This is a genomic window from Nocardioides daeguensis, assembly GCF_019192965.1.
Taxonomy (GTDB): Bacteria; Actinomycetota; Actinomycetes; order Propionibacteriales; family Nocardioidaceae; genus Nocardioides; species Nocardioides daeguensis.
This window is the reverse complement of record NZ_JAHTKU010000001.1, coordinates 168,357-225,335: the sequence shown is the minus strand read 5'-3', so window position 1 is coordinate 225,335 and position 56,979 is coordinate 168,357. Positions and strand designations below refer to the sequence as shown.

Annotated in this window: 51 protein-coding genes and 1 tRNA gene (2 of these 52 running past the window's edge); 38 read left to right on the top strand and 14 right to left on the bottom strand. The window is 71.5% G+C overall.

Features of this window, described 5'->3' with window-relative positions; all coding sequences use genetic code 11:
* The 4 genes in view from hisD to hisH are tightly spaced (each overlapping or abutting the next) and all read left to right on the top strand, a layout consistent with a single transcriptional unit that may run on beyond the window.
* Positions 1-1,008 carry the 3' portion of a histidinol dehydrogenase gene (hisD, locus tag KU893_RS01075; protein ID WP_218232448.1) on the top strand. The gene continues 306 nt to the left of window position 1, outside the view, so only the last 1,008 of its 1,314 coding nucleotides appear in the window; its start codon lies off the left edge, out of view; the stop codon is at positions 1,006-1,008.
* The gene (locus KU893_RS01070; RefSeq protein WP_218232447.1) at positions 1,005-2,126 is read left to right on the top strand and encodes a histidinol-phosphate transaminase; all 1,122 of its coding nucleotides are present in this window, start codon (positions 1,005-1,007) and stop codon (positions 2,124-2,126) included. The genes hisD and KU893_RS01070 overlap by 4 nt, the downstream gene beginning before the upstream one ends.
* Complete coding sequence (gene hisB, locus KU893_RS01065) at positions 2,123-2,734, top strand: imidazoleglycerol-phosphate dehydratase HisB (protein WP_218232446.1); 612 nt, start codon at positions 2,123-2,125, stop codon at positions 2,732-2,734. The genes KU893_RS01070 and hisB overlap by 4 nt, the downstream gene beginning before the upstream one ends.
* Positions 2,731-3,378: an imidazole glycerol phosphate synthase subunit HisH gene (gene hisH, locus KU893_RS01060; RefSeq protein WP_218232445.1), complete on the top strand. Its 648-nt coding sequence runs from the start codon at positions 2,731-2,733 to the stop codon at positions 3,376-3,378. The genes hisB and hisH overlap by 4 nt, the downstream gene beginning before the upstream one ends.
* Before the next feature lie 48 nt (positions 3,379-3,426).
* On the opposite strand, the gene KU893_RS01055 is transcribed toward hisH, so the two are convergent.
* Entirely contained in the window at positions 3,427-4,314 is an 888-nt protein-coding gene (locus KU893_RS01055; protein WP_218232444.1) for a DUF6801 domain-containing protein, read from the bottom strand.
* Positions 4,315-4,478: 164 nt separating this feature from the next.
* Between KU893_RS01055 and priA the strand changes: the two genes are divergently transcribed.
* From priA to KU893_RS01040, 3 genes are read left to right on the top strand one after another with little or no spacing between them, the layout of a single operon-like run.
* Positions 4,479-5,216: a bifunctional 1-(5-phosphoribosyl)-5-((5-phosphoribosylamino)methylideneamino)imidazole-4-carboxamide isomerase/phosphoribosylanthranilate isomerase PriA gene (priA, locus tag KU893_RS01050; protein ID WP_218232443.1), complete on the top strand. Its 738-nt coding sequence runs from the start codon at positions 4,479-4,481 to the stop codon at positions 5,214-5,216.
* Positions 5,213-5,989 (top strand): imidazole glycerol phosphate synthase subunit HisF, encoded by a 777-nt coding sequence (gene hisF, locus KU893_RS01045; RefSeq protein ID WP_218232442.1) that lies wholly within the window; start codon positions 5,213-5,215, stop codon positions 5,987-5,989. Before priA ends, hisF begins: the two co-directional genes overlap by 4 nt.
* Positions 5,986-6,381, top strand: a complete 396-nt coding sequence (locus tag KU893_RS01040; protein WP_218232441.1) for a hypothetical protein — start codon at positions 5,986-5,988, stop codon at positions 6,379-6,381. The genes hisF and KU893_RS01040 overlap by 4 nt, the downstream gene beginning before the upstream one ends.
* On the opposite strand, the gene KU893_RS01035 is transcribed toward KU893_RS01040, so the two are convergent.
* Positions 6,375-6,554, bottom strand: a complete 180-nt coding sequence (locus tag KU893_RS01035; RefSeq protein ID WP_218232440.1) for a hypothetical protein — start codon at positions 6,552-6,554, stop codon at positions 6,375-6,377. The two genes, KU893_RS01040 and KU893_RS01035, sit on opposite strands and share 7 nt — an antisense overlap.
* A gap of 214 nt (positions 6,555-6,768) precedes the next feature.
* Here KU893_RS01035 and KU893_RS01030 point away from each other — a divergent pair, with 214 nt between their 5' ends.
* The 6 genes from KU893_RS01030 to KU893_RS01005 are packed head-to-tail and all read left to right on the top strand — an operon-like array spanning position 6,769 to position 12,031.
* A complete protein-coding gene (locus KU893_RS01030; protein WP_257441084.1) occupies positions 6,769-8,526 on the top strand; it encodes an ABC transporter ATP-binding protein in 1,758 nt (585 codons plus the stop codon).
* Positions 8,523-10,340 (top strand): ABC transporter ATP-binding protein, encoded by a 1,818-nt coding sequence (locus KU893_RS01025; protein ID WP_218232438.1) that lies wholly within the window; start codon positions 8,523-8,525, stop codon positions 10,338-10,340. The genes KU893_RS01030 and KU893_RS01025 overlap by 4 nt, the downstream gene beginning before the upstream one ends.
* Entirely contained in the window at positions 10,340-10,690 is a 351-nt protein-coding gene (hisI, locus tag KU893_RS01020) for a phosphoribosyl-AMP cyclohydrolase (protein WP_218232437.1), read from the top strand. The genes KU893_RS01025 and hisI overlap by 1 nt, the downstream gene beginning before the upstream one ends.
* Complete coding sequence (locus KU893_RS01015) at positions 10,683-11,318, top strand: Trp biosynthesis-associated membrane protein (RefSeq protein ID WP_218232436.1); 636 nt, start codon at positions 10,683-10,685, stop codon at positions 11,316-11,318. The genes hisI and KU893_RS01015 overlap by 8 nt, the downstream gene beginning before the upstream one ends.
* A 59-nt stretch (positions 11,319-11,377) precedes the next feature.
* Positions 11,378-11,578 carry an HGxxPAAW family protein gene (locus tag KU893_RS01010; RefSeq protein WP_218232435.1) on the top strand — a complete coding sequence of 67 codons (201 nt, stop codon included), beginning with the start codon at positions 11,378-11,380 and terminating at the stop codon, positions 11,576-11,578.
* Between the two features lie 15 nt (positions 11,579-11,593).
* Positions 11,594-12,031, top strand: coding sequence for a DUF2752 domain-containing protein (locus tag KU893_RS01005; protein WP_218232434.1), 438 nt, complete (start codon positions 11,594-11,596; stop codon positions 12,029-12,031).
* 75 nt (positions 12,032-12,106) lie between these two features.
* Here KU893_RS01005 and KU893_RS01000 read toward each other — a convergent pair whose 3' ends face one another.
* Positions 12,107-12,454 carry a DUF4190 domain-containing protein gene (locus KU893_RS01000; protein ID WP_218232433.1) on the bottom strand — a complete coding sequence of 116 codons (348 nt, stop codon included), beginning with the start codon at positions 12,452-12,454 and terminating at the stop codon, positions 12,107-12,109.
* A gap of 186 nt (positions 12,455-12,640) precedes the next feature.
* On the opposite strand from KU893_RS01000, the gene trpC reads away from it, so the two are divergent.
* The 8 genes from trpC to pyk all read left to right on the top strand — a co-directional run bounded on the left by trpC (position 12,641) and on the right by pyk (position 24,738).
* A complete protein-coding gene (gene trpC / locus KU893_RS00995) occupies positions 12,641-13,447 on the top strand; it encodes an indole-3-glycerol phosphate synthase TrpC (protein ID WP_218232432.1) in 807 nt (268 codons plus the stop codon).
* Positions 13,444-14,676, top strand: coding sequence for a tryptophan synthase subunit beta (gene trpB / locus KU893_RS00990; protein ID WP_218232431.1), 1,233 nt, complete (start codon positions 13,444-13,446; stop codon positions 14,674-14,676). The genes trpC and trpB overlap by 4 nt, the downstream gene beginning before the upstream one ends.
* Positions 14,673-15,482 carry a tryptophan synthase subunit alpha gene (gene trpA / locus KU893_RS00985; protein WP_218232430.1) on the top strand — a complete coding sequence of 270 codons (810 nt, stop codon included), beginning with the start codon at positions 14,673-14,675 and terminating at the stop codon, positions 15,480-15,482. The genes trpB and trpA overlap by 4 nt, the downstream gene beginning before the upstream one ends.
* Positions 15,469-16,068, top strand: coding sequence for an SCO family protein (locus tag KU893_RS00980; RefSeq protein WP_218232429.1), 600 nt, complete (start codon positions 15,469-15,471; stop codon positions 16,066-16,068). The genes trpA and KU893_RS00980 overlap by 14 nt, the downstream gene beginning before the upstream one ends.
* A 3-nt stretch (positions 16,069-16,071) precedes the next feature.
* A complete protein-coding gene (gene lgt / locus KU893_RS00975; protein ID WP_257441088.1) occupies positions 16,072-17,016 on the top strand; it encodes a prolipoprotein diacylglyceryl transferase in 945 nt (314 codons plus the stop codon).
* A 139-nt stretch (positions 17,017-17,155) separates the two neighbouring features.
* Positions 17,156-21,721 (top strand): glutamate synthase large subunit, encoded by a 4,566-nt coding sequence (gltB, locus tag KU893_RS00970; protein ID WP_218232428.1) that lies wholly within the window; start codon positions 17,156-17,158, stop codon positions 21,719-21,721.
* Positions 21,714-23,183 (top strand): glutamate synthase subunit beta, encoded by a 1,470-nt coding sequence (locus KU893_RS00965; protein WP_218232427.1) that lies wholly within the window; start codon positions 21,714-21,716, stop codon positions 23,181-23,183. The genes gltB and KU893_RS00965 overlap by 8 nt, the downstream gene beginning before the upstream one ends.
* 88 nt (positions 23,184-23,271) lie before the next feature.
* Positions 23,272-24,738, top strand: a complete 1,467-nt coding sequence (gene pyk / locus KU893_RS00960) for a pyruvate kinase (protein ID WP_218232426.1) — start codon at positions 23,272-23,274, stop codon at positions 24,736-24,738.
* 283 nt (positions 24,739-25,021) lie between these two features.
* On the opposite strand, the gene KU893_RS00955 is transcribed toward pyk, so the two are convergent.
* Positions 25,022-25,107, bottom strand: a tRNA-Leu gene (locus KU893_RS00955).
* A gap of 69 nt (positions 25,108-25,176) precedes the next feature.
* Here KU893_RS00955 and KU893_RS00950 point away from each other — a divergent pair.
* The 6 genes from KU893_RS00950 (at position 25,177) to KU893_RS00925 (ending at position 30,796) form a co-directional block, all read left to right on the top strand.
* On the top strand, positions 25,177-25,794 hold the full coding sequence (locus tag KU893_RS00950) for an ANTAR domain-containing response regulator (RefSeq protein WP_218232425.1): 618 nt from the start codon (positions 25,177-25,179) through the stop codon (positions 25,792-25,794).
* A 213-nt stretch (positions 25,795-26,007) separates the two neighbouring features.
* Positions 26,008-27,114: a branched-chain amino acid ABC transporter substrate-binding protein gene (locus tag KU893_RS00945; protein WP_218232424.1), complete on the top strand. Its 1,107-nt coding sequence runs from the start codon at positions 26,008-26,010 to the stop codon at positions 27,112-27,114.
* Between the two features lie 90 nt (positions 27,115-27,204).
* Entirely contained in the window at positions 27,205-28,194 is a 990-nt protein-coding gene (locus KU893_RS00940) for a branched-chain amino acid ABC transporter permease (RefSeq protein ID WP_218232423.1), read from the top strand.
* A complete protein-coding gene (locus KU893_RS00935) occupies positions 28,191-29,315 on the top strand; it encodes a branched-chain amino acid ABC transporter permease (RefSeq protein ID WP_218232422.1) in 1,125 nt (374 codons plus the stop codon). Before KU893_RS00940 ends, KU893_RS00935 begins: the two co-directional genes overlap by 4 nt.
* Positions 29,308-30,087 carry an ABC transporter ATP-binding protein gene (locus KU893_RS00930; RefSeq protein ID WP_218232421.1) on the top strand — a complete coding sequence of 260 codons (780 nt, stop codon included), beginning with the start codon at positions 29,308-29,310 and terminating at the stop codon, positions 30,085-30,087. The genes KU893_RS00935 and KU893_RS00930 overlap by 8 nt, the downstream gene beginning before the upstream one ends.
* Positions 30,077-30,796: an ABC transporter ATP-binding protein gene (locus KU893_RS00925; RefSeq protein WP_218232420.1), complete on the top strand. Its 720-nt coding sequence runs from the start codon at positions 30,077-30,079 to the stop codon at positions 30,794-30,796. The genes KU893_RS00930 and KU893_RS00925 overlap by 11 nt, the downstream gene beginning before the upstream one ends.
* 71 nt (positions 30,797-30,867) lie before the next feature.
* Here the strand turns inward: KU893_RS00925 and KU893_RS00920 are convergent, their stop codons facing one another.
* Genes KU893_RS00920 through KU893_RS00910 form a run of 3 tightly spaced genes read right to left on the bottom strand, consistent with a single transcriptional unit; the run spans position 30,868 to position 33,270 of the window.
* Positions 30,868-31,629, bottom strand: a complete 762-nt coding sequence (locus KU893_RS00920; protein WP_218232419.1) for an amino acid ABC transporter ATP-binding protein — start codon at positions 31,627-31,629, stop codon at positions 30,868-30,870.
* Positions 31,626-32,432: an amino acid ABC transporter permease gene (locus tag KU893_RS00915; protein WP_218232418.1), complete on the bottom strand. Its 807-nt coding sequence runs from the start codon at positions 32,430-32,432 to the stop codon at positions 31,626-31,628. The genes KU893_RS00920 and KU893_RS00915 overlap by 4 nt, the downstream gene beginning before the upstream one ends.
* A 46-nt stretch (positions 32,433-32,478) precedes the next feature.
* Positions 32,479-33,270, bottom strand: coding sequence for an ABC transporter substrate-binding protein (locus tag KU893_RS00910; RefSeq protein WP_218232417.1), 792 nt, complete (start codon positions 33,268-33,270; stop codon positions 32,479-32,481).
* 218 nt (positions 33,271-33,488) lie between these two features.
* On the opposite strand from KU893_RS00910, the gene KU893_RS00905 reads away from it, so the two are divergent.
* Positions 33,489-34,064 (top strand): GNAT family N-acetyltransferase, encoded by a 576-nt coding sequence (locus tag KU893_RS00905; RefSeq protein ID WP_257441094.1) that lies wholly within the window; start codon positions 33,489-33,491, stop codon positions 34,062-34,064.
* Here KU893_RS00905 and KU893_RS00900 read toward each other — a convergent pair.
* Complete coding sequence (locus KU893_RS00900; RefSeq protein WP_218232416.1) at positions 34,061-34,489, bottom strand: hotdog fold thioesterase; 429 nt, start codon at positions 34,487-34,489, stop codon at positions 34,061-34,063. The two genes, KU893_RS00905 and KU893_RS00900, sit on opposite strands and share 4 nt — an antisense overlap.
* 41 nt (positions 34,490-34,530) lie before the next feature.
* Between KU893_RS00900 and polA the strand changes: the two genes are divergently transcribed.
* Entirely contained in the window at positions 34,531-37,227 is a 2,697-nt protein-coding gene (gene polA, locus KU893_RS00895) for a DNA polymerase I (protein ID WP_218232415.1), read from the top strand.
* A gap of 7 nt (positions 37,228-37,234) precedes the next feature.
* On the opposite strand, the gene KU893_RS00890 is transcribed toward polA, so the two are convergent.
* Positions 37,235-38,467: an oligosaccharide flippase family protein gene (locus KU893_RS00890; RefSeq protein ID WP_257441096.1), complete on the bottom strand. Its 1,233-nt coding sequence runs from the start codon at positions 38,465-38,467 to the stop codon at positions 37,235-37,237.
* 104 nt (positions 38,468-38,571) lie between these two features.
* On the opposite strand from KU893_RS00890, the gene KU893_RS00885 reads away from it, so the two are divergent.
* The 7 genes from KU893_RS00885 (at position 38,572) to pgfA (ending at position 49,287) form a co-directional block, all read left to right on the top strand.
* Entirely contained in the window at positions 38,572-42,591 is a 4,020-nt protein-coding gene (locus tag KU893_RS00885; protein WP_218232414.1) for an alpha-(1->3)-arabinofuranosyltransferase domain-containing protein, read from the top strand.
* Positions 42,588-44,348 carry a hypothetical protein gene (locus KU893_RS00880; RefSeq protein WP_218232413.1) on the top strand — a complete coding sequence of 587 codons (1,761 nt, stop codon included), beginning with the start codon at positions 42,588-42,590 and terminating at the stop codon, positions 44,346-44,348. The genes KU893_RS00885 and KU893_RS00880 overlap by 4 nt, the downstream gene beginning before the upstream one ends.
* Entirely contained in the window at positions 44,345-46,042 is a 1,698-nt protein-coding gene (locus KU893_RS00875) for an MmpA family trehalose lipid delivery protein (RefSeq protein WP_218232412.1), read from the top strand. Before KU893_RS00880 ends, KU893_RS00875 begins: the two co-directional genes overlap by 4 nt.
* A 34-nt stretch (positions 46,043-46,076) precedes the next feature.
* Positions 46,077-46,208 (top strand): hypothetical protein, encoded by a 132-nt coding sequence (locus KU893_RS23070; RefSeq protein WP_257441100.1) that lies wholly within the window; start codon positions 46,077-46,079, stop codon positions 46,206-46,208.
* Positions 46,209-46,310: 102 nt separating this feature from the next.
* Positions 46,311-47,075 (top strand): glycosyltransferase, encoded by a 765-nt coding sequence (locus KU893_RS00870; protein WP_218232411.1) that lies wholly within the window; start codon positions 46,311-46,313, stop codon positions 47,073-47,075.
* Positions 47,072-48,286 (top strand): glycosyltransferase family 4 protein, encoded by a 1,215-nt coding sequence (locus KU893_RS00865; protein WP_218232410.1) that lies wholly within the window; start codon positions 47,072-47,074, stop codon positions 48,284-48,286. Before KU893_RS00870 ends, KU893_RS00865 begins: the two co-directional genes overlap by 4 nt.
* A gap of 11 nt (positions 48,287-48,297) precedes the next feature.
* The gene (gene pgfA, locus KU893_RS00860; protein WP_218232409.1) at positions 48,298-49,287 is read left to right on the top strand and encodes a cell envelope lipid trafficking protein PgfA; all 990 of its coding nucleotides are present in this window, start codon (positions 48,298-48,300) and stop codon (positions 49,285-49,287) included.
* Between the two features lie 3 nt (positions 49,288-49,290).
* Here pgfA and KU893_RS00855 read toward each other — a convergent pair whose 3' ends face one another.
* The 4 genes from KU893_RS00855 to KU893_RS00840 form a co-directional block, all read right to left on the bottom strand.
* Positions 49,291-50,331: a hypothetical protein gene (locus tag KU893_RS00855; RefSeq protein WP_218232408.1), complete on the bottom strand. Its 1,041-nt coding sequence runs from the start codon at positions 50,329-50,331 to the stop codon at positions 49,291-49,293.
* Entirely contained in the window at positions 50,328-51,026 is a 699-nt protein-coding gene (locus tag KU893_RS00850; RefSeq protein WP_218232407.1) for a class I SAM-dependent methyltransferase, read from the bottom strand. Before KU893_RS00850 ends, KU893_RS00855 begins: the two co-directional genes overlap by 4 nt.
* Before the next feature lie 67 nt (positions 51,027-51,093).
* Positions 51,094-53,595 carry an Ig-like domain-containing protein gene (locus KU893_RS23430; RefSeq protein ID WP_218232406.1) on the bottom strand — a complete coding sequence of 834 codons (2,502 nt, stop codon included), beginning with the start codon at positions 53,593-53,595 and terminating at the stop codon, positions 51,094-51,096.
* 200 nt (positions 53,596-53,795) lie between these two features.
* Positions 53,796-54,659 carry a class I SAM-dependent methyltransferase gene (locus KU893_RS00840; RefSeq protein ID WP_257441106.1) on the bottom strand — a complete coding sequence of 288 codons (864 nt, stop codon included), beginning with the start codon at positions 54,657-54,659 and terminating at the stop codon, positions 53,796-53,798.
* A 149-nt stretch (positions 54,660-54,808) separates the two neighbouring features.
* On the opposite strand from KU893_RS00840, the gene rpsA reads away from it, so the two are divergent.
* Complete coding sequence (rpsA, locus tag KU893_RS00835; protein ID WP_218232405.1) at positions 54,809-56,278, top strand: 30S ribosomal protein S1; 1,470 nt, start codon at positions 54,809-54,811, stop codon at positions 56,276-56,278.
* A 68-nt stretch (positions 56,279-56,346) separates the two neighbouring features.
* On the opposite strand, the gene KU893_RS00830 is transcribed toward rpsA, so the two are convergent.
* Positions 56,347-56,511: a hypothetical protein gene (locus KU893_RS00830; protein WP_218232404.1), complete on the bottom strand. Its 165-nt coding sequence runs from the start codon at positions 56,509-56,511 to the stop codon at positions 56,347-56,349.
* 81 nt (positions 56,512-56,592) lie between these two features.
* On the opposite strand from KU893_RS00830, the gene KU893_RS00825 reads away from it, so the two are divergent.
* On the top strand, positions 56,593-56,979 hold the start of the coding sequence (locus tag KU893_RS00825; protein WP_218232403.1) for a GlxA family transcriptional regulator. The gene runs 555 nt beyond the window's last position; 387 of the gene's 942 nt are visible here — the first part of the coding sequence; it begins with the start codon at positions 56,593-56,595; its stop codon lies off the right edge, out of view.

The window sequence follows — 56,979 nt, the reverse complement described above, 5'->3', positions numbered from 1 at the left end:
GCCAACGAGCTCGAGCAGGACGCCGTCACCGACCTCGGGCCCGGCGCCCGGGTGACCCACCGCAAGGTGCCGGTCGGCCGGGTGGGTCTCTACGTCCCCGGTGGCCTGGCGCCCCTGGTCTCCAGCGTGCTGATGAACGTGGTCCCCGCCCAGACCGCCGGCGTCGAGTCCATCGCCCTGGCCAGCCCGCCGCAGAAGGAGTTCGGCGGTGCGGTCCACCCGACGATCCTGGCGGCGTGCGCGCTGCTCGGCGTCGAGGAGGTCTACGCCGTCGGCGGTGCCCAGGCGATCGCCATGTTCGCCTACGGCGTCGGTCCCTGCCGTCGGGTCGACCTGGTGACCGGCCCCGGCAACATCTGGGTGGTCACGGCCAAGCGGATCCTCAAGGGCCAGGTCGGCATCGACTCCGAGGCCGGTCCCACCGAGATCGCGATCCTCGCCGACGACACCGGCAACGCCGCCTACGTCGCCGCCGACCTTATCAGCCAGGCCGAGCACGACCCGCTGGCCGCCTCCGTCCTCGTCACCACCTCCGAGCGCCTCGCCGCCGAGGTCGAGGCCGAGCTCGACCAGCAGGTCGCCGCCACCAAGCACAGCGAGCGGATCACCACCGCGCTCGGCGGGAAGCAGTCCGCGATCGTGCTGGTCCGCGACCTCGAGCAGGGCCTCGACGTCGTCAACGCGTACGCCGCCGAGCACCTCGAGATCCACACCGAGGACGCCGCGGCCTGGGCCGCCCGGGTCCGCAACGCCGGCGCCATCTTCGTCGGCCCGCACGCCCCGGTCAGCCTCGGCGACTACTGCGCCGGGTCCAACCACGTGCTCCCGACCGCCGGCTGCGCCTGCCACTCCTCGGGCCTGTCGGTGCGCGCGTTCACCAAGTCGGTGCACGTCGTCGACTACACCGCGGCGGCGCTGGCCGAGGTCGCCGCCCACGTCGTCACCCTTGCCGAGGCCGAGGACCTGCCCGGTCACGGTGCCGCCATCACGGTCCGGTCGACGCGGTGAGCGGACCGACCACCGGCGGCTGGCCGCCGCTGCGTGAGGAGCTGCGCGGGATCGAGCCGTACGGCGCCCCGCAGCTCGACGTACCCGTCCAGCTCAACGTCAACGAGAACCCCTACGGGCCCTCGCCGGCCTGCGTCGCGGACATCGCGACGGCGGTGGCGCAAGCGGCGGTCACCCTGAACCGCTATCCGGACCGGGAGTTCACGGCCCTGCGCACCGCTCTCGCGGCGTACCTCTCCAAGGACGCCACGGCCTCGATCGCCCCCGAGCAGGTGTGGGCGGCCAACGGGTCCAACGAGGTGATGCTGCAGCTGCTGCAGGCCTTCGGCGGCCCGGGCCGCACGGCGGTGAGCTTCGCGCCGACCTACTCGATGTATCCCGAGTACGCCCGTGACACCAACACCCGCTGGGTCGCCGGCCGGCGGGCCGAGGACTTCGCGCTCGACCTCGACGCCGCGCGTGACCTGGTCAAGACCGAGCGGCCGAGCGTGATCCTGCTGCCGAGCCCCAACAACCCGACCGGCACCGCGCTGCCGCCCGAGGCGGTCGGTGTGCTCTGCGAGGCCGCCGGCGACGGTGACACCAACGGGATCGTCGTCGTCGACGAGGCGTACGGCGAGTTCCGGCGCACCGGTGTCCCGAGCGCGCTGGAGCTGCTGCCGTCGTACCGGAACCTGGTCGTGACGCGCACGATGAGCAAGGCGTTCGCGGGCGCCGGGCTGCGGCTGGGCTACCTCGCCGCGGCGCCGGAGATCTGTGACGCGATCCGGGTCGTGCGACTGCCCTACCACCTCTCCGCCGTCACCCAGGCGGTCGCGCTCGCGGCCCTGCGGCACGCTCCCGAGCTGCTCGGCAAGGTCGACGACCTGCGTCGCGAGCGGGACGCGCTGGTCGACTGGCTGCGCGCCGAGGAGTACGACGTCGCCGACTCCGACGCCAATTTCGTGTTGTTCGGGCGATTCGCCGACCGTCATGCTGTCTGGCAGGGTCTCCTCGACCGGGGTGTCCTGATCCGGGAGACCGGGCCCGACGGCTGGCTGCGGGTCTCGGTCGGCACCCCCGAGGAGATGGCCGCCTTCCGGGCCGCCCTGACCGACGTAGATGGAGAGCGCGCATGACGGCGAGGACCGCACGCATCGAGCGGCAGACCAGCGAGTCGAAGGTGATCGTCGAGGTCGACCTCGACGGCACCGGCAAGCACGACATCTCCACCGGTGTCGGCTTCTACGACCACATGCTCACCGCGTTCGCGCGCCACGCGCTGGTCGACCTCACGGTCCAGACCGACGGCGACGTGCACATCGACGCCCACCACACCGTCGAGGACACCGCGATCACGCTGGGTCAGGCGCTGCGCCAGGCGCTGGGCGACAAGGCCGGCATCCGCCGCTTCGGCGATGCGACCGTTCCGCTCGACGAGGCCCTCGTACAGGCCGTCGTCGACGTGTCCGGTCGGCCCTACTGCGTCCACACCGGCGAGCCGGAGGGTCAGCAGTACGTCCAGCTCGGCGGCTCCGGGGTGTCCTACCTCGGCTCGCTGACCCAGCACGTCTTCGAGTCGATCGCCTTCCACGGCCACTTCGCCCTCCACGTGCGGGTGCTCGCGGGCCGCGAGCCGCACCACATCGTGGAGACGCAGTTCAAGGCGTTCGCCCGGGCCTTCCGCGACGCGGTCGCGATCGACCCGCGCGAGACCGGCATCCCCTCCACCAAGGGAGCCCTGTGAGCGCTCCGTCCGTCGTCGTCCTCGACTACGGCTCCGGCAACCTGCGCTCCGCCGTCCGCGCGGTCGAGCGGGCCGGTGCGTCGGTCACCCTCACCGCCGACCTCGACACGGCGATGGAGGCCGATGGCCTGCTGGTGCCGGGCGTCGGCGCGTACGAGGCGTGCATGCGCGGGCTGCGGGCGATCCGGGGCGAGCGGATCATCGCCCGCCGCCTGTCCGGCGGACGACCGGTGCTCGGCATCTGCGTCGGCATGCAGATCCTGTTCGAGCGGGGCATCGAGCACGGCGTCGAGACCGAGGGCTGCGGCGAGTGGCCCGGCGTCGTCGAACGGCTGCAGGCCCCGATCGTCCCGCACATGGGCTGGAACACGGTGTCCGTTCCGTCCGGGACCCGGCTGTTCGCGGGGATCGAGCACGAGCGCTTCTACTTCGTGCACTCCTACGGCGTGCGGGACTGGAAGCTGGTCACCAACGACCGCACGCCCCAGAGCCACCAGCCCTTGGTGACCTGGGCCGAGCACGGCGGCGACCGCTTCGTGGCCGCCGTCGAGAACGGTCCGCTGTGTGCGACCCAGTTCCACCCCGAGAAGTCGGGGGACGCGGGCGCCCAGCTGCTGCGCAACTGGGTCACCTCGCTGGGCTGATCGGGCTGATCACCCGGGCCGGCCCGACCGGACCGACCCGGGCCGCGGTCAGCGGACCTTGAGCTTGGTCGTGGCGCTCGAGGCGCCGACGGTGCCGCCGGCTCCGCTGTAGGACGCCGTGACCGTGTACCTGCCCGGCTTGAGCTTCTTGAAGGAACCCTTCGCGGTGCCGCCGGCGACGGCCACCGTCTGCGTCTTCACGGTCGTGCCCTTCTTGAGAGTGAAGGTCACCGAGCCGGTGGCGCTGGCCGGGGTGACGGTCGCGGTCACCGTCGCCTTGCGCGACTTCTTGGCGTACCTCGCCTTGACCGTCGTCGAGCTGGCGGTGGCACCGGGGCCCGCGGTCCCGCCCCCGGCAGCCGTGATCGTGCTGATGACGGTGCTCTGACCCGGCGCCAGGGTGCAGGAGAGGTCGGCCACCGGCATGAGGGCGGCCGGCTCGCCGTCCTTGAAGAGCTTCATCGTGACCTGCTGGGGGCCGGCCGCGATGGTGCGGGTGCTGCCGGCCTCACCGGCCGTGATCGTCGGCATGGTGCCGGTTCCGGTGAGCACGATCTGCCCGCTCGCGGGCACCGGGCCACGAGGAATCGTGATCGACGTCGGTGCGGCTGCGGCGTCGACGGTGTGCCCGGCGGAGATGGATCCCTCGATCTGGTCGGCCATTCCGCGGAACGCGCCGGCAAGGTCGTCGGGAACGGTCATCGTCATGGTGACCGTCGGGGTGACCGAGCTGCCGGGAGCCACGGTCGCGGGCGCGTTGGTCGTGATGTCGGTCGCGAAGGTCTTCTGACCCAGGATCGGGACAGTGCAGTCGTAGCTCAAGGTCGCGGCCGAGGCCGCTCCCGCCGTACCGATGACGACGGCGGTGCTGGCCGCGAGGCCCAGAACGGCTCCGATGGACACGGAGTGCCAGGTGGTGCGATGACGCAAGGTCATTGGGGTTTCCCTCCCGAAATGTGTTGTTGTGCCGGCCGCCACCCCTCCCGAGTGGCGGCCGTTTCGCCACGCCATCACAAAAAGAGAACAAGTTCTAGTCCCTGTCTCCCGTGTCGGCGAGACGCGGCGCAGCACCTCGGTCCGCCTCCTCTAGGATCGCGGCCATGACCGGCTACCTCGAGCTGCTGCCCGCCGTCGACATCAAGGGCGGCCAGGCCGTCCAGCTGGTGCAGGGCGTGGACGGCTCCGAGAAGCGCTTCGGCGACCCGATCGAGGCGGCCCTGCGCTGGCAGGAGGCCGGCGCCGAGTGGCTGCACCTGGTGGACCTCGATGCGGCCTTCGGCCACGGCAACAACCGTGAGCTGCAGGCCGAGATCGTCGGCCGTCTCGACATCCAGGTGGAGATGAGCGGCGGCATCCGCGACGACGAGTCGCTGGAGGCCGCGATGGCCACCGGCTGCCGGCGGGTCAACATCGGCACCGCCGCCTTGGAGCAGCCCGAGTGGTGCGCACGCGCCATCGCGACGTACGGCGACCGGGTGGCGGTGGGCCTCGACGTCCGCGGTCGCACCCTGGCCGCCCGTGGCTGGACCAAGGAGGGCGGCGACCTCTACGAGACCCTCGCCCGGCTCGACTCCGAGGGCTGTGCCCGCTACGTCGTGACCGACGTCAACAAGGACGGCATGCTGCAGGGCCCGAACCTCCAGCTGCTGGAGGACGTCTGTGCTGCGACCTCGCGCCCGGTCGTCGCCTCCGGCGGCGTCACGACGCTCGACGACATCCGCGCGCTGATGGAGCTCGTCCCGCTCGGCGTCGAGGGCGCGATCGCCGGAACCGCGCTCTACACCGGGCAGTTCACCCTCGAGGACGCGCTCGCGCTGACCCGGGGCGGTCTCGTATGACCCTCGCGGTCCGGGTCATCCCGTGCCTCGACGTCGAGGCCGGCCGGGTGGTCAAGGGCGTCAACTTCCAGGAGCTGCGCGACGCCGGTGACCCGGTGGAGCTGGCCCGGCTCTACGACGCGGAGGGCGCCGACGAGCTCACCTTCCTCGACATCTCCGCCTCCCACGAGGGCCGCGCGACCACGATGGACATCGTCTCCGCGACGGCCGAGCAGGTCTTCATCCCGCTCACCGTCGGCGGCGGCGTCTCCTCGGTCGAGGACGTCGACCGGCTGCTGCGGGCCGGCGCCGACAAGATCGCCGTCAACACCGCGGCCATCCGCCGGCCCGAGCTGATCGCCGAGATCGCCGACCGCTTCGGCAACCAGGTTCTGGTGCTGTCGGTCGACGCCCGCCGGGTCGGCGCCGACGCCGCAGCGGTGGGGGACTCGGGCTTCGAGGTCACCACCCACGGTGGCCGCCGGTCCGCCGGGATCGACGCCATCGAGTGGGCGGTCCGCGCCGCCGAGCTGGGCGCGGGTGAGATCCTCCTCAACGCGATGGACGCCGACGGTACGACCGACGGGTTCGACCTCGAGCTGATCCGCAAGGTCCGCGCCGAGGTGTCCGTCCCCGTGATCGCCTCCGGCGGTGCCGGCGCTGCCGAGCACTTCCCGCCGGCCGTCGAGGCCGGCGCGGACGCCGTCCTCGCCGCCACGGTCTTCCACTTCGGCACCCTGCGGATCGCGGACGTCAAGGCCGCGCTGTCCGGGGCAGGTCTGCCGGTCCGGTGACGGGGGAGGGCGCGGACGCGACGTACGACACCTATGAGCCGGGTGCCGTCGCCGAGTCCGTCGCCGAGTCCGATGCGCAGCCCGACGCGCAGTCCGACGCCGTGGGCGGGCAGGGTCCCTGGCGGGTCCTGATCGAGTACGCCAACCGCGGCGACCTCAAGCCGCCCACCGTCGTGCAGATCGGGCGCACGGAGCACGCGGAGCGCGCCGTCGCGCTCGAGGCGGCCCTGCGCGCGTGCCATGAGTTCAACCCGCCGGACCCCACGTTCGAGCAGAGCCGCCAGGTCTACCGCGACGGTCCCGACGGGTTCCTGGTCGTGCTCGAGGGGGCGATGTCGACGTTCCACATGAGCGTACGGATCGTCAGCCCGCTCGCCCCTGCAGGTCAGTAGCCGGCTATCCCGCTCGCGCCCCGGTCGGCCAGGTCGCCGAGCTCGCCGGACGGCGCGTCACGCGCCGGCGGGGTGCGCCGGTCGGGCTGCTCGGCGCCGGAGGCGGCGCATCCGCTGAGCAGGACGGCGACGGTGAGGCAGAGGACCCCGAGACGGGTACCGAGAATGTCCATGTCAGCAGGATCGCCCGATCTCCCGGCGGGTGCGCCGAGTTCTCCACAGGCCGTGACGTGGGGGAGTGGATCTCGCGGCAGGTGAGGAGCACCCAGGCGTGTTGACGTGATGGTGACGGAGATTCTTCTCCACCACGTTGCTGCGTGATCGCCTCGACGTCTCGGACCCGCTGCGCGAGGAATAGGCTCGCGCGGTGCGAGGTTGCGGGCAGAAGTGAGCACAGGAAGCGGTACGACGTCCGCCGGGTTCGGCGTGCTCTGGGTGGCCATCAAGCGGGAACCGTGGATCTTCGCGGTGTCGACGGTCGGGAGCCTGCTCTTCGGAGCGCTGACGGTCGCCGACGCCTGGGTGCTGGGCTGGTCGACGGACCACGTCGTCCTCCCGGCCTTCCGGGACGGTGAGATCGGCGCCGGTCTGCTCTGGGCGGTGCTCGGGCTGTTCGTCGGCGTCGCGATCCTGCGGGCGGTCGGCATCGTCGCGCGCCGGCTGGGCGCGGGCGTCATGCAGTACCGGATGCAGGCGCACAGCCGCCGTGCCGTCACCCGCCAGTACCTCCGGTTGCCCATGGCCTGGCACCAGAAGCACCCCACGGGCGAGCTGCTCTCCAACGCGAACGCCGACGTCGAGGCGGCCTGGGGGCCGATCGCGCCGCTGCCGATGGCGGTCGGGACGGTCGCGATGATGGTGATCGCGGTCGTCCAGATGCTGCTCACCGACCTGGTCCTGGCGGCGGTCGGCCTGCTCGTCTTCCCCCTCGTGATCGGCGTCAACGTCGTCTACCAGCGCCTCGCCCAGGGCTGGGCCACCCGCGCCCAGGAGCTGCGGGCGGAGCTGTCCGAGATCGCCCACGAGTCCTTCGACGGCGCGCTCGTCGTCAAGACGCTCGGCCGCGAGCCCGAGGAGACCCAGCGGTTCCGGGCCAAGGCCGAGGAGCTGCGCGAGGCCAACATCCGGGTCGGCCGGATCCGCGCGGCCTTCGACCCCACGCTCGCCGCGCTGCCGAGCCTCGCGGTCCTCGTGGTCCTGGTCATCGGCGTGAACCGGGTGGTGTCCGGCGCCACGGTCGCCGGCGACGTCGTGACCATCGCCTACCTGCTCACCGTCGTCGCGTTCCCGATCCGCTCGATCGGCTGGCTGCTGGGCGACTTCCCGCGCAGCGTCGTGGGATACCGGCGGGTCGCCGCGGTCGTCGCCGCCACCGGCGCGATGGAGTACGGCGAGCGCCCGGCCCCGCGCCACGCCGGTGGTGCGCGGCTCGAGGTCGACGGCGCGGCGTTCGGCTACGCCGCCGACCGGCCGCTGCTGCGCGAGGTCACCTTCGACGTCGAGCCCGGCCGCACCGTGGCCCTGGTCGGCGCCACGGCATCCGGGAAGAGCACGCTCACCGGCCTGTTGGCGCGGCTGGTCGACGTCGACTCCGGCGCGATCCGGGTCGACGGGATCGACCTGCGGGAGCTGCGCCGGGGCGGACTGGCGGAGGTCCTGGCCGTCGTTCCCCAGAGCGCGTTCCTCTTCGACGACACGGTGCGCGGCAACGTCGCGCTCGGCGTCGACATCCCCGACGAGGACGTCTGGGCTGCGCTGCGGACCGCCCAGGCGGACGGCTTCGTCGCCGCGCTGCCCGACGGCCTCGACACCCGGCTGGGGGAGCGCGGCACCTCCTTGTCCGGCGGTCAGCGACAGCGCCTCGCCCTCGCCCGCGCCCTGGTCCGGCACCCGCGGCTGCTGGTCCTCGACGACGCCACCTCTGCGGTCGACCCCGAGGTCGAGGCCCGGATCCTCGCCGGACTGGGCGCGGAGGACACCACGCTGGTCGTGGTCGCCTACCGCAAGGCGACCATCGGCCTGGCCGACGAGGTGCTCTACCTCGTCGACGGCCGGATCGCCGACCGCGGACCCCACGAGGAGCTGGTCGCCCGCAACGCCGACTACGCCCGCCTCGTCAACGCCTACGAGGAGGTGCCCGCATGAGCACGGCCCTGCGCACCCCCGAGCACACCCGCCTCGCCACGGGCGAGGACCTCGGCGCGTGGGAGACCCTGCGCCGCGGCATCCGCCACTCGCCCGAGCTGGTCGAGGGCATCGGCTGGACGCTGACCCTGGCGGTCCTCGCCTCGGTCGGCCAGGTCGTCGTCCCGATCGCGGTCCAGCAGACCATCGACAAGGGGCTGCGGGGTCCCGACGGCCCGGACCCGGGCTTCACGACGTGGCTCGCGCTCGCCGCGGCGGCCGCGATCGTGGTGACCAGCTGGGCGTCGTACGCCATGACGGCGCGGCTGTTCTCCTCCGCGGAGCGCGGCCTGGCGACGCTGCGCGTCAAGGCGTTCCGCCATGTCCACGACCTGCCGCTGCTCACCCAGAACACCGAGCGCCGCGGCGCCCTCGTCTCGCGCGTCACCAGCGACGTCGACCAGGTCAGCCAGTTCCTCGTGTTCGGCGGCCTGATCTTCGTCGTCAGCGTCGGGCAGATGCTGATCGCGACCGTGGTCATGGTGTTCTACAGCTGGCAGCTCGCCGTCGTCGTGTGGGTCTGCTTCGCGCCGCTCTTCTTGAGCCTGCGCTACTTCCAACGCAAGCTGGCCGCCGCCTACGGCACCGTACGACGCCAGGTCGGCGTGCTGCTGTCCGCGGTGTCCGAGCCGGTGGTCGGGGCGGCGGTCGTGAAGGCGTACGCGATCGAGGAGCGCACCCAGGAGCGGATCGACACCGCCATCGACGCCCACAAGGCGGCGAGCACCCGGGCGCAGGGGTTCACCGCGTTCTCGTTCAGCCTCGGCGGCATCTCGGCCGGCTTCGCGAACGCCGGCGTGCTCATCGTCGGCATCTGGCTGGGTCAGGGCTTCGCCTGGGGTGCGGGCATCACCGCGGGCGAGGTGCTCGCCTTCGCGTTCCTCGTGACCCTGTTCGTGGGCCCGGTCCAGATGGGCACGCAGATCCTCACCGACGCCCAGAACGCCATCGCCGGCTGGCGCCGCGTGATCGGCATCCTGGACACGCCCGCGGACCTGGTCGACCCGGGCGCCGAGGGGCAGAGCCTGCCGAAGGGTGCGATCGACGTCCGCTTCGACGGCGTGGCGTTCGCCTACCCCGGCGGCGTCGAGGTGCTCAGCGACATCGACCTCGTGGTCCCGGCCGGGCAACGGGTGGCCGTGGTGGGCGAGACCGGCTCCGGCAAGTCCACCATCGCCAAGCTGCTCACCCGGCTGATGGACCCGAGCCGCGGCCGGGTCCTGCTCGACGGCGTCGACCTGCGCGAGGTCGCCGAGAGCGCGCTGCGCCGCAGCGTCGTCCTGGTGCCGCAGGAGGGCTTCCTCTTCGACGACACGCTCGCGGCCAACGTCCGCTACGGACGGCTGGGCGCCACCGCGGAGGAGATCGGCGCGGCCGCCGAGGCCATCGGTCTCGGCGACTGGCTCGCGGGCCTGCCCGACGGCATCGACACCCGCGTGGGGCAGCGCGGCGAGTCCCTGTCGGCGGGGGAGCGCCAGCTCGTCGCCCTGCTGCGCGCCCAGCTCGCCGACCCCGACCTGCTCGTCCTCGACGAGGCCACCAGCGCCGTCGACCCCGAGCTCGAGACCCGGATCGGGCGGGCGCTGGAGCGGCTGATGAGCGGGCGCACCTCGGTCACCATCGCCCACCGGCTCTCGACCGCCGAGGCGGCCGACGTGGTGGTCGTGGTCGACCGCGGCCGGATCGTCCAGCACGGCCCGCACGCCGAGCTCGTGCGGCAGGCGGACAGCCCCTATGCGAGGCTGCACGCGTCCTGGGTGGCGCAGCGCGGATAATGGAGCCCGTGACCTCCCTTCCCACCGAGATCGCCGACCGTCTCAAGCGCACTCCCGACGGGCTGGTGCCTGCCGTGGTGCAGCAGCACGACACCGGCGAGGTGCTCATGCTCGCGTGGATGGACGACACCGCGCTGCATCGCACGCTGACCACCGGCCGGGCGACGTACTGGAGCCGCTCGCGCAACGAGTACTGGGTCAAGGGCGAGACCTCCGGCAACCCCCAGCTGGTCAAGGAGGTGCGCCTCGACTGTGACGGCGACACCCTCCTCGTCAAGGTCGACCAGGTCGGCGTGGCCTGCCACACCGGCGCCCGCACCTGTTTCGACCACGGGCTGCTCGATGCCTGACGGCACGCAGGACCCGGCTCGACGGACCTTCGGCCCGGTCGTGCTCCTCGGACTCGCCGGCAGCGGGTTCGCGGCTGTCGCCGGGCACAAGGCGATGCTCTCGATCCCCGAGGCGACGCTGACGGCGGCCGGCGGGATCGCACCGACGGCCCAGGAGCGCTCGGTGGAGTTCCCGCTCGCCGGCGCGCTCGCGCTGGTCGCGCTCGCCGCCTGGGGCGTCCTGCTCGTCACCCGAGGGATCGTGCGCCGCGGTGCGGCCCTCCTCGCGCTCGTCGCGGCCGCCGGCTTCATCGTCGTCGTCGTGGTCGGCGGCTTCGTCCAGGACGATGACGCGGCAGCCGACCTCGCGACCCGCCTCGGGCTCAACCTCACGGCCATCGACGTCGAGCGCAGCAGCTGGCTGTGGATCGCCGTCGGCTGTGGGCTGGTCGCCCTCGTGGCGGCGGGCGCGGCCGTACGGCTGGTGCCGTCGTGGCCCGAGATGGGCAGCCGGTACGACGCCCCCACGGGCGCCGGCTCGGCAGCCGCGGCCGCCTCCGTCGCGGATCCCGCGGACCAGTCGAACCTCGACCTGTGGAAGTCCCTCGACGAGGGCCACGACCCGACCGACGGCCCGAGCGACCGCTGAGTCCCAGCACCCCCTAGAATCACACCCGATCCACCCGAACGAGCGAGGAGTTCCCTCTCATGGCCGACAACCACGGCAACACCCCTGCGGCCTGGACCGCCGTTCTCGTCTCGCTCGTCGGCTTCATCGTGGGTGCGGTCGGCATGTCGATCCACCCGCTGAACTGGGTCCTGTTCTGGGTCGGCACCGCCGTCGTGATCGCTGGCGGCGTCGTCTTCGTCGTGATGGCGAAGCTGGGCCTCCACGAGGCCGGCCACTGAGCCTGGCCCTCGGCCATGACCCTCGCGGCTGATCCGGTCCGCACCGCCGCCCCGGCGCGGTGGCGCCGGATGGTGCCGCCCGCCGCCGTGGTCGGCGGCCTCGCCGCCGCGAGCCTCGCGCTCCACCTGCGCGACCCGCACGAGCAGGGCAGCTGGGGCCTGTGCCCCTCCGCCGCGGTCGGCATCTCCTGCCCGGGTTGCGGCGGCCTGCGTGCCGTCAACGACCTCAGCAACCTGCAGATCGGGGCCGCGGCCTCCAGCAACCTGCTGTTCGTGGCGAGCCTGCCGTTCGTGCTCTACGCACTGGCCCGCTGGACCCACGGCCGCTGGACGGGCCGCCCCTGGGCCGTCCCCGCGGAGCGCACGGCGGCCGGGACGTGGGTCGTCCTGGTCGTGATGGCGCTGTTCGCCGTCGTGCGGAACACGCCCGCGGGGTCCTGGCTCGCGCCCTGACGAGACACACCGGCGGGGCCAGGCTGGTGCCTGACCCCGCCGGTGGCGTTCGTCGGCCGCGTCGGCCGGAGGGCGTCAGCTCGTGCTGAAGCTGACCGTGCCCGCGATGGCGATGAGCAGGACGTAGGCGACGATGCCGACGACCATCAAGATGGTGCCGACCATGCCGCAGATCCGGCCGGCGTTGACCGTCCCGCGGTTGGTGTAGGCACTCGGGTTCGCGTCGATCTCCTTGATCGCCTTGTTGCCCATCACCCACGCGGCGATGCCGAGGGGGCCGCAGCAGACGATGCCGAGGATGCCGAGGATCAGGATCGTGGTCCCCTGCGGGTGGTCCCCGCCACCGACGGGGCCGCCGTATCCGTAGCCGCCAGCAGGCGGCGGGGGCGGGGTGCCGTAGTTCGGCGGCTCGTTGTAGCTCACGGTGAGGTCCCTTCTCAGGTGTAACGGGTGAACGTGTGGCCCGACCGAGTCGCGGGCGGTGTGTGGAACCCTAACGGCCGCGTGCCACACTCGACACCACGCGTTGGTGTGTCGGTGCGGTCGGACCCTCCCCGCGCGGAGCACTTCGAACCAGCCCACTGTCAGAAAACGTCACGGAGGCGTCAGATGTCGGCCCCCCAGGCCACCCAGCCCACGGTGCTGGACGGGATCCTCGCCGGAGTCCTCGAGGACCTCGCCGCCCGTCAGGCGATCACCTCGGAGGCGGACCTGCGGGCCGCACTGGCCGACGTCGACGCGCCGCGCGACCCGATGCCCCACTTCCGCGCCCCCGGCTCGAGCGTGATCGCCGAGGTGAAGCGCAAGAGCCCCAGCAAGGGTGCGCTCGCCGACATCGCGGACCCGGCCGCGCTGGCGGTCGAGTACGCCGCCGGCGGCGCCGGTGCGATCAGCGTGCTGACCGAGCAGCGCCGGTTCGGCGGCAGCCTCGCCGACCTGCGCGCGGTGCGGGCCGCGGTCGACGTACCGGTGCTCCGCAAGGACTTCATCGTCACCGAGTACCAGCTCCTCGAGGCCCGCGCGGCCGGCGCCGACCTGGCGCTGCTGATGGTGGTCTCGCTGCCCGGCGAGCGGCTGCGCCGACTCCACGACTTCGCCCGCGAGCTCGGCCTCACCGTGCTCATGGAGGTCCACGACGAGGAGGAGACCGCCCGCGCGGTCGAGGTGGGCGCCGAGCTGATCGGCGTCAACGCCCGCAACCTCAAGACGCTCGAGGTCGACCTCGACGTCTTCGGCAGGCTCGCGCCCCTCGTCCCCGACGACCGGGTGAAGGTCGCGGAGTCCGGCATCTTCGGGCCCCAGGACGTCGAGCGGTTCGTCGGCGAGGGCGCCCGCGTGGTGCTCGTCGGCGAGGCGCTCGTGAAGGACGGCGCACCGCGCCAGGCAGTCGCAGCGATGACGGGGATCCACGGATGAGCAAGGCTGGTTCGACGGGCAGCTACGACGCCGACGCGCTCGGCTGGTTCGGTGGTGCGGGCGCCTTCGGCGGCCGCTTCATGCCGGAGGCGCTGATCGCGGCGCTCGACGAGCTCGACACCGCCTGGCAGGGCGCGATGGCGGACCCGGAGTTCACCGGAGAGTTCGAGCGGCTGCTGCACGAGTACGCCGCCGTCCCGAGCATGCTCTACGACGCCACCCGGCTCTCCGAGCACGCCGGCGCCCGGATCCTGCTCAAGCGCGAGGACCTCAACCACACGGGCGCCCACAAGATCCGCAACGTGCTCGGCCAGGCGCTGCTCACCAAGCGGATGGGCAAGACCCGCGTGATCGCCGAGACCGGCGCCGGTCAGCACGGCGTCGCGTCGGCCACCGCTGCGGCCTACCTCGGCCTCGACTGCACCGTCTACATGGGCGAGGTCGACACCGAGCGGCAGGCCCTCAACGTCGCGCGGATGCAGCTGCTCGGCGCCGAGGTGATCCCGGTCACCAGCGGCTCGCGCACCCTCAAGGACGCCATCAACGAGGCGCTGCGCGACTGGGTCGCCAGCGTCGACGAGACGGCCTACCTGTTCGGCACCGCCGCCGGCCCGCACCCGTTCCCGAGCCTGGTCCTCAGCTTCGTGCGGGGCATCGGCGACGAGGCGCGCCAGCAGTGCCTCGACCAGTACGGCGCCCTGCCGGACGCGGTCGCCGCCTGCGTGGGCGGCGGGTCCAACGCGATCGGCCTGTTCGCGGGCTTCGTCGACGACCCCGAGGTCGCGATCTACGGCTTCGAGGCGGGCGGTGACGGCGTCGAGACCGGTCGGCACGCCGCGACGATCTTCGCCGGCACGATCGGTGTCCTCCACGGCGCGCGCACCTACGTGCTGCAGGACGAGGACGGCCAGACCGTCGAGTCGCACTCGATCTCGGCCGGACTCGACTACCCCGGCGTCGGACCGCAGCACTCCGCGCTGGCGGCGGCCGGCCGGGCGACCTACCTGCCGGTCACCGACGCCGAGGCCATGGACGCGATGTCCCTGCTGGCCCGCACCGAGGGGATCATCCCCGCGATCGAGTCCGCACACGCCGTCGCGGGCGCGTTGCGGGTCGCCAAGGAGCGGCCGGGCCAGACGATCCTGGTCAACCTCTCCGGGCGCGGCGACAAGGACATGGGCACGGCCCTGGAGTACTTCGGGCTCGGCACCGCGGGAGAGAAGAAGTGAGCACCAGCACCGCGTTCGCGAAGGCCCGCGCCGAGGGCCGGGCGGCCCTGGTCGGCTACCTGCCGGCCGGCTTCCCTGACGTCGAGGGCAGCATCGCCGCGCTCCGGGTGATGGTCGAGTCCGGGTGCGACGTCATCGAGATCGGGCTGCCCTACAGCGACCCGGTCATGGACGGCCCGATCATCCAGGCCGCCGCGCAGCAGGCGCTCGACGCCGGGATCCGCACCGCCGACGTGCTGCGGGTCGTCGAGGCGGTCGCCGCCACCGGCACGCCCACCCTCGTGATGACCTACTGGAACCCCGTCGAGCGGTACGGCGTCGAGCGGTTCGCCCAGGACCTGGCGAACGCCGGGGGAGCGGGCCTGATCACGCCCGACCTCACCCCGGACTACGCGCCCGAGTGGATCGCCGCCGCCGACGAGCGCGACCTCGACAAGGTCTTCCTCGTCGCCCCGTCGTCCACCGACGAGCGGATCGCGCTGACCACCGCGGCCTCGCGCGGCTTCGTCTACGCCACCGGGATCATGGGCGTGACCGGCACCAAGCAGGCGACGGCCGCGGGCGTGGCCCCGCTGATCGCCCGCACCAAGGCGCTGAGCCCGAAGGGTGGCGCCGACCTGCCGGTCGGCGTCGGCGTCGGCGTCAGCACCGGTGCGCAGGCGGCCGACCTGGCGGCGTACGCCGACGGGGTGATCGTGGGCTCCGCGTTCGTCCGCACCCTTCTCGAGCACCCCGGCGACCGGGCCGCGGGACTGGCGGCGCTGGCCGCGCTCACCGAGGAGCTGGCCGGAGGTGTTCGTGCGTAGGCTCGCGGCGCTCCTCGCCCTGCTCGGCCTCGCGCTCGCCGCCTGCACGAGTGAGCCCGAGACCTTCACCGGCAGCCGGCTGACCAACCCCTACAAGCCGGCCGACATCGCCCTCACCGACACCAACGGCGCCCCGTACTCGCTCGGGACCGACACGACCAAGCCGCTCACCATCGTGTTCTTCGGCTACACCAGCTGCGAGGACTACTGCCCGATGGTGATGAACAACCTGTCGGCGGCGCTCAACCGGCTCGACTCGGCCGACCGCAAGAAGGTCGACGTGGTCTTCGTGACCACCGACCCCGACCGCGACGACGAGAAGAAGCTGCGCGCCTACCTCGACCAGTACGGCGAGGGCTTCATCGGCCTCACCGGCGACCTCGAGACGATCATCGCGGTCGGCGACCCGCTGCACGTCTACGTCAACGACGGCGTCAAGCTGCCCACCGGCGGCTACGACCTCGGCGGACACTCCACCTTCACCCTCGCCATCGACAGCGACCACGAGGCGGTCGCGCTGTGGAACCAGGAGACCTCCAGCACGGAGTTCGCCGCCGACATCCACACCCTGCTCACCGAGGACTGAGACGTGCTCCAGCTGATCACCGCCACCATCCCGAGCCCAGCGCAGGGTGTGTGGCACCTCGGCCCGTTCCCGCTGCGCGGCTACGCGCTGTGCATCATCCTCGGCATCGTCGTGGCGATCTGGATCGGCGAGAAGCGCTGGCAGGCCCGCGGCGGCACCCTCGGCGAGGTCCAGGACGTCGCCATCTGGGCCGTCCCGTTCGGCCTCGTCGGTGCCCGGCTCTACCACGTCGCCACCGACTGGGAGAAGTACTTCGGCTCCGGTGGTGAGCCCGTCAAGGCCCTCTACGTCTGGGAGGGCGGGCTCGGCATCTGGGGCGGCGTCGCGCTCGGCGCGCTCGGCGCCTGGATCGGCGCCCGCCGCCGGGGGATCAAGGTGCTCCCGCTCCTCGACGCGCTCGCGCCGGGCGTCCTGGTCGCCCAGGCGATCGGCCGGTGGGGCAACTGGTTCAACCAGGAGCTCTACGGCCGACCCACCGACCTGCCGTGGGGCCTGGAGATCCAGGAGAAGCACTGGCAGTGCCTCGTCGACGGCGTGCAGACCAGCGGGATCAGCTGTGGCACCGCGATGGGCGGACCGTACGCCGACGGCACGGTCTTCCACCCGACCTACCTCTACGAGTGCCTGTGGAACCTCGCGGCGTTCGCGCTCATCTTGTGGCTCGAGCGTCGCTACCGCCTCGGCCACGGCCGGGTGATGGCCGTCTACGTGATGGCCTACACGCTGGGCCGCGGCTGGATCGAGTACCTCCGCGTCGACAACGTGCAGCTGGAGGACGTCTTCGGCCTGCGGTTCAACGTGTGGACCTCGATCGTGCTGTTCGTGCTCGCCGCCGCCTACTTCGCCTGGGCGACGAAGAACCGGCCCGGTCGCGAGGAGAGCGTGTACGTCGACGGGCGGACGCCCGCAGATGTGACCGGCGCCGCGTCCACGGACGAAAACGGATGAACACACGCAGTTGACATGCTGCTAACCTGAAGACTCCGCCGCGTGGGCCAGTGCCGTCCCTTGCGCCCCACCTTCTGTAGTCCCTCGCCGGCTGACCTGCCGTCCGACGGACACAGACGTAGTCGACGGGAGAACCCTGGTGCCCTACTCGCACGCGTTCCCGCCGCCCGAGGGTCTCTACGACCCGCGTCACGAGCGGGACGCCTGTGGTGTCGCCTTCGTCGCGACGCTGACCGGTGTGGCCAGCCACGACATCGTGGTCAAGGCCCTGACGGCCCTGCGCAACCTCGACCACCGCGGTGCCGCGGGTGCCGAGGCCAACTCCGGAGATGGCGCCGGAATCCTCCTTCAGGTCCCCGACGCGTTCCTGCGCGCGGTCGCCGCTGACGCGGGGATCACGCTGCCGGTCGCCGGCACGTACGCCGTGGGCACGGCCTTCCTGCCCGGCGACGAGGGCCAGGTCGCCAAGACCCGGGCCCGGATCGAGGAGATCGCTGCCGAAGAGGGCCTCGTCGTCCTCGGCTGGCGCGAGGTCCCGGTCGAGCCGAGCATCCTGGGCACCATGGCGCTCAGCGTCATGCCGAGCTTCGCCCAGCTCTTCGTCCAGGCCCCCGGCGGCGCGCTGAACGGCATGGACCTCGAGCGCCTCGCCTTCTGCCTGCGCAAGCGGGCCGAGCGGGAGACCGACGTCTACTTCCCGTCGCTGTCGTCGCGCACCCTGGCCTACAAGGGCATGTTGACGACCGACCAGCTCGACAACTTCTTCCCCGACCTGCGCGACGAGCGGATGGCCTCGGCGATCGGTGTCGTGCACTCGCGGTTCTCCACGAACACCTTCCCGAGCTGGCCGCTGTCGCACCCGTTCCGGTTCATCGCCCACAACGGCGAGATCAACACCGTCATGGGCAACCGCAACTGGATGCGGGCCCGTGAGGCGCTGCTGGGCTCCGACGCGATCCCCGGCGACCTGGAGCGGCTGTACCCGATCTGCACGCCGGGCGCGTCCGACTCGGCGTCCTTCGACGAGGTCCTCGAGCTGCTCCACATGGGTGGCCGCAGCCTGCCGCACGCGGTGCTGATGATGATCCCGGAGGCGTGGGAGAACCACACCGAGATGGACGAGAAGCGGCGCGACTTCTACCGCTTCCACTCCGCCACCATGGAGCCGTGGGACGGACCGGCGTGCGTCGTGTTCACCGACGGCACCCAGATCGGCGCGGTCCTCGACCGCAACGGCCTGCGTCCCTCCCGCTTCTGGGTCACCGACGACGGCCTGGTCGTCCTCGCCTCCGAGGTCGGCGTGCTCGACCTCGACCCGGCCACCGTGGTCCGCAAGGGCCGCCTCCAGCCGGGCCGGATGTTCCTCGTCGACACCGACGAGCACCGCATCATCGAGGACGAGGAGATCAAGGACCAGCTCGCCTCGGAGCACCCGTACGGCGAGTGGCTGCACGGCGGGATCATCCACCTCGACGACATCCCCGAGCGTGAGCACATCGTGCACACCCACGCCTCGGTCACGCGTCGCCAGCAGATCTTCGGCTACACCGAGGAGGAGCTGCGGGTCATCCTCACGCCGATGGCCAACACCGGCGGCGAGCCGCTCGGCTCGATGGGCACCGACACGCCGATCGCCGCACTCAGCGACAAGCCGCGGCTGCTGTTCGACTACTTCAGCCAACTGTTCGCGCAGGTCACCAACCCGCCGCTGGACGCCATCCGCGAGGAGCTCGTCACCTCGCTCAACGGCACCATCGGTCCGGAGGCCAACCTGCTCCAGCCCGGCCCGGCGTCCTGCCGCCAGATCGTGGTCCCCTTCCCGGTCATCTCCAACGACGACCTGGTGAAGATCCGCCACATCAACCGCGACGGCGACCACCCCGGGTTCCAGACCCACGTGGCCCGGGGCCTGTACGACGTCAACGGCGGCGGCGCCGCGATGGCGGCCCGGCTCGACGAGATCTGCCAGGAGGTGTCGGCCGCGATCGAGGCCGGCGCGCGGATCATCGTGCTCTCCGACCGGCACGCGACGGTCGACCTCGCACCGATCCCGTCGCTGCTGCTCACCGGTGCGGTGCACCACCACCTGGTCCGGGAGAAGACCCGGACCCAGGTCGGCCTGCTCGTCGAGGCCGGCGACGTCCGCGAGGTGCACCACGTGGCGCTCCTCGTCGGGTACGGCGCGGCGGCGGTCAACCCGTACCTCGCCATGGAGAGCGTGGAGGACCTCGCTCGCGAGGGCTACTACGTCAAGGCCGAGCCCGAGCAGGCGGTCAAGAACCTCGTCAAGGCGCTCGGCAAGGGCGTCGTGAAGGTGATGTCGAAGATCGGCGTGAGCACCGTGGCGTCGTACACGGGTGCGCAGATCTTCGAGTGCATCGGCCTCTCGCAGTCGGTCGTCGACCGGTACTTCACCGGCACGACCTCCAAGCTGGGCGGCGTCGAGCTCGACGTCGTGGCCCAGGAGGTCGCCGCGCGGCACGCCAAGGCGTACCCGCCGGCCGGCATCGCGCCCGCGCACCGCGAGCTCGAGATCGGTGGCGAGTACCAGTGGCGTCGCGAGGGTGAGCCGCACCTGTTCAACCCGGAGACGGTCTTCCGCCTGCAGCACTCCACGCGGACCGGTCGCTACGACATCTTCAAGCAGTACACGAAGGCCGTCGACGACCAGTCCGAGAAGCTGATGACGCTGCGTGGGCTGTTCAAGTTCAAGGACGCCGGCGCGTTCGGTCGCACGCCGATCCCGATCGACGAGGTCGAGCCGGTGTCGGAGATCGTCAAGCGGTTCTCGACCGGTGCCATGTCCTACGGCTCGATCTCCCGTGAGGCGCACGAGACCCTGGCCATCGCCATGAACCGGCTGGGCGCCAAGTCCAACACCGGCGAGGGCGGCGAGGACTCCGAGCGGCTGCACGACCCCGAGCGCCGCAGCTCGATCAAGCAGGTCGCCTCCGGCCGCTTCGGCGTCACCTCGGAGTACCTCACCAACGCCGACGACATCCAGATCAAGATGGCGCAGGGCGCGAAGCCCGGTGAGGGCGGCCAGCTGCCCGGCAACAAGGTCTACCCGTGGGTGGCCAAGACCCGGCACTCCACGCCGGGCGTCGGCCTGATCAGCCCGCCGCCGCACCACGACATCTACTCGATCGAGGACCTGGCTCAGCTGATCCACGACCTCAAGAACGCCAACCCGTCGGCCCGCGTCCACGTGAAGCTGGTCTCCGAGGTCGGTGTCGGCACGGTCGCGGCCGGTGTGTCCAAGGCCCACGCGGACGTCGTCCTGATCTCCGGTCACGACGGCGGCACGGGTGCGTCCCCGCTGACCTCGCTCAAGCACGCCGGTGGTCCCTGGGAGCTCGGCCTGGCCGAGACCCAGCAGACGCTGCTGCTCAACGGCCTGCGCGACCGGATCGTCGTGCAGACCGACGGCCAGCTCAAGACCGGCCGCGACGTGGTCATCGCCGCACTGCTCGGCGCCGAGGAGTTCGGCTTCGCGACCGCCCCGCTGGTGGTCTCGGGCTGCATCCTGATGCGGGTCTGCCACCTCGACACCTGCCCGGTGGGCGTCGCGACCCAGAACCCGACCCTGCGCTCGCGGTTCAGCGGCAAGGCCGAGTACGTCGTGAACTTCTTCGAGTTCATCGCCGAGGAGGTCCGCGAGCTGCTCGCGCAGCTGGGCTTCCGGTCGATCGAGGAGGCCATCGGCCAGGTCGAGGTGCTCGACACCGTCGACGCCGAGCGGCACTGGAAGGCGAAGGGCCTCGACCTCGCGCCGATCCTGCACAAGGTCGACGTCGCCGAGACGCACTTCCCCGACCAGGACCTGCGCAACACCGGCAGCCAGGAGCACGGTCTGGAGAAGTCGCTCGACGTCACCGAGATCCTGCCGCTCGCAGCACCGGCCCTCGAGTCGGGGGAACCTGTCCGGGCCCAGCTGTCGATCCGCAACGTCAACCGCACCGTCGGCACGATCCTCGGCCACGAGGTCACCAAGAAGTACGGCGGCGCGGGGCTGCCCGACGGGACGATCGACCTGACGTTCGTCGGCTCCGCCGGCCAGTCCTTCGGCGCCTTCGTGCCCCGCGGCATCACGCTGCGGCTCGAGGGCGACGCCAACGACTACGTCGGCAAGGGCCTCTCGGGCGGCCGGATCGCGATCCGGCCCGACCGGAGCGCCACGTTCCGGGCCGAGGAGCACATCATCGCCGGCAACACCATCGCCTACGGCGCCACCTCGGGTGAGGTCTTCATCCGCGGTGGCGTGGGCGAGCGGTGCTGCGTGCGCAACTCGGGTGCGACCATCGTGACCGAAGGCGTGGGCGACCACGGCTGCGAGTACATGACGGGCGGGCGTGTGGTCGTCCTCGGCAAGACCGGCCGCAACTTCGCGGCCGGCATGTCGGGCGGCATCGCGTGGGTCCTCGACCTCAAGGACTTCCGGGTCAACGCCGAGCTCGTCGACCTGCGTCCGGTGAGCGAGCAGTACGCCGCGGAGCTGCAGGACATCGTGCGCAAGCACTTCGAGGAGACCGGTTCCACGGTCGCCGAGGCGCTGCTGGCCGACTGGGAGGCCGCGCTGCCGCGGTTCACCGAGGTCATGCCGCGCGACTACGCCAAGGTCCTGGCGGTCCAGGCCGAGGCCGAGGCCGCGGGCCTCGACGCCGACGCCGCCGCCGCACGAGTGATGGAGGTGCTCCATGGCTGACCCGAAGGGTTTCCTCAAGAACACCCGCGAGGTGGCCGAGCGTCGTCCGGTCGAGGAGCGGGTGAAGGACTGGGACGAGGTCTACCCGGGCGGGATCGGTCGCGCGCTGCTGCCGATCATCAGCGTCCAGGCCAGCCGCTGCATGGACTGCGGGATCCCGTTCTGCCACTCCGGCTGCCCGCTGGGCAACATCATCCCGGAGTGGAACGACCTGGTCTGGCGCGACGACTGGGACGGTGCCATCGAGCGCCTGCACGCGACCAACAACTTCCCGGAGTTCACCGGTCGCCTCTGCCCGGCTCCCTGCGAGACGGCGTGTGTGCTCGGCATCAACCAGCCGGCGGTCACGATCAAGAACATCGAGGTCTCGATCATCGACCGGGCCTATGAGTCGGGCTTCGTGCGGCCGCAGCCGCCCGAGTGGCTGACCGGCAAGACCGTGGCCGTCATCGGCTCCGGTCCCGCGGGTCTCGCCGCCGCCCAGCAGCTCACCCGGGCCGGCCACACCGTGGCCGTCTACGAGCGGGCCGACCAGCCCGGTGGCCTGCTGCGCTACGGCATCCCCGAGTTCAAGATGGAGAAGAAGCACCTCGAGCGGCGCCTCGACCAGATGCGCCGCGAGGGCACGGTCTTCCGCTCCGGCGTCGAGGTCGGCACCGGCAAGCTCACCGGTGACGCGCTCAAGGACCGGTTCGACGCCGTGGTCCTGGCCGTCGGCTCCACCGTCCCGCGCGACCTGCCGGTCCCGGGCCGCGAGCTCAAGGGCATCCACCAGGCGATGGAGTTCCTCCCGCAGGCCAACCGGGTCGCGCTGGGGGAGACGGTCGAGGACCAGATCCGCGCCGACGGCAAGCACGTCGTCATCATCGGCGGCGGTGACACGGGTGCCGACTGCCTCGGCACCTCGATCCGCCAGGGCGCGGCCTCGATCACGCAGCTCGAGATCATGCCCCAGCCGACGGAGGACCGTCCGGCCGGGCAGCCGTGGCCGACGTACCCGATGATCTACCGGGTCTCCTCCGCGCACGAGGAGGGCGGCGAGCGGGTCTACGCCGTCTCGACCAAGGAGTTCCTCGGCGACGAGGACGGCAACGTCCGGGCCCTGCGCCTGGTCGAGGTCTCCTTCGAGGCCGGCAAGCTGGTCGAGCACGAGGGCACCGAGCGGGAGATCCCGGCCGACCTGGTCCTCTTCGCGATGGGCTTCCTCGGCCCCGAGCAGCCCGGCCTGGTCGAGCAGCTCGGCCTGGAGCTCGACGAGCGCGGCAACATCAAGCGCGACAACAGTTATGCGACCAACGTCGAGGGCGTCTTCGTCGCCGGTGACGCCGGTCGCGGCCAGTCGCTCATCGTGTGGGCGATCGCCGAGGGCCGTGCGGCCGCCGCCGGGGTGGACACCTTCCTCACCGGCAGCACCCAGCTGCCCGCGCCGATCCCGCCGACGGCACGACCGCTGGTGGTCTGAGGCATCCGACGACCCGGCTCGTCCTGGCACACCCAGGGCGAGCCGGGTCGGCGTTTTTGACGTTCCAACTGCCCGATAGGCTCGGCGCGTGCGGAGAGCCAAGATCGTGTGCACCCTGGGTCCGGCCACCAGCTCGGAGCGGAGGATCCGCGAGCTCGTGTACGCCGGCATGGACGTCGCCCGTCTCAACATGAGCCACGGCAGCCACGAGCAGCACGCCGAGGCCTACCGCCTGGTCCGCGAGGCCTCGGACGCCTCCGGTCACGGCGTCGGCATCCTCGCCGACCTCCAGGGCCCCAAGATCCGCCTCGAGCGCTTCGCCGACGGGCCGGTCCAGCTCCAGCGCGGCCAGCGCTGGACGATCACCACGCGCGACGTCCTCGGCGACGCCGAGATCTGCGGGACGACGTACAAGGGCCTCCCGGGCGACGTGTCGCCCGGCGACCCGCTGCTCATCGACGACGGCAAGGTCCGGCTGCGCGTCGTCGAGGTCGTCGACGGGACCGACGTGGTCACCGAGGTCCTGGTGGCCGGCAAGGTGAGCAACAACAAGGGCATCAACCTGCCGGGCGTCGCCGTGTCGGTGCCCGCGCTGTCGGACAAGGACACCGCCGACCTGCGCTTCGCGCTGCGCCTCGGCGTGGACTTCATCGCCCTGAGCTTCGTGCGCAACGCCGCCGACGCCGAGGACGTGCGCGCCATCATGCGCGAGGAGGGGATCGTGGTCCCCGTCATCGCGAAGATCGAGAAGCCGCAGGCCATCGACAACCTCGACGAGGTGATCGACGCCTTCGACGCGTTCATGGTCGCCCGCGGCGACCTCGGCGTGGAGTGCCCGCTGGAGGAGGTGCCCTTCTTGCAGAAGAAGATCATCGTCGCCGCGCGCAGCAACGCGAAGCCGGTCATCGTCGCCACCCAGATGCTGGAGTCGATGGTGACCAACCCCGCACCGACCCGTGCTGAGGCGAGCGACGTCGCCAACGCGGTGCTCGACGGCGCCGACGCGGTCATGCTCTCCGGCGAGACCAGTGTGGGGGAGCACCCCGTGCACACGGTCGAGACGATGGCCCGGATCATCACCGCCACCGAGGAGCACGCCCTCGTCGACGAGAGCTTCAGCCGCTTCGGCCGCATCGAGTGGGACCCCCACACCACCTCGGGCGTGATCACCAAGGCCGCCGAGGAGGTGGCGCAGCGCGTCGGCGCGAAGTACGTCGTCGCCTTCACCCAGTCCGGCGACTCCGCCCGTCGCCTGGCCCGCCTCCGCAGCCCGATCCCGGTCCTCGCCTTCACCCCCGAGGCGCGCGCCCGCTCCCAGCTCGCCGTCAGCTGGGGCGTCGAGGCGTTCAAGACCTCCACGGTGGAGCACACCGACGAGATGGTGCGCCAGGTCGACGAGGAGCTGCTCAAGATCGGCCGGGTCAAGGAGGGCGACCGCGTCGTCATCGTCGCCGGCAGCCCCCCGGGCATCCCGGGTTCGACCAACGCCCTGCGGGTGCACCGGATGGGCGACGCGATCAACGAGGTCGCGCCGGCCTACCGACGGGCGCGCTGAGGCTGAGGTCTTCGGTCCGATCAGCGCGTCCAGCCGCGCCACCGCCGCCCGGCGGGACACGCTGATCACCCGGGCGTTGGACCGCCGCCACGGGATCTCGACCAGGTCGAGCGCCCAATCACGATCGGCGGATGGTCCTGATCGCGACGCCGTGCTTCGCAGCGTTGTCGGCGTCAGGCATGCCCGCATCCGAGTCGCGCAGGGCGCTCCCGACGACGTCGGTCGAACGGACGTGAACCATGACTCAGTCTCTGTCGAGACCTCGACAGATTGGATCCAGTTCTGGTGCCGGGTGTGGGATTCGAACCCACACGCCCTTTCGGACAATGGTGTTTGAGACCATCGCGTCTGCCGTTCCGCCAACCCGGCTCTTCTCGAATCAACCGTAGCCGAGGCACTCCTCGAGCCGTGCACCGCCCGGCCCGATAGCCTGACCTCGTGACCGAGACCGCCCCGAACGACCTGCCGCAGCCCCGCACCGTGGTCATCGCCGAGGACGAGACCCTGATCCGGATGGACCTCGCCGAGATGCTGGCCGAGGAGGGGTACGACGTCGTGGGGCAGGCCGGCGACGGTCAGAAGGCGATCGAGCTCGCCGAGGAGCTGCGCCCCGACCTGGTCATCCTCGACGTGAAGATGCCGGTGCTCGACGGGATCGCGGCGGCCGAGGCGATCGCCGGGCAGCGGATCGCGCCGGTGGTGATGCTGACGGCGTTCTCGCAGCGCGACCTGGTGGAGCGGGCGCGGGAGGCCGGGGCGATGTCGTATCTCGTCAAGCCGTTCTCCCAGTCCGACCTGGTGCCGGCGATCGAGATGGCGGTGAGCCGGTTCGCGGAGATCCGGCAGCTCGAGAACGAGGTCAGCGACCTCACCGAGCGGCTCGAGACGCGCAAGGCGGTTGACCGGGCCAAGGGCATCCTGCAGGAGCAGCTGTCCCTCTCGGAGTCCGAGGCGTTCCGGTGGATCCAGAAGACGGCGATGGACCTGCGCATGTCGATGCGCGAGGTGGCCGACGGCGTCGTCACCCACGGCGTGCCCGGCGCACCCACCTCCTGACCGGGCCCGAGGCGTAGATCCTTCGTCGTTCGCGTCGTCCAGGTAACAGATTCGTCATCATTTGTGACCTGGGCCACCGAGTTGCTTCCAACGGGGCCCTGAGCCGGTGTAGGTTCCCGCGGCAGGACATCCCGGCGGGTGGCGACCGCTGCCTGCCGGATCGATCAAGGAAGCGGGACTGTCTTGAGGCGTAACAAGGTATTCGCGGCCGGCGTGGCGACGCTGGCTCTCGGTCTGAGCCTGACGGCATGCGGCACGACGGAAGACAAGGGCGACGGTGGCGGCGACGCCGGCTGCGACCTGAGCCTCGCGTTCTTCGGCCCGGAGACCGGCGACGCGGCGGGCCTCGGAAAGCCGATCATCCAGGGCGCGCAGCTCGCCATCGACCAGCACAACGAGGACGCCGACTGCAAGGTCAAGTACGTCAAGTACGACTCGCAGGGCAGCCCCGACGAGGCGCCGGCGCTCGCGACCGAGGCCGCTGGCGACGAGAGCGTCATCGGCATCGTCGGCCCCGCGTTCTCCGGTGAGTCGGCCGCAGCCGGCGACACCTTCGCCGAGGCGGGCCTGCCGACGATCACGCCGTCGGCCACCAACCCGACCCTGGCGGACAACGGCTGGGACACCTTCCACCGCGCGCTCGGCAACGACGCCACCCAGGGCCCGGCGGCCGCGCGCTACATCAAGGACACCTTGAAGGCGTCCAGCGTCTTCGTCATCGACGACGCCTCCGAGTACGGCGCCGGCCTGGCCGGCATCGTCGAGAAGGACCTCGGCGGCGCGGTCAAGGGCACCGACACCATCCAGCAGAAGCAGACCGACTTCTCGGCGACCGTCACCAAGGTGACCGACGCCAAGCCGGACGCGGTCTTCTTCGGCGGCTACTACGCCGAGGCGACCATCCTCATCGGCCAGCTCCGCGACGGTGGCTTCGACGGCAAGTTCGTCGTCGCCGACGGCGTCAAGGACCCGGCCTTCCTCGACGCCGGGAAGGCGGCCGAGGGCACCATCATCACCTGCCCCTGCATCCCGGACACCGACCCGGCCGTCGCCGACTTCGCCAAGGCGTACTCCGCGGAGTTCGGTGAGGCGCCCGGCACCTACGCCGCGGAGGCCTACGACGCCGCGAGCATCTTCCTCGCCGGCATCGAGGACGGCATCGACAACCGCGAGGACATGCTCAAGTTCGTCAACGACTACGACGAGAAGGGCATCACCAAGCAGCTGAAGTTCGACGACAAGGGTGAGCCGGCCGACGTTCACGTCTACGCCTACACCGTCAAGGACGGGGCGATCGTCCCCGAGGGCGAGATCAAGTGATCGACGGCTGATCCGTCCGACACGACAGGCGACACGGCCGGGGACTGAGTCCCCGGCCGTGTCACTGTCCCGAACTGGGGGCCAGGAGCCTTGAACTTCGAATTCCTCTTCAACAACCTTCCCGAACTCACCATCACCGGGCTCGCGTTCGGTGCCATCTATGCGCTGATCGCGCTCGGCTACACGATGGTCTACGGCGTGCTCCAGCTGATCAACTTCGCCCACTCCGAGGTGTTCATGTACGGCACCTTCGCGATGCTGTGGACGGTCATGGCCCTCGGCGGCCGCGAGGCCGACGGCGTCAAGCTGGTCGCGATCATGATCGCCGCGCTCTTCGCGGCCATGCTCGTCTCCGCGCTCGTCGCACTGCTGCTCGAACGCGTCGCCTACCGCCCGCTGCTCAAGCGGGACGCACCGCGCCTGATCGCGCTGATCTCGGCCATCGGCGCCTCCTTCGTGCTGGCCGAGCTGATGGGTCTGCGTGACCGGATCGCCGGTTGGTTCGGTCTCGACGACGACCTCAGCGAGTACGTGTCCGGTGCCCGCATCAACAACAGCATGGCGGGAGTCATCGAGAAGCCGCGTTGGGACGTCGCCGGGGTTTCCATCTCCAGCATCGACGTGCTGGTCATCGTCGCTGCGGTGGGCATGATGGTGCTGCTCGACCAGTTCGTGCGTCGGTCCCGGCTCGGTAAGGGGATCCGGGCCACCGCCCAGGACCCCGAGACGGCCGCGTTGATGGGCGTGAACCCGACGCGTACCATCCAGATCACCTTCTTCATCGGAGGTGTGATGGCCGGTATCGCCGCCTTCCTCTACATGCTGAAGATCGAGACGACCCGCTACGACGTCGGCTTCCTGCTCGGCGTCAAGGCGTTCACGGCCGCAGTCCTGGGCGGCATCGGAAACCTGCGCGGCGCCCTCCTGGGTGGCTTGGTGCTGGGGGTCGCCGAGAACTGGGGATCGGCTCTCTTCGGCAGCGAGTGGCGCGACGTGATCGCGTTCGTGCTGCTGGTCCTCATCCTGCTGGTCCGGCCCACCGGCCTCCTCGGCGAGTCGCTCGGAAAGGCACGCGCATGAAGAACAAGCTCACGGCCCTTCCGAAGCCGGTCAAGGTCCTGTTGTGGGTGCTGCTCGCGCTGTTCGCGTACGCGCTCCCGCTGCTCGAGCCACCGATCATCTCGACGCCGGGCGTCGACTTCGGTGGTGTCCTCTTCACGGTCAGCATCTACTGCCTGGTGGCGCTCGGCCTCAACATCGTCGTCGGGTACGCCGGACTGCTTGACCTCGGCTATGTCGGCTTCTACGCAATCGGGGCCTACACGGTCGCGATCCTCACCTCGTTCCACGCCAGCTGGCCGCTGCTCCTGGCCATCCCGGTCGGAGTCGTGGCCGCGATGGTCTCGGGTGTCATCCTGGGCGCGCCGACCCTGCGTGTGCGCGGCGACTACCTCGCCATCGTGACGCTCGGCTTCGGTGAGATCATCCGGCTGGTCGCGGTCAACACCGAGTGGCTCGGCGACACCCGAGGCATCAAGAACATCGCCAAGCCGCCGGGCGTCGGTGGCGAGGAGGGGCTGTTCCAGATCCCGCACCTGTTCTGGGGTGACGGCACGGTGCTGCTGGACACCGACGACAAGACGAAGTTCCTCTTCTTCGGCGTCCTCGACCAGATCCCGTACTACTGGATGGGCCTGACCGCGGTCATCATCGTGCTGATCGCGGACATCCTGATCAAGAACAGCCGGGTGGGCCGTGCCTGGGAGGCGACGCGTGAGGACGAGGACGCCGCCGAGCTGATGGGCGTCCCCACCTTCAAGTTCAAGCTGCTCGCGTTCGCGACCGGCGCGTTCGTCGGCGGTCTCGCCGGCGGGCTCTACGCCAGCCGCCAGGGCTTCATCAACCCGCAGTCCTTCCTGCTGTTGTTCTCGATCCTCTACCTCGCGTCGGTCGTGGTCGGTGGCCAGGGGAACCGGTGGGGTGTCCTGGTCGGCGCCACCCTGGTCGCCTACCTGCCCCAACGGTTCCGGGAATTCGACGACTTCCGGGTGCTGGTCTTCGGTCTCGCGCTCGTCGTGCTCGCCGCGGTACGGCCGCAGGGTCTGCTGCCTCCGCGCCGGACGGTGCGGGCGAAGAAGCTCGAGCACGACCTCGAAGAGCTCGAGGAAGGTACCGGGGAAGAGGAGGCCGCCCATGCCTGAGGCAATTCTCGACGTCCAGAACGTCACCTTGAAGTTCGGCGGCCTCACGGCCCTCGACGACGTGTCGTTCCACATCAACGAGGGCGAGATCCTCGGCCTGATCGGGCCCAACGGCGCCGGCAAGACGACCTGCTTCAACGCGGTGACCGGCGTCTACCGACCCACGAGCGGCAACATCTTGTTCCAGGGAGCGTCGATCGTCGGGCTGAAGAAGCACGCGATCACGAAGAGCGGCATCGCCCGGACGTTCCAGAACATCCGGCTGTTCCCGACCATGACCGCCCTGGAGAACGTGCTGGTCGGCGCGGACGCCCAGCACAGCACAGGCATGTTGTCGGCGCTGTTCCGGCTGCCGAAGCACCGCCGAGAGGAGAAGGACGGCCACGACCGGGCGATGGAGGTGCTCAGGTTCATGGGCATCCACCGCAAGGCTGACGAGCTGGCCGCCAACCTCTCGTACGGCGACCAGCGGCGCCTGGAGATCGCGCGGGCGATGGCCACCGGCCCGAAGCTCATCTGCCTCGACGAGCCCGCGGCCGGCTTCAACCCGGCCGAGAAGGTCGAGCTGATGAACCTGATCCGGAAGGTCCGTGACCAGGGCTACACCGTGTTGCTCATCGAACACGACATGCGGCTCGTCATGGGCGTGACCGACCGGATCGTCGTGCTGGAGTTCGGCCGCAAGATCGCCGAGGGCGTGCCCGCCGAGATCCGTGACAACCCGGCGGTCATCGCCGCCTACCTGGGAGTGGACGAAGAAGATGCTTCTTGAGGTCGAGGGCCTCTGTGTCAACTACGGACACATCGAGGCGATCCGTGACATCAGCTTCAGCGTTCCCGAGGGGACCGTCACGACCCTGATCGGCGCCAACGGCGCCGGCAAGACGACGACGCTGAAGACCATCTCCGGCCTGCGCAAGATCCGGGCAGGCTCGATCCGCTTCGAGGGCAAGGACATCAACGAGGTCCCTCCCTACGAGCGGGTCAAGCTGGGGATCGGCCAGTCGCCCGAGGGGCGGCGCTGCTTCATCGGCATGACCGTGCGCGAGAACCTGGAGATGGGGGCGTTCACGCGCAACGACCGCAAGTCGGCGGCCTACCGGGAGGACATGGAGCGCGTTCTCACGCTCTTCCCGCGGTTGGCGGAGCGGATCGACCAGGTCTCCGGCACCATGTCCGGCGGTGAGCAGCAGATGCTGGCCATCGGCCGCGCGTTGATGGCACGGCCGCGCCTGCTGCTGCTCGACGAGCCGTCGATGGGCCTGGCGCCCAAGCTGATCCAGCAGATCTTCACGATCATCACCGAGATCAACGAGCAGGGCACCACCGTCCTGCTGGTGGAGCAGAACGCCGCCCAGGCGCTCAAGCGCTCGCACGACGCCCACATCCTCGAGACCGGCGAGATCGTCCGGTCGGGCACGGGTGCCGAGCTCGCCGTCGACCCGGCGGTCAAGGCCGCCTACCTCGGTGGCGACGTGTAGCGGCGAGAACCTCAGGTACGACGAAGGCCCCGGGCGGATCGCCCGGGGCCTTCGTCGTGCTGGGAACGTGCTCAGAGGACCTTCGAGAGGAACGACTGGGTGCGCTCGTGCTGCGGGTTGGACAGCACGTCGACGGGCAGGCCCTCCTCGACGACGACACCCCCGTCCATGAAGACCAGCTTGTCGCCGACCTCGCGGGCGAACCCCATCTCGTGGGTGACCACCATCATCGTCATGCCCTCCTGTGCGAGGTCCTTCATGACGCCGAGCACGTCGCCGACCAGCTCGGGGTCGAGGGCGCTCGTGGGCTCGTCGAAGAGCATCATGTCGGGGTTCATCGACAGGGCCCGCGCGATCGCCACCCGTTGCTGCTGACCGCCGGAGAGGTGCGCCGGGTAGGCCGACTCCTTCTCCGAGAGGCCGACCTTGGCGAGGTTCTGCCGGGCGATCCGGACCGCCTCGTCCTTGCCCCGGCCCCGCACGCTGCGCTGGGCCAGGGTCAGGTTCTTCAGGACCGACAGGTGCGGGAACAGGTTGAACTGCTGGAAGACCATGCCGATCCGCGAGCGCACCTCGTCGAGGTCGACCTTGCGGTCGCAGATGTCGACGCCCTCGATCAGGATCTCGCCGGCCGACGGCTCCTCGAGCCGGTTGACGCAGCGCAGCAGCGTCGACTTGCCGGACCCGGAGGGACCGATCACGCACACCACCTGGCCGGCGGCGACGTGGAAGTCGATGCCCTTGAGGACCTCGTGGCGGCCGTAGTGCTTGTGCAGGCCGCGGACCTCGATGGCGGGCAAGGACCCGGGCTCGGGCTGGACGGACGCGGTCATCGGACGGCCTTCCTCTGGCGACGCTCGAGCCAGGCGACGAGCTGGGTGAGCGGAAGCGTGATGATCAGGTACAGCAGCGCCGCCTGGATCAGGCTCGTCGCCGTACCCGAGGAGGGGCCGCTGGACAGGAAGTCACGGGCCACTGAGGTCAGCTCGCGCTCGCTGGCTGCGGCGCCCAACAGGAACAGCAGGGCGGTGTCCTTGATCAGCAGCACGAACTCGTTGGTCAGCGGCGGGATGACGATCCGGAACGCCTGGGGAAGCACCACCTTGACGGTCGTGGCTCCCGGGCGCATGCCCAGGGACCGCGCGGCCTCGGTCTGCCCCTTCGGCACGGCCTGGATGCCGGCGCGCAGCGTCTCCGCCATGTACGCGCCGGCCACCATGATCAGACCGATCAGTCCGGCGCCGATCGTGCCGCCCGGCGGAGTCCAGCCGAAGGCGATCGGCAGGCCGAACGACATGAAGATCATGACCACCAGGGCCGGCAGTCCCCGGAAGAACTCGATGTACGCGGTCGCCAGCCAGCGGTACGGCGCGACCGGCGAGAGCCGCATCAGCGCCAGCACCAGGCCGAGCGCCAGGCCACCGGCGAAGGCGATCGCGGTGTACTTGACCGTGTTGACCAGGCCGGTCCCGATCAGGTCGCCCCAGTTGCCGTCAGCCCAGTCGACGCCGTCCGGGTTCCAGAAGTTCTGCCTGATCGTGGACCAGTCGGCCACCAGCGCCAGCGTGATCGCCGCCGCCGCGAGGACGACATACAACGACACCTGGACCAGGAGCGCGCGTTCCCTGCGGGTCACCCCAGTAGTTCCTCTCCGCGACGGTTCGGATCAGTCCGGTCCCGGATCAGTTCTCTGTCGAGAAGTACTTGTTGTAGATCTCGTCGTAGGTGCCGTCGGAGTGCATCTCCTCGAGCGCGCCGTTGACGTCGTCGACGAGCTTGCTGTTGCCCTTCTTGATGGCGAAGCCGTACTCCTCGTCGGTGTCGTAGGTCTCCACGACCTTGAATGCGCCGTCGGTGGTGTGGTCGAGGTTGACCGGGAGGTCCTGCAGCAGGGCCTCGACCTGGCCGGCCTTGATCGCCTGGAACATCTCGGCGTCGCTGGGGAAGGTGACGACCTCGGCGCCGGTGGCGTTCTCCTCGGTGTAGGTCTTGCCGGTGGTGCCCTGCTGGACGCCGACCTTGACGCCCTTGAGGTCGTCGATCGAGGCGATCTTGCTGTCGGCGGGGACGAGCAGCGACTGCTTGGAGTCGTAGTAGCCGTCGGAGAAGTCGAGGTTCTTCTTGCGGTCGTCGGTGATCGTCATCGCGGAGGCAGCCAGATCGCACTGCTTGGCGTTGAGGGCCTGGCCGCTCTGCAGGGCGTCGAAGGAGGAGTCCTTGATCACGAGCTTCAGGTCGAGGCGATCGGCCACCTCGGAGACGATGTCGACGTCGAAGCCCTTGAAGCCGGTGTCGCTGGACTTGTCGAAGTCCTCGAACGGCGGGTAGGGCACGTCGGAGCAGACCGTGAGGGTGTCCTTCTTGACGAGATCGGCGCCGCTGGCGGACTTGCCGCCGTCGTCGGACCCACACGCGCTGAGGGCGAAGGTGGCGAGGGCGGTCAGGGCGAGGGCGGTGATGCGCGACTTCTGCATGAGCGGCACTCTAGGCCCCTGCCGTCGAGCGCGGCGAGGCTGTCGGGGACCTGCTCTCGCCGGAAACCCGCTTTCGTGTCTCGTATCCGAGAACGTCGGATGACTTGGGTGGGTCCCACCCCTGTCGGCGCGCCGATCAGGAGGCGTAGGGTGTCGCCTCGGGCCGCCGCACGGCGGCCGGTTGGGGATGTCTTCTTGGGGTGAGGGGGCCGGGCCCGGTGAGTCGATTTTCGCTGATCACGCGTGCTGCCACGCGGGAGGACGCCCCTGCGCTCGCTCAGCTGTGGAACGACGCCGTGCGCCGCGCCGACCCGGCCGAGCAGGTCGCCGACCTCGAGCTGATCATCAAGGCAGCCGCGGCGTCGCCGGAGCAGCGCCTCGTCGTCGTCGAGTACGACGGCCAGCTGGCCGGCGCCGTCTACCTCCGGATCACCACGCTCTCGCCGTTGAACCTCGACCCGTGCGTCCAGGCGATCCACCCGCGGGTCTTCGACGCGTGCCGGCGCCACGGGGTGGGCCACGCGCTGATGGAGGCCGCCACCGCGTTCGCGGAGGAGAACGGCGTCCTGCACGTCGTCACCGCGGTGCCGCACTCCTCGCGCGAGTCCAACCGGTTCATGGCACGGCTCGGCCTGGCGCCGGTCGTGATGTACCGGATCGCCCCGACCACGCTGCTGCGCAGCCGGGTCTCGCCCCAGCGCCAGCAGGGCGGCGTCGACGGCCGTACCCGGGTGCTCGCCGCCCGACGCTCGCTGCGCCGGGCCCGGGCCGAGCGGCTCGTCCTGCCGGACTAGCCCTGCTTCTTCGCGGGGTCGCGCTCCAGCAGGGCGCAGGTGATCCGCGAGGTGCACACGCGCCGGCCGGCGTCGTCGCTGACGACGATCTCGAAGCTGGCCATGGTGCGGCCGCGGTGCAGCGGCGTGGCGACGCCGGTGACGGTGCCGGAGGTCGCCGAGCGGTGGTGGGTGGCGTTGATGTCGGTGCCGACCGCGAACCGGTCCGGTCCGGCGTGGATCGCCGCGGCGACCGAGCCGAGGGTCTCGGCGAGCACGACCGACGCGCCGCCGTGGAGCAGGCCGTAGGGCTGGGTGTTGCCCTCGACGGGCATCGTGGCGACCACGCGGTCCGCGGTGACCTCGACGAGCTCGATGCCCATCCGCTCGTTGAGGGCACCCATGTGGGAGCGCATGAAGTCGGCGATGTCGTCGATGGTCGTCATGGGCCGAAACCATAGTCGGAGGGCATCGGTAGAGTCGGCGGGTGCCCGAGACGACTCGCCCGCGACTCCTCCTGCTGGACGGCCACTCGCTGGCCTACCGCGCCTTCTTCGCCCTCCCGGTCGAGAACTTCTCGACGGCGACGGGCCAGAACACCAACGCGGTCTACGGGTTCACCTCGATGCTGGTCAACGTGCTCCGCGACGAGCAGCCGACCCACGTGGCGGTGGCCTTCGACGTCTCGCGCCAGACCTTCCGCACCGAGGAGTACTCCGAGTACAAGGCCAAGCGCAACAAGACGCCGGGGGAGTTCAGCAGCCAGCTGCCGCTGATCGAGCGGATGCTGACGTCGTTCTCGATTCCGTTCCTCAAGGTGCCCGGCTACGAGGCCGACGACATCATCGCGACGCTGGTGACCCAGGCGCTCGCCGACGAGACGAGCGGTCTCGAGGTGCTGATCCTGACCGGTGACCGCGACTCCATCCAGCTGGTCACCGACCGCTCGACCGTCCTCTACCCCATGCGCGGCGTCTCCGACCTGTCCCGGATGACACCCGCCTTCGTCGAGGAGAAGTACGGCGTCCCGCCGCACCGCTACCCCGAGCTGGCCGCGATCGTGGGCGAGCAGTCCGACAACCTCCCCGGCGTGCCCGGCGTCGGCGCGGGCTTCGCGGCGAAGTGGATCAACACCTACGACGGGCTCGACAACGTCATCGCCCAGGCCGACAAGATCACCGGCAAGAAGGGCGAGGCGTTCCGCGAGCACCTCGGCGACGTGATCCGCAACCGCCGGCTCAACGCGCTGGTGCGCGACCTCGACCTCGGGGTCACGATCGACGACCTCGCCCTCAAGGAGTGGGACCGCTCCTCGGCGCTCGAGCTGCTCGACGAGCTGGAGTTCCGCGGCGAGCTGCGCACCCGGATCCTCGACGTGGTCGCGCCGGGCGAGGACGTGCAGGTGGAGGCCGGCGTCGAGCTCGACGGCACCACCCTCACCGCCGACGCGGTCGCGCCCTGGCTCGACAAGATCGGCGACGCGACCGTCGGCCTGGCGGTGCGCGGCGCGTGGGGCAGTGGCACCGGCCGCGTCGACGGCCTGGCCCTGGCGCTCGCCGACGGCCGGGCGGCGTACGTCGACGTCGCGACGATGAGCGCCGCCGACGACGCCGCGGTCGCGGCCTGGCTGGCCGATCCCACACGCCCGAAGGTGCTCCACGACGCCAAGGGGCCGCTGCTCGCGCTCGCCGCCCAGGGCTGGCGGCTCGCCGGCGTCGTCGAGGACACCGCGCTCGCGGCCTACCTGGTCGCGCCCGACCAGCGCTCCTACGACCTGGCCGACCTCACCCTGCGCTACCTGCACCGCGAGCTCAGCCAGGCCCAGGACCCCGACCAGGGCGAGCTGCTCTTCGACGACGGCGACGACCAGGGCGGCATCGCGACCAGCGCGATGGTGCAGGCCCGGGCCGCCCTCGACCTGTCCGCCGAGCTGGCCGACGAGGTCGAGAAGGCGGGCGGCCACCGGCTGCTGACCGCGGTCGAGCTGCCGCTCGTCGGGATCCTCGCCGGCATGGAGCAGACCGGCATCGCCATCGACGTCGACCACCTCGAGGGGCTCCAGGCCCACTTCGGCGAGGAGGTCCGCGCCGAGGCCCAGAAGGCCTACGAGGTGATCGGCCAGGAGATCAACCTGGGCTCTCCCAAGCAGCTGCAGGTCGTGCTGTTCGACGAGCTCAACATGCCGAAGACCAAGCGCACCAAGACCGGCTACACGACCGACGCCGATGCGCTGCAGGGCCTGTTCAAGCAGACCGAGCACCCGTTCCTGCTGCACCTGCTTCGTCATCGCGAGGTGATCCGGCTGCGGCAGACCATCGAGGGTCTGCTCAAGACGGTCCAGCCCGACGGTCGGATCCACACCACCTTCCACCAGACCATCGCCGCCACCGGACGGCTCTCCAGCACCGAGCCCAACCTGCAGAACATCCCGGTCCGCACCGAGGAGGGCCGCCGGATCCGCGAGAGCTTCGTCGTCGGCAGCGGCTACGCGTCGCTGATGACCGCCGACTACAGCCAGATCGAGATGCGGATCATGGCGCACCTCTCGGAGGACGAGCTGCTCATCGAGGCGTTCCGCTCCGGCCGCGACTTCCACGCCGAGACCGCCGCCCGCGTCTTCGACGTCGCGCCCGACGCCGTCACCCCGGAGATGCGGGCCAAGATCAAGGCGATGAACTACGGCCTCGCCTACGGCCTGTCCGCCTTCGGACTGTCCCAGCAGCTCGGCATCGAGCCCGGCGAGGCCAGCGGCCTGATGACGGAGTACTTCGAGACCTTCGGCGGCATCCGCGACTACCTCACCGGCGTCGTCGACGAGGCCCGCCGGACCGGCTTCACCGAGACCATCATGGGCCGTCGGCGCTACCTGCCCGACCTCACCAGCGACAACCGGATGCGCCGCGAGGCCGCCGAGCGGATGGCGCTCAACGCCCCCATCCAGGGCTCGGCCGCCGACCTGATCAAGGTCGCCATGCTGCACACCGACGCAGCCCTCAAGGACGCCGGCCTGGCCTCGCGGATGCTGCTGCAGGTCCACGACGAGCTCGTCTTCGAGGTCGCCGACGGCGAGCAGGACGCGCTCGAGGCGCTGGTCCGCGAGCAGATGGCCGGCGCCGCCGACCTCACCGTCCCGCTCGACGTCTCGGTCGGCACCGGCCGGTCCTGGCACGAGGCCGCGCACTAGCCCGAGGCTAGCGGCGGTGGCGGACCACCTGGAGCACGACGAGCACCAGCAGCACGACCAGGTCGACCGCGCCCACCGTCGTGGCGAGCCCGGTCACGCTGGAGGCGGTCGCGCCGAGGCCGACGAGGACCACCGCGCCGACGCCGACCAGATACTTGGTCGCGACGCCGCGGGTCGCCAGTCCGGCGTACACCAGCAGCTGGAGCAGGGCGAGCAACGCCCCGAGCACGGCGAAGATCCAGAGCCGGTCCTGCACCGGGGCGTACTCGTCGCCGCCGATGAAGATCAGCGCCAGGTCGGAGAGCAGGTAGGTCGCCGCGACGCAGGCGGCGCCCAACGCGCCGAGGAAGGCCAGGCCCTTGATCACCGCGGCCCGGCTCTCCGTGCCCGTCGACATCGACGGGAACAGCACGACGACCGCGAACTGGGGCAGGAACAAGACGGCCTTGGTGACGATCAGGCCGCCCGCGTAGAGACCCGCGTCGTGCTCGTCGAGCACGCTGCGGGCGACCACGATGTCGAGGTTGGCCATCGCGAAGAAGGCCAGCAGCGCGGCCGACCCGCCGAGGGTCTCGCGCAGCACGTCGCGGCGGATCTCGCCCTCGGTGACGTTGGTGGCGCGGCGCGGGTGGCGGCCGAGCGCCCAGGCGCCGACGAGCACCGGCGCCCACGACGACAGCAGCACGGCGAGCATCGCGCTCGTCTCCGAGCGCCACACGAGCAGGAACCCGATGCCGAGCAGCAGCCGGGGGACGCCGACCGCGAGGTAGACCAGGCTCAGCGGCAGCCAGCGCCGCTCGCCCTGCAGCACGCCCGCCTGGGCGCCCATCACGGTGGCGGGGACGACGGCCAGGCCGAGCAGGACGGCGGGCAGCAGCCCGTCGAGGCGCAACAGCTTCGTGACGACCGGCGCGGCGAGGACGGTCACGGCGCCGAGGACCAGCGCGGTACGCCAGCCGGTGCGGAGCACGGCCGCCTCGACGGCGGCGACGTGCTCGGGGTCGGCGGCGATCCGCCGGGCCGAGGTGGCCTGCAGGCCGAGCTGGAGCACCGAGAGGACCATCAGCAGCGCCATCACACCGGCGAGCGCGCCGTACTGGCCGGGGCCGAGCAGCCGGGCCGAGGCGATCTGGAAGCCGTAGGTGCCGACGTTCATCACGGCCATCGCGATGGCGATGCCGGCGCTGCTGCGCAGCAGCCGGGCGAGGCGTGAGCCCGTGGTCGGGGAGGTCGTCGTCACCAGAGCAGGTTAGGGGGACGGTCCACCTGAACCGAAGCCGACCCGACGGTGCCGGGCCCGCGTCTCCTACAGTGGCGCCGGGCAGCCGAGCGGGAGGAGGTGGGATGAGGCAGAAGGTCGGGTCGGCCGGACGCGGCACGGGCGTGGCGGTGACCCTGTACGCCCTGATCACCACGCTCATGCTGCTCCAGCAGCCTGGAGCCACCACCTACGACACCCGCGCGGAGCTGACCGAGCGCCCGCGGGACTTCCTCTCCGGCGCCTTCACGCTGTGGCACCCCGAGTCCAACTTCGGGGAGTTCCAGAACCAGGCCTACGGCTACCTGTTCCCCCAAGGCACCTGGTTCTGGCTCACCGACCTGCTCGACGTGCCCGACTGGGTCGCGCAGCGACTGTGGACGGCGCTGATCCTGGTCGTCGCCTGCGAGGGTGCCCGCCGGGTGGCCCGTGCCGTCGGCCTCGCCGACCTTGCGGCTCTGCTGGCCGGCGCCTTCTTCGCCTTCTCTCCGCGGCTGCTGGGCACCGTGACGGTGCAGAGCGCCGAGTCGCTGCCCGGAGCCGTGATGCCGTGGCTGGTCCTCCCGGTCGTGCTGCACCTGCGCGGCCGGGTGACGGGGCGGAGCGCGGCACTGCTCAGCGGTGCCGCCGTCGTGTGCATGGGCGGCGTCAACGCCGTCGAGACCGCCGCCTGCCTCCCGCTCGCCGCGCTGCTGGTGCTGTGGGGGGCGCGCTCGCGGCTGACGTCGTGGCGCTTCGCGGCCGGGTGGACCGCCGCCGTCGGCGCCGCCTGCCTATGGTGGGCGCTGCCGCTCGCGGTGCTCGCGAGGTACGCGCCGCCGTTCTTCGAGTACGTCGAGAGCGCACGCGACACCACCTCCCTGATCGGCTGGTCGGAGGCGACCCGCGGGGACTCGTCGTGGCTGGCCTACCTGCTCTCCGGCGACCGCCCGTGGTGGCCGGCGGCGTTCGAGCTCGCGACCGACCCGCTGCTCGTCGTCACGGCCGCGGCCCTGGCTGGCGTGGGCCTGGCCGGGCTGGCCCTCATGGACAGCCCGGTACGACGCCCGCTGCTCCTCGCCGCGCTGCTGGGGCTCGGCTGCCTGACCGTCGCCCACGGAGGCGTCGCCGGCACCCCGATCGCGGACACCGTGCGCGGACTGCTGGACGGCCCGCTGCAGATCTTCCGCAACGTCCACAAGATCGACCCGGTGGTGCGGCTGCCGCTCGCGGTGGGCTTCGCGAGCGCGGTCGCGGTCGGTGTCGAGCGCCTCGTGGCCCGGCGCCCGCGGCTGGCGCCGGGGCGCAGCAGCCTGCTGCTCCTGCCCCTGCTGCTGGTGGCCGTGCTGGGCGCACCCTTCCTCGGCACCGGTACCCGCACCCCCGGATGGACCGAGATCTCCGAGCCGTGGCGACAGGCGCGCGCCTACCTGGCCGCCGAACAGCGGGACGCCGGTCCGCAGCAGGGCGACCGCACGCTCGTCGTACCCGGTTCCAGCTTCGCCCAGCAGGCGTGGGGCTGGACGCTCGACGAGCCGCTCGCGATCCTCGGCGGCGTCGACATGGTCAGCCGCACCCAGGTCCCGCTGGTGCCGGGGGAGTCGATCCGGTACCTGTCCGCGCTCGACCAGGCGATCGCCACCGGTCGGGTCACGCCCGCGCTCGTCGACCAGCTGGCCCGCGCCGGGATCGGTCACGTCGTGCTGCGGCGCGACCTGCTGCGCCAGCTCACCCGCTCCCCGCACCCGGGTGGTGCGGCGGTGGCGTTGGCCAAGGCCGGACTGCAGCGGGTTGCCGCCTACGGCGCGACCGACGACGGCGATCCCGAGGTGGAGGTGTTCCGCGTCCCGCGCCGGCTGCCGCTGGTTCGGGTCAGCGCCCAGGACGACGTCCTCACCGTCCGCGGGTCCGCGGAGAGCAGCCTGCTCGCCCAGGGGAGTGGGCTCGTGGGCGCCGACCAGCCGACCGTGCTCGAGGGAGAGACCGGTTGGCGGCGGTCTGCCGACGTCGTGACCGACTCCGACCAGCGCCGTGAGCGCGCGTTCGGCAACAACGACGAGGGGCTCTCGGCCCTGATGACGGCCGACGAGCCGTGGCGGGTCGAGCGCCCGGCCCACGACTTCCCCGGTGGGCCCGGGCGCGGGCCCGTCGTGGCCCGCTACGCGGGACTGTCGGGCCTGGTGGCCTCCTCCGCCCAGGGGTACGCCGACAACTTCGGCCCGGTGATCACCGCCGCCGGCCCGTACGCCGCCGTCGACGGCGATCTCGACACCCGCTGGGTCAGCTCGGTGGCGAGTGACCCCGAGCAGCAGTGGCTCCGGATGGACCTCGACACCCCCCGCGCGGTCCACACGGTGCGGGTCACCCCGGTGGCCGACGACCCCCAGGTCGTGCCGATCCGCACGATCGAGGTCGTTGCCGGCAAGCAGAGGGTGCGGGCCCGGGTGGGCGCCACGGGGGCACCGGTCGAGGTGCGGCTCGACGGCAGCCGCGTCGACCGGGTCGAGATCCGTGTGGTCGAGGCGGCGACCGCGGCACGCGCGGCCCGGATCGGTCTGCGGGAGGTGGCGCTCGACGGCTGGCGGCCGCGACGCACCTTCGCCGTACCCGGCGACACCGCCCCTGACGGCGCTCTGGCGTTCAGCACCGTCCCCAGCCGGCGCGCTTGCTTCATCACGCTCACCGCGCCCGACTGCGACGTCAACCGGATCCGCCAGCCGGAGGAGGCCGGCGGGCTCGACCGGGCGTTCGCACTCACGGGGGCCGGGTCCTGGCGGATCACCGGGCACGTCGTCGCACGCAACACCCCGGAGGCCGCGCGGCTGCTCGGCCAGGTGGAGCGCCGCCCCCCGGTCGAGGCGACCTCGTCCTACGGCGGCGACCTGAAGGTCGCCCCCCGGTTCGCCTACGACGGGCAGCCCACGACGGCCTGGGTCTCCGACGACAGCGACCTGTACCCGACGCTCACCTTCCAATGGCGCCGCATCCGCACCATCACCGGGATCACCGTTCGCTCCGGGGGTGTCGCGGGAGCTCCGGTCGCTGCGGTCCTCACCGCGGGTCGGCGCACCGAACGGGTGGAGCTCGGCTCGGACGGCACCGTCGAGGTCGCCCCGATCCGCACCCACCGCCTCCAGGTGCGCTTCGAGAAGGCGCCCGACGCCCGCCATGTCGTGGTGCCCGAGGTCGAGCTCGCCGGTGTGGACCTGACCCGTCCCCTGGTCGCCGGTGCCCCCACCGGTGCCGTGTGCGGATTCGGCCCCGTGCTCGAGGTCGGCGGCCGACAGGTCCCGACGAAGGTCACCGGAACCATGGCCGACCTGGTCAACGGAACACCGTTGGGGCTGGAGAGCTGCGACCCGGTGACGGTCCGGCTGCCGGCCGGTCCGCAGCAGGTGCACGTGGAGCCCACCAGCGAGTTCGAGCTCCTCGACGTCGCCCTCGTGCCGGCGGGCCGGGCCCGACCGGAGGAGAGCGGGCGCGAGGCCACGGTGCGGCAGTGGGACGGCGCACGCCGTACCGTCCGGGTCGGCAGTGGCCCGGCGAGCGTGCTCTGGCTGCCCGAGAACGCCAACCCCGGCTGGGTCGCCGAGCTCGACGGACATCGTCTCGAACCGACCCGCGTCGACGGCTGGCAACAGGCGTGGCTGCTGCCCGCCGGTAAGGGTGGCACGATCCGGCTGCGCTACGCACCCGAGCAGACCTACGACGTGGTCCTGCCCCTGGGGCTCGCCGTGAGCGGCGCGGTCCTCCTCGCGGGCGCGGCCTGCCTGCTCCTCCTGCTCGTGCGGCGCCCCTCCCACGGGCCGCAGCGCGCCTGGCCGGAGACCGGGCAGGACGCGGGGACGCCGCGATGGGGTCTCGCGGCGGTCGCTGCCGGCGCTGCCCTCCTGCTGCTGGGGCCGGTCGCGACCATCGGTCTGCTCGCAGGCGCGTTGCTGGTGGGCCGACCGGTGCGCGCCACGGTGGCGGTCCTCGTGCTGATGACCGGATCCGGCCTGCTCGACGCCCTCGGCGGTGCGCGCGTCGTCACGGACAGCGCGGACGTCGCTGCCGCGCTCGCGGTCGGCCTGGTCGCCGGCCTGGTCCTGGGGCGGCCCCGCCGCCGGGTGGAGGTGAGCCGATGAGCGCGTGGCGCGGACGTCAGGCGGCAGCCGCGATCGCCGTCATGGTCACGATGGTCGTCGGCCGGGCCGTGCTGCTGGCCGGCTCGTGGTTCAACCAGGACGACTTCTACCTCTCCGGCCGGGCGGCGTCGTCCGACCTGACCGCGGAGTTCCTGGTCCGCGACACGGCCGGTCACGTCAACCCGCTGCAGCAGCTCGCCTACTGGCTGCTGGCCCACGGGGCGCCGTACAGCTGGGGGGCGGTGGCGAGCTTCGTCCTGCTGCTGCAGAGCGTCGCGACGATCGTGATGTGGCTGCTGCTGACCCGGTTGCTCGGCGAGCGATGGAGCCGGGTGGTGCTGCTGGCGGTCTTCGCGTGGGCGCCGCTCACCTTGGCCACCACGCTGTGGTGGAGCGCTGCGATGGGCCTGTGGCCGCACGTGCTGTGCTCGGTCGTGGCCGTGTGGTTGCTGGTGCGTTGGCGGCAGGGCGATGCGCGGGCGCCGGTGGCCCTGCTCGCCATCGTGGCGACGACGGCCGTCGGGCTGGCCTGGCACGAGCGCGCGGTCCTCATCCCTCCCGTGCTGTACGGCGTCGCGGTGGCACTCGCCGACGAGGCCGTCGGCTGGCGGCGGCTGTGGGCCGCGCTGACGCGGTTCCGCTGGCTGTGGTTCGCCCAGACGCTGCTGCTCGGCGCGTTCCTCGTCGGCCACGCGCTGCTGACCGATGTCGTGGGCGGTGAGAGCACCTGGCGGCAACGCGTCGAGGTGAGCTGGTCGTTCCTCGGGCGCAACGTGGTCCCCGGCCTGTTCGGCGGGCCGTGGACCGGGGAGCTCGACGGCGGCGCCGTGCGCCCGGACGTGTGGGTGGTCGTGCTGTCGTCGGTGCTGGCGCTCGCGGGCGCGGTCCTGCTGCTGCGCCGCGGCGGCCCGGCGCGTCGATGGGGCCTGGCCTTCGTCCTCGGGTACGTCGCGGCCGACCTCGCCCTGCTCCTGTCCGGGCGGGCCGGATTCGGCTCGGTCATCGGCCTCGACCCGCGCTACTCCTCCGACACCGTGCACGCGGCCGTGCTCGGTGTCGCCCTGTGCCTGCGAGGATCACGGCCCTGGCTCGGCCTGCTGGAGAGCGCCTCCGCGAGGGTCCGCGGCGTCGTCGTCGCCGGCACCGTCCTGCTCTACGGCGCTGCGTCGGCCGCCGGCACGGCGCTCCTCGTGCCGCACTTCCAGAACACCGAGGACAAGGCGTTCGTGACGACGCTGCGCGCCCAGTTCGCGGCGAACCCGACCGTCGTCCTGTTCGACCGGCTCGCGCCGAGGGACGTCGTGCTTCCCCTCGTCGGCGCGGACTCCCAGCTCTCCCGCATCCTCGCCCCCCTGCCCGAGGACCTGCGCTTCGACGAGGCGTCCGCGCGGCTGCGCATGGTCGCCGACGACGGCAGCCTGCGTCCGGTCGAGCTCGCCGGCGTGGTGCCGGCCGAGGAGGGGCCGGACGGCGAGTGCGGGTACGAGGTCGACCGCTCCTCGCGCAGGGCGCAGTTCGTCGTCCCCGTCGACGGCCGTCTGCTGGTCCGGGTCTCCTACTTCACCGCCGAGGAGACGACCCTCACCGCCGCGACCGGCGACTGGAGCGCCGACTTCCTCGCCTCCCGGGGGCCGAACCAGATGTGGCTCGTGCTGCCCGACCGGCCCGGGGACGTCGATGGCCTCACCTTCCGCGGCGACGGCCGGTCGACGGTCTGCATCACCGGCGTGGAAGCCGGGCTTCCGGAGCAGCCGTGAGCCTGCGCCGACCGCCCGGGCCGGACGTGGCCACGACCCTGGTGATCATCGCGCTGATGCTCGGCCCGCTGCTCGTCGGCGGCGGGTACTGGCTGGTCGGCGACATGGTCTTCGTGCCGCACCAGCCCTGGAAGGACGCCTGGTTGGGCCTGGACGGGTCGCTGCCGCGCGCGGTGCCCATGGACGCCCTGGTCTCGCTGGCCACCCAGGTCGTGCCGGGCGCCGTCGTCCAGCGGCTGCTGCTCGTCGCCGGTCTCCTCGCCGGTGGTCTCGGCATCGCCCGGCTCGTGGCCGACCAGCGCTGGTACGCGCGCGCTGCTGCGATCACCCTGTTCTGCTGGAACCCGTGGGTCTACGAACGGCTCCTGATCGGTCAGTGGGCGATCCTGCTCGGCTACCTGCTGCTGCCGTGGGTGGCACGGGCCGCGCTCCGGTTGCGCGCCGACCCCCGCGACGTGGGGCCGGCAGCCGTGCTCCTGGTGCTGTCCGCGGTGTGCAGCCCGTCGAGCGGCGTGATGGCGGCCGCCGTGCTTGCTGTGCTCGCCCTGGGACGCGATCCTCGCCAGTGGTGGCGGGTGGGTGCCCTGGCGATCGGGGCCAACCTCACCTGGGCGGTGCCCGCGCTCACCGCCGCCTCCGTCACGGTGTCGACCGAGGGCGTCTTCGAGGGGTTCGCCGCCCGCGCCGAGTCGGCGGCCGGTACGGCGGCCAGCGTGCTCTCGCTCGGGGGGATCTGGAAGACCTCGATCCTCCCCGAGGAGCGCACCAGCGTCGTGGTGGTGCTGCTGTCCTGCGCGCTGACGCTCCTCGCCTGTCTCGGACTGACCCGCAGCGGAGCGGACGGTCGCCGCTGGGCGGTCCTCGGGGCCGGCGCGGTCGCGCTGGCCCTGGTGCCGGCGGTGCCCGGTGGCAGCGACCTGCTGGAGCGGCTCGCCGGCCACCTGCCGGGGCTGGCGCTGCTGCGTGACTCCCACCGGTTCCTGGCGCCCCTGGGGCTGGTGCTGGCCGTGGGTGCCGCCCACGCGGTGAGTGCTCTGCGGGCGCGGATCGGGCCCGGGACCGGTGCCTTGTGGAGTGCGGTCGCGTTGGTGGTGGTCGCTCCGCTGCTGCTCCTGCCCAGCCTCGCCTGGGGGGCGCTGGGCGAGCTGCGGGGATCGTCGTACCCGCAGGCGTGGGAGGACGTGGCCGACCTGGTCGGCTCGCACGACACCACCGTCGTGCTGCCCTGGACGGGCTCCTACCGCGGCTATGCCTGGAACCACCGACGGGCCGTGCTCGATCCTGCGCCCCGACTGCTGCCCGGCACGGTCCTGGTCGACGACCGCGTGCTGCTCGCTGACCGCATCGTGCCTGCGGAGGACCCCCGGGTCGCGGCCGTCGCCCGGGCCCTGGCCGACCCGGACCCGGCGGGAGCGCTGCGCGCGAACGGGGTGCGCTGGGTGCTGGTCGAACGCGGCATCGGGAAGCCGGACGTCCCCGACGGGCGGGTCGCCTACGACGGGGGCGGGCTGCTGCTCGTCGACCTGGCGGCCGATGGTCCGGTGGCGCCCGGCGCCGCGCGCATCGACCGTTCGCATCACGTTCTGGTGTCGATCGGACACACTTGCGCGATTCTTTTGCTTTTGGCCGGTGCCTTATGGATACTCCGGTTTGGGAGTAACGGGCATCACAATCATGAAGGTCATGGGGTGTGATGCTCTGTGCCGGTCTTTGGGAGGGGACCGTCGCATGAACACGATCATCGCCACTGTCGTCGGGGCACTCGCCTCGACCGCCGTTCTCGTCGCCGGTGTCAATGCCGCCCAGGGTGAGCACAAGCCGGTCAGCAACGAGAAGCTCTACAGCTACTCCAGCCAGTAGCGCACCCTCGCCGCCCCCGGCGACCTGAGGTCGCCCGGGGAGCGGTTCGTCGTACCGTCCCCGGGGAGGGGGCGGGCTGAGCAGACGGCTTGGGAGGGTCCGATGCTGCAGATCGTCATTCCGGCGTACAACGAGGAACGCCGGCTGCCGCGCACCTTGCGCGAGCTGCGTCGTCACGTGACGGCGCACCGCGGGGTGCTCGGCCGGGTGGAGGTGCTCGTGGTCGACAACGCGAGCACCGACCGCACCGCCGAGGTGGCGCGCGCCGCCGACTCGGCGGCGCTGCCCGTCCGGGTCGTGCGGTGCGAGCGCCGCGGCAAGGGTGCTGCGGTCCGCGCCGGGCTGCTCGCCACCCACGCGGACCTGGTGTGCTTCATGGATGCCGACGGTGCCACCGGCCTCGACGCGATCGAGGCGTCCTGGCGGCAGGTCCTGCTCGGCGCCGACGTCGTGATCGGTTCGCGGGCGGTCGCCGGGAGCGAGACCGAGGCACGGCACTGCCGCACCCGCTCGGTCGGTGCCGCGGCGTACCGACGCCTCGCCGGCCGGATGGTGCCGGGCATCGCCGACACCCAGTGCGGGTTCAAGGTGTTCCGCGGCGCGTTGGCCCGCCGGGCCGCGCAGCTCCTCGAGACCACCGGCTTCTCCTTCGACGTCGAGCTGCTGATGCGCCTGCGCGCCCTCGGCGCCGACGTGCGGGAGATTCCCGTGACCTGGACCGACGTGCCCGGATCGACGTTCGTGCCCTCGCGCCACGGTGCGGCGGCCTTCGCCGAGCTGGCCCGGATCGCCTGGCGTTGCCGGGCCCTCGAGCGGCCGACCCCCGCCCCGGCCGCTCCCGTGCTGCTTGCCGGGAGCCAGGCATGAGGAGCCTCGAGGGGAAGCGCGTCGTCGTCGTCAACTGGCGCGACCTCGACCACACCCTGGCCGGCGGCGCGGAGATCTACGCCTGGCAGTTCGCCCGCGCCCTGCGGGAGGCGGGCGCGCAGGTGCACTTCGTGACCGCCCGCGACGAGGGCCAGGTGGCCCGCGAGGTGCGGGACGGGATCGACGTGCGGCGCGGAGGCGGAGCGCTGACCTTCTACCTGTTCGCGCTGACCTGGCTGCTGCGCCACCGGCGCCGGATCGACGCCGTGATCGACCCGGCCTGCGGGCTGCCGTCGTTCTCGCCGCTGGTGCTGCGCCGCGGCACACCGGCCCTGCTGATCGTGCACCACGTGCACCAGGCACAGTTCGCCGTCCACTTCCCGGCTCCGGTGGCAGCCTTCGGTCGCTGGATGGAGCGGGTCGCGATGCGCCGCGTCTACCGCCACCACGTCACCGCGGCGGTGTCCGCGTCGACTGTGGCCGAGATGCGCGAGCAGCTCGGTTGGACCGGCGACATCCGGATCCTCGAGAACGGTGCGGACCTGCCGCCACGCGAGTTCGTCGACGGCGTCACCAAGGACCCCGACCGGGTCGTGGTCCTGGGCAGGCTGGTCACCCACAAGCGGGTCGACCTGGCCCTCGAGGCGGTGCGCATCGCGCAGGACCGCGCCGAGCTCGCCGGCCGCCGGATCCGGGTCGACGTCATCGGCCGCGGCCCTGAGGCCGACCGGCTGGTCGCCCGGGCCGCCGAGCTCGGGCTGGCTGATCAGGTGACCTTCCACGGCTTCCTGCCCGGCGCCGACAAGGACGCCCTCCTCGCGCGCGCCGCGGTCCACGTGTGCGCCTCCGACGCGGAGGGCTGGGGCCAGGCGGTCGTCGACGCCGCGGCCCACGGTGTCCCTACCGTGGCCCGCGACGTCCCCGGACTGCGCGACTCGATCCGGCCGGGGGAGAGCGGTTGGCTGGTCCCCGACAGCGCGGACTCCGCCACCGTCGTCGGCCGGCTCGCCGAGGCACTGACCGGTGCGCTGGTCGATGCCGCCGACGCCCAGAGCCGGGCACTGCGCGCCGAGGTGTGCGTGGCCTGGGCCCACAAGTTCGACTGGTCGCAGATGCGTCTCCAGGCGACCGACCTGACCATCCAGCTCCTCGGGCACGCGTCCACGCTGCCCGATCGTCATCACCCACGCGACGCTCGCGTGGCCGTCTGAGAGGCTCGCCCATGCGCAGCAAGCTCGCCGCCGTGTCCGTCGGACTCGGTGTCTTCCTGATCGTGGCGGCCGCCCTGGTCCGCTTCTACGCCTACCCGGTCCTCGCCAACGTGCCGCCCGACTACGAGGGCACCACCAAGCTGCAGGCCAAGGACGCGCAGATCTTCAACTCCAAGCCCGAGGTGCTGGCCCCCGAGACCTGGGACCTCGACATCACCTCGGTGACCATCGCCGACAGCGGCGTCGAGGCGCCTGGCGACACCGTGGTGTGGGTGAACTCGACCACCGTGAACCGTGTCGGTGGCGAGATCTTCCAGCAGACCCGCGAGCGCGCGCCGTTCGACGGCAAGACGGGGGCGGCTGTCGACTGTGCGAAGTGCGGATCGTGGGAGGAGGTCGCCCGCGCCGACGACTTCACGAAGATCGAGCGGGTCGACGTCAAGCGCAAGGGGCTGATCTACAAGTTCCCCTTCGGCACCGAGAAGAAGGACTACCCGCTCTGGGACGGCACGCTCGGCAAGGCTGTCGACGCGAAGTTCGAGGGCGAGGAGAAGATCGACGGCCTCAGCGTCTACAAGTTCGTCCAGACGATCCCCGACACGATGGTCGAGACCCGCGAGGTGCCGGGCTCGGTCTTCGGCTCCACCGAGGCCGGCAACGTCACGGCTGAGATGTGGTACCAGATGACCCGGACCTTCTACGTCGAGCCTGAGACCGGATCGCCCGTCAACCGGGTGGAGAACCGGGTGCAGGAGCTGCGCTACGACGGCGTCAGCGTGCCTGCCTTCACCGGCACGGTCCAGTACACGAAGGCTCAGGTCGACGACCTGGTCAGCGACGCGAAGTCGAACAGCACCCTGCTCGGCGGCATGAAGCTGTTGTTCCCCGTGCTGCTCCTGCTGCTCGGCGCCGGCCTGGTGGCCGCCGGACTGGTCCTCGGTCGGGCAGCCCGCCGCGAGCGTGCCGGCCACCGTCGCGATGAGGCGCTCATCGACGCCTGATCCTCACGGCTCCTCTGCGAGGAGGGAGACGACGGCCTCGAGCAGCTGCTCGAGGCCGTTGTCGTTCCACTGGGCGGCTCGGGCCCGCAGGGTCAGGACCGTGCGGCCGCGATGTCCGACGGCGCCGAGCGAGATCCCGCTGCCGCCCGCGGTCACCGGGTGGAAGGCGAGCCGGTCCAGGTGCGGAGCCGTGACGTCGCCGAGATGGGAGACCAACAGGGTGGATCCCAGGCGGGGAGCGAGCAGGCGCAGGCCCACCGAGGCCATGCCCGCGGTCAGCCGCGACCAGGGGCGCTCACCCGCCGGTGTCGGCGGCGTCACCACGGGAGCCGTGCGCAGCGCTTGACCCACCTCCGCGAGATCGAGCCTCTCGACGTCGCGCAGCCGCAGCAGCACGCTGTGGTCGCCGAGCTGCTGGCCGTCGCCGGCTGTCTGCTGGCCGCGCACGGCGCCGACGGCGATGGCCACGTGTCGGGCGTTCCGGCCCTGGACGGCCTCGTGCCGGACCACCGCCCGCGCGGCGGCGTGGACGAGCCGAGCGGCCCGGACCGTGCCGGCCAGCTCGGCCTCGACGAGCGCGTCTCCGGCGCGCGGGCCGGACACGGTCGGGGGAGTCACGCCCGCGGGCGGGTGGAACGCCACCTCGCCGAGGCGGCGAGCCACCGTCGCCGCGAGGCCACCGGTCGTCGCGCGGTCGCCGACTCCGCGGGCCGTCGACGTCGCGGGGCCCAGTCCGAGGCGCTCGAGGACGACCAGCAGGCCGAGACCGTCGACGACACTGTGATGCGCCGAGAGGACGACGTCGCGGCCGTGGACACCGACCAGGAGCGGTTCGGGGGACGACCCCGCCAAGGCCTCCCGGAGCTGGCCGAGGGTCGGTGCAGTGAGCGGGGGACGCGACGTCCAGCCCTCGGAGCGGGTCAGCGCAGCGAGCCGGCCGGCGAGCTCGACGGTCGGGACCGCCTCGCCCAGCGACGCCGTCAGCAGGATCCGCCAGCCGATCCGGCGATCGGCGACCCAGGCCCGGTCGGCCGGTCGGCTCATGGCTTGTGGGCGAGGACCACCAGGCTGACGCCGGGCAGCCGCTTGACCGGGAGCGCCCGCTCGACGGCGAGGGCGGCGCGCAGGCCGGCGTTGAGCACGGGGTGCACCTCCTCCATCTCGCTCTCGGCGGCGTGCTTGTTGCGGCGGCGCGCGCGGACCACCGGGCGGAGCAGCACGTTCCACGACGAGAGGTCGTCGATGACGAGCCCGGCGCCCGTCACCAGGTCGGCGAGCTGCTGCTTCTCGTAGCGCCGGACGTGCCCCAGCGCGACGTCGTGGCCGCTCCACAGCGCCATGCCCGCCGGAACCGCCACCAGGGCGCGCCCTCCCGGGCGCAGCACGCGGGCGGTCTCACGAGCCACCGCGTGGTCGTCGTCGATGTGCTCCCAGGCGTCGGTCGACATCACCAGGTCGACGGATTCGTCGGCGACCGGCAGGTGCCGGCCGTCGCCCTGGACCACCGGGATGCCGCGGGCGGCGGCGATGTCGGCGCCCGTGTCGGTGTACTCGACGCCGACCGCCTGCCAGCCCAGCTCCCGGAGCACCGCGGTGTTGCCGCCCATGCCGCAGCCCACGTCGATCGCGCGACCCGTGGGCCAGGGCCGGACGGTACGGCGCACGAGGGCCCGGCGGGCGGCGTACCACCAGTGCCGGTGCTCGAGCGCGGCCGACTTGGCGATCTCCTCCGCATCCACGAGACCACCCTAGTGACAGCGACCCCGCGGGCCGAGGCCCGCGGGGTCGTGTCGTCACGCCTGTCGATCAGCCGTGTCGGCTGGGGTCGTGCTTGCTGCGGACCTCCTGGCCGTCCCGGCCACCGCCCCAGTCGGTGTCGGCGACCGTCGGGTCGCTCTTGCGCTTCTTGAACCGCTTGTTCTTCGCGCCGGTGACCTCGTCGTAGTCGCTCAGCCCGTCACCGTCGGTGTCCTTGCGGGTCGGGTCGGTCATCCGGACCTTGATCTTGTACGGACCGCCGTTCGCCTTGGAGCGGACGATCCGCTGCCCGATCTTGATGCCCTTGACCTCCTGGAGGTCGGTGAGCAGGTCGCCGTCGGTGTCCTGCAGGCAGGGGTTGGTGCGCACCAGGCCGATGGTCCGCTTCTTCCTCGGCTTGCCGGCGGTGGCGGAGTACGTCTGCGCGAGGTCGGTGCCGTTGACCTCCTTGCCGTCGCTCAGACCGTCACCGTCGGTGTCGGGGCGGCGCGGGTCGGTCGGCCCGTGGACGCCCGAGGCGGTGACGCAGCCGGTCGCCCCCGACAGCTCCTGGCCGTCCGTGAGGCCGTCGTCGTCGGTGTCGGCGTCCTTGGGGTCGGTCCCGTGCTGGGCCTCGTCGCTGTCCGGGATGCCGTCGCCGTCGGTGTCGGCCCCGGCGCCGGTGCCCGGACCGGGGGCGTCGGTGGTGAAGGTGACGGTGTCGTCGGTGCCGGCGCCGTTGGCGTCGCCGTCGACGGTCACGGTGTGGCTGCCGTCGGCGAGGTCGGTGGTCGGGGTGTGGGTCCAGTGGCCGGTGTTGTCGACGGGGACCTGGACCGGGGTGCCGCCGTCGATGACCAGGGTCACCGTGGAGCCCGGCTGGGCGGTGCCGCTGATGGTCGGGGTGGCATCGGCGACGGTGGTGCCCGTGCCGGGCGCGGTGATCACCGTGGCGTCGATCACGACGACGGTGTCGTCGAGCGGGTCGAGCGGGTCGGTGCCGTGGTCGACCTCGTCGCCGTCATTCACGCTGCCGCCGTCGGTGTCGGCCTCGTTGGGGTCGGTGGCGTGGGCGGCCTCCTCGCCGTCCAGCAGGCCGTCGTCGTCGGAGTCCGGGTCGGTCGGGTTCGTCGGAGCACCGTCGAACTCGTTGCCCGCGCCGCTGATCTCCTCGCCGTCGTCCAGCCCGTCGTCGTCGGTGTCGGCGTCGTTCGGGTCGGTGCCGTGCTGGGCCTCGTCGCTGTCCGGGATGCCGTCGCCGTCGGTGTCGGTGCTGGCCGCGCCGGTGTCGATGGTGAAGGTGACGGTGTCGTCGGTCCCGGCGCCGTTGGCGTCGCCGTCGACGCTCACGGTGTGGCTGCCGTCGGCGAGGTCGGTGGTCGGGGTGTGGGTCCAGTGGCCGGTGTTGTCGACGGGGACCTGGACCGGGGTGCCGCCGTCGATGACCAGGGTCACCGTGGAGCCCGGCTGGGCGGTGCCGGTGATGGTCGGGGTGGCGTCGGTGAGGGTGGCGCCGGTGGTGGGCGCGGTGATCACGCTGGCAGCCGGGGTGGCGCACTCCACGCCGCCCGCCGGGGCGGTGGCCGTGACGCCCATCTGGCCGACGCCGAGGTGGAGGTCCACGATGTCGGTGGTGAACGGCGCGATGCCGGTGCTGACGTTCAGGTCCACGCCGAGCACCGCACCCAGGTCGAGGGACGCCGTACGGGTGGCCGGGTCGATGGTCGCCGTCGGCTGGAACAGCGCGAGGTTGAGCGACACGTTCACCAGCGCGAGCGGGACGTTGATCGGCACCGAGGCGCCGTCGGAGGTCAGGTCGGCGAACTTGAGGCCGGCGACGAAGACCTGTGCCGTCGGGTTGCTCGAGGAGACGGTCGGCGGGTTCACGCCGTCGGACTCGGCGGTGATGACGACCGGGCTCGCGACCTTGATGGTCACCAGGCCGCCCAGCAGGTGGACCGGCGCGACGTCCAGCACCGCGGTCGAGCGTACGGCGTCGCCGGCGCCGGCGACGTCGACCAGCTCGGTCCTCGTCTCCCCGACGTTGGCGACCGGGAGCCCGGGGACGCCCAGCAGGGAGACGCCGGCGGTGTCGGTGCGCGAGGTGCCGAGGACCCGGCTGCCCCCGACGAGAGCCGGGCAGGATCCGTCGGAGACGTAGTCGGCGCTGACGTCACCGTGGAGCAGTCCGACGTCGGCGATCGGGCCGAGCGGGACGTCCAGCAGCTCCTTCTGGGCCGGGTCGGCCGGCGGCGGGGCGATGGCCTCGGTCGAGTCGGTGGTGATCGTCGGGTTGTTCGACAAGAGCTGCACGTCGACGTTGGAGCTCTCGGCGTGGACCCGGGCGGCGGCCGGCACGGCCTGTCCGCCCTCGGGGTCCTCGAGCCCGCCGTTGCTGTCGACCTGCACCTGGGAGTGGCCGACGTAGACGTTGGCCAACGGGTTGCCGACCAGGTCGGACTGCAGGCTGACGAGGTCCGCGTGGGCGTCGGCCGCGTACCGGGCGGGAAGCGGTGCTGCCTGAACGGAGGTCGGGGGGAGGACCACAGCGAAGGCCGCTGCGGTCGTCACCGCTGTTCCGAGAAGGGCAGTCCGCACGTGACGCCCGCGAGTGGCGGGGATGTGAGACATGAGTGCTCCTGTTGATCGATGGCATGCCGGGGCAGCGCCGTGCACAAGAGCGCGAGTCCCTCACCCGCGGCTGCTCCCTCCGAAGGGGCTCAACGAGGAGGATCCGTGGTGGTCCCGCGAGTTTGGTGTGGGCTTCACCACTACGGTGTCGGGTCGAGGTCCGCGCCGAAGATCGCGGTCCCGGGCGTGAGCCGGCCGCGGATCCCGGACCAGCCGCCCCACAGCCGCTCGTGGCCCTCGGGCCACTCCGGCTCCAGGAGCGTGGTCAGCCGGAAGCCGGCGTCCGCCAGCAACGCGACCCAGTCGCCGAGCGTGCGGTGGTGCTCGACGTACGACGTCGCGCCGGTCTCGTCGTCGACCTCGACGTAGGGCGTGCGGTCCCAGTACGACTGGGTGGCGGTCAGCCCCTCCTCACCGGGGTCGTCGGGGAACATCCAGCGCGTCGGGTGGGTGATCGAGAACGCGAACCGGCCGCCCGGCCGCAGCACCCGGGCGGCCTCGGTCACCGCGAGGTCGATGTCGGCCACGAACTGCAGCGCGCCGAACGAGGAGAACACGACGTCGAAGCTGGCGTCGGCGAAGGGGAGCGCGGTGGCAGTGGCCAGGACGCTGGGGACCACGACGCCGGTCGCGTCGTCGATGCGCCGGGAGTGCTGCAGCTGCCGGTGGGAGAGGTCGAGGCCGATCGCACGCCCACCCCGGCTGCGCACCCAGCGCGAGCACTGCCCGGCGCCGGAGCCGACCTCGAGCACGTCGCGGTCGCGCACGTCGCCGAGGACTCCGGCCGCCTCCTCGCTCAGTCCCTCGGGGCCCCAGACGAAGCCGAGGTCGCCGAGGAAGCCGCCGTGGGTGGCCTGGTACTCGTCGGCGTACCGGTCCCAGTCGGCGCCGTTCGCACGCCGCGACTCGCGCTCGTCGGCCGGTCGCCGGTGGGCGGTGACGGGGGGATGCGGCCATGCCGCGGCGTCGTTGTCGTCCTGCTGCACGTCCTGCGCGTCCTGCACGTTTGCCGAGGATAGTCGTCGCCGGTTGGACTCCGGCAGCGGGCCGCGCGTACTCTGGAACGTCTGTGTTCTCGCCTGCCCCTTGGGCGGCGCAGCCACAGCCGCATCATCCCGACGACATCTGCCCACTTCAAGGACTGACCGACTACATGACGAGCACCCTCTCGACCCCGCTTGCGAGCTACGACGACAACGCGCCCCAGGTCGCGGTCAACGACATCGGCTCGGAGGCGGACTTCCTGGCCGCCATCGACGCGACCATCAAGTACTTCAACGACGGCGACATCGTCGACGGCACCATCGTCAAGGTGGACCGCGACGAGGTCCTGCTCGACATCGGCTACAAGACCGAGGGCGTCATCCCCTCGCGCGAGCTGTCGATCAAGCACGACGTCGACCCGTCCGAGGTCGTCCAGGTGGGCGACAAGGTCGAGGCCCTGGTCCTCCAGAAGGAGGACAAGGAGGGTCGCCTGATCCTGTCCAAGAAGCGCGCGCAGTACGAGCGCGCCTGGGGCACGATCGAGGAGATCAAGGAGGCCGACGGCGTCGTCGAGGGCACCGTCATCGAGGTCGTCAAGGGCGGTCTCATCATCGACATCGGCCTGCGCGGCTTCCTGCCGGCGTCCCTGGTCGAGATGCGCCGGGTCCGCGACCTGCAGCCGTACGTCGGCCAGACGCTCGAGGCCAAGATCATCGAGCTCGACAAGAACCGCAACAACGTGGTCCTCTCGCGCCGTGCCTGGCTCGAGCAGACCCAGTCCGAGGTGCGCCACGGCTTCCTCACCCAGCTCCAGAAGGGCCAGATCCGCAAGGGTGTCGTGTCCTCGATCGTCAACTTCGGTGCGTTCGTGGACCTCGGCGGCGTCGACGGTCTCGTCCACGTCTCGGAGCTGTCCTGGAAGCACATCGACCACCCGTCCGAGGTCGTCACCGTGGGCGACGAGGTCACCGTCGAGGTCCTCGACGTCGACATGGAGCGCGAGCGCGTCTCCCTGTCGCTGAAGGCGACCCAGGAGGACCCGTGGCAGCACTTCGCCCGGACCCACCAGATCGGTCAGATCGTCCCCGGCAAGGTCACCAAGCTGGTTCCCTTCGGCTCGTTCGTGCGGGTCGAGGAGGGCATCGAGGGCCTGGTCCACATCTCCGAGCTGGCCGAGCGCCACGTCGAGATCCCGGAGCAGGTCGTCCAGGTCAACGACGACGTCATGGTCAAGATCATCGACATCGACCTCGAGCGTCGCCGGATCTCCCTCTCGCTCAAGCAGGCCAACGAGACCGCTGCCGCGGCGGACGTCGAGGAGTTCGACCCGACGCTGTACGGCATGGAGGCCACGTACGACGACCAGGGCAACTACATCTACCCCGAGGGCTTCGACCCGGAGACGGGCGAGTGGCTCGAGGGCTTCGACGAGCAGCGTGCGAAGTGGGAGGAGCAGTACGCCAAGGCGCACGCTCGCTGGGAGGCCCACGTCAAGCAGCAGGCCGACGCCAAGCAGGCCGAGATCGAGGCCGGCGAGTCCAGCTCCTACTCCTCGGCCCCGGCCGAGGACAACGGCGGCTCGCTCGCGTCCGACGAGGCGCTGCAGGCGCTTCGCGAGAAGCTGACCGGCGGCAACTGATCGCCTGTCGCGACTCGATCGCAGCAACCACGAAGGCCCCCACCGTACGGTCGGGGCCTTCGGGCTTCTCAGGAGGGTTGACGGCTGGGTCTGCGCGGGCGGTGGGCCGCCGCGCGGTCGGCGTCGGCGCCGTGGTCGGCGTCGAGGCTGTCGCGGTGGGTCCAGGCGGTGAGGACGCCGAGGCCCACGAGGAGCAGGAGGAGGAAGAGTGCGCTGACCATGGCAGAAATCATGCTTTCACGCTGATCCTGCCACCAGTGGCAGAGAAGTCGGTGTTCGTTGATTTTCTGCCATACCCCTGCGACAGTGGTCGCGTGCTGACCAACGTGGCCGTGATCGCCTTCGACGGCGTCGCTCCCTTCGAGCTGGGCATCCTGTGCGAGGCCTTCGGGATCGACCGGACCGACGACGGGGTGCCGGCGATCGACTTCGCCGTGTGCGCTGAGGACGACCGGCCGATGCGCACCTCGATGGGCTTCACGCTGCAGGCCGCGCACGGCCTCGACCGGGTCGCCGAGGCCGACCTGGTGGCCATTCCGGCCATCAAGGGCGGGATGGCCTCCGACGCGGTCGTCGACGCGATCCGGGCGGCCGCCGCGCGCGGCGCCCGGCTGATGTCGGTGTGCAGCGGGTCGTTCGTGCTCGGCCAGGCCGGGCTGCTCGACGGTCGCGAGTGCACGACGCACTGGATGCACACCGAG

What these genes read in the sequence shown, in the direction of transcription:
- hisB (WP_218232446.1), top strand. Translation starts at nt 2,123, where the DNA reads ATGACGGCGAGGACCGCACGCATCGAGCGGCAGACCAGCGAGTCGAAG.
- KU893_RS01055 (WP_218232444.1), bottom strand. Translation starts at nt 4,314, where the DNA reads ATGACCTTGCGTCATCGCACCACCTGGCACTCCGTGTCCATCGGAGCC.
- priA (WP_218232443.1), top strand. Translation starts at nt 4,479, where the DNA reads ATGACCGGCTACCTCGAGCTGCTGCCCGCCGTCGACATCAAGGGCGGC.
- hisF (WP_218232442.1), top strand. Translation starts at nt 5,213, where the DNA reads ATGACCCTCGCGGTCCGGGTCATCCCGTGCCTCGACGTCGAGGCCGGC.
- KU893_RS01035 (WP_218232440.1), bottom strand. Translation starts at nt 6,554, where the DNA reads ATGGACATTCTCGGTACCCGTCTCGGGGTCCTCTGCCTCACCGTCGCC.
- KU893_RS01025 (WP_218232438.1), top strand. Translation starts at nt 8,523, where the DNA reads ATGAGCACGGCCCTGCGCACCCCCGAGCACACCCGCCTCGCCACGGGC.
- hisI (WP_218232437.1), top strand. Translation starts at nt 10,340, where the DNA reads ATGGAGCCCGTGACCTCCCTTCCCACCGAGATCGCCGACCGTCTCAAG.
- KU893_RS01015 (WP_218232436.1), top strand. Translation starts at nt 10,683, where the DNA reads ATGCCTGACGGCACGCAGGACCCGGCTCGACGGACCTTCGGCCCGGTC.
- KU893_RS01010 (WP_218232435.1), top strand. Translation starts at nt 11,378, where the DNA reads ATGGCCGACAACCACGGCAACACCCCTGCGGCCTGGACCGCCGTTCTC.
- KU893_RS01005 (WP_218232434.1), top strand. Translation starts at nt 11,594, where the DNA reads ATGACCCTCGCGGCTGATCCGGTCCGCACCGCCGCCCCGGCGCGGTGG.
- trpC (WP_218232432.1), top strand. Translation starts at nt 12,641, where the DNA reads ATGTCGGCCCCCCAGGCCACCCAGCCCACGGTGCTGGACGGGATCCTC.
- trpB (WP_218232431.1), top strand. Translation starts at nt 13,444, where the DNA reads ATGAGCAAGGCTGGTTCGACGGGCAGCTACGACGCCGACGCGCTCGGC.
- KU893_RS00965 (WP_218232427.1), top strand. Translation starts at nt 21,714, where the DNA reads ATGGCTGACCCGAAGGGTTTCCTCAAGAACACCCGCGAGGTGGCCGAG.
- KU893_RS00935 (WP_218232422.1), top strand. Translation starts at nt 28,191, where the DNA reads ATGAAGAACAAGCTCACGGCCCTTCCGAAGCCGGTCAAGGTCCTGTTG.
- KU893_RS00930 (WP_218232421.1), top strand. Translation starts at nt 29,308, where the DNA reads ATGCCTGAGGCAATTCTCGACGTCCAGAACGTCACCTTGAAGTTCGGC.
- KU893_RS00925 (WP_218232420.1), top strand. Translation starts at nt 30,077, where the DNA reads ATGCTTCTTGAGGTCGAGGGCCTCTGTGTCAACTACGGACACATCGAG.
- KU893_RS00920 (WP_218232419.1), bottom strand. Translation starts at nt 31,629, where the DNA reads ATGACCGCGTCCGTCCAGCCCGAGCCCGGGTCCTTGCCCGCCATCGAG.
- KU893_RS00910 (WP_218232417.1), bottom strand. Translation starts at nt 33,270, where the DNA reads ATGCAGAAGTCGCGCATCACCGCCCTCGCCCTGACCGCCCTCGCCACC.
- KU893_RS00900 (WP_218232416.1), bottom strand. Translation starts at nt 34,489, where the DNA reads ATGACGACCATCGACGACATCGCCGACTTCATGCGCTCCCACATGGGT.
- KU893_RS00885 (WP_218232414.1), top strand. Translation starts at nt 38,572, where the DNA reads ATGAGGCAGAAGGTCGGGTCGGCCGGACGCGGCACGGGCGTGGCGGTG.
- KU893_RS00880 (WP_218232413.1), top strand. Translation starts at nt 42,588, where the DNA reads ATGAGCGCGTGGCGCGGACGTCAGGCGGCAGCCGCGATCGCCGTCATG.
- KU893_RS23070 (WP_257441100.1), top strand. Translation starts at nt 46,077, where the DNA reads ATGAACACGATCATCGCCACTGTCGTCGGGGCACTCGCCTCGACCGCC.
- KU893_RS00870 (WP_218232411.1), top strand. Translation starts at nt 46,311, where the DNA reads ATGCTGCAGATCGTCATTCCGGCGTACAACGAGGAACGCCGGCTGCCG.
- KU893_RS00865 (WP_218232410.1), top strand. Translation starts at nt 47,072, where the DNA reads ATGAGGAGCCTCGAGGGGAAGCGCGTCGTCGTCGTCAACTGGCGCGAC.
- pgfA (WP_218232409.1), top strand. Translation starts at nt 48,298, where the DNA reads ATGCGCAGCAAGCTCGCCGCCGTGTCCGTCGGACTCGGTGTCTTCCTG.
- KU893_RS00855 (WP_218232408.1), bottom strand. Translation starts at nt 50,331, where the DNA reads ATGAGCCGACCGGCCGACCGGGCCTGGGTCGCCGATCGCCGGATCGGC.
- rpsA (WP_218232405.1), top strand. Translation starts at nt 54,809, where the DNA reads ATGACGAGCACCCTCTCGACCCCGCTTGCGAGCTACGACGACAACGCG.
- KU893_RS00830 (WP_218232404.1), bottom strand. Translation starts at nt 56,511, where the DNA reads ATGATTTCTGCCATGGTCAGCGCACTCTTCCTCCTCCTGCTCCTCGTG.